Annotated in this window: 52 protein-coding genes, 2 tRNA genes and 1 riboswitch (2 of these 55 running past the window's edge); of the genes, 22 read left to right on the plus strand and 32 right to left on the minus strand. The window is 63.3% G+C overall.

The window, feature by feature from the left end; translation table 11 throughout:
- Positions 1-351 carry the 5' portion of a large conductance mechanosensitive channel protein MscL gene (gene mscL / locus M1D34_RS12910; protein WP_028009744.1) on the minus strand. It extends 78 nt beyond the left edge of the window, so the window shows 351 of its 429 coding nt (coding positions 1-351); the start codon lies at positions 349-351; its stop codon lies off the left edge, out of view.
- A gap of 219 nt (positions 352-570) precedes the next feature.
- Between mscL and M1D34_RS12915 the strand changes: the two genes are divergently transcribed.
- Entirely contained in the window at positions 571-4077 is a 3507-nt protein-coding gene (locus M1D34_RS12915) for a hybrid sensor histidine kinase/response regulator (protein WP_498779336.1), read from the plus strand.
- 157 nt (positions 4078-4234) lie between these two features.
- On the opposite strand, the gene M1D34_RS12920 is transcribed toward M1D34_RS12915, so the two are convergent.
- Positions 4235-4882, minus strand: coding sequence for a response regulator (locus M1D34_RS12920; RefSeq protein ID WP_003530107.1), 648 nt, complete (start codon positions 4880-4882; stop codon positions 4235-4237).
- A 141-nt stretch (positions 4883-5023) separates the two neighbouring features.
- Entirely contained in the window at positions 5024-5461 is a 438-nt protein-coding gene (locus M1D34_RS12925; protein WP_013843935.1) for a hypothetical protein, read from the minus strand.
- A gap of 120 nt (positions 5462-5581) precedes the next feature.
- Here M1D34_RS12925 and M1D34_RS12930 point away from each other — a divergent pair, with 120 nt between their 5' ends.
- Positions 5582-5929: a DUF952 domain-containing protein gene (locus M1D34_RS12930; RefSeq protein ID WP_498779339.1), complete on the plus strand. Its 348-nt coding sequence runs from the start codon at positions 5582-5584 to the stop codon at positions 5927-5929.
- Complete coding sequence (locus M1D34_RS12935) at positions 5926-7014, plus strand: quinone-dependent dihydroorotate dehydrogenase (protein ID WP_003530112.1); 1089 nt, start codon at positions 5926-5928, stop codon at positions 7012-7014. The genes M1D34_RS12930 and M1D34_RS12935 overlap by 4 nt, the downstream gene beginning before the upstream one ends.
- On the opposite strand, the gene M1D34_RS12940 is transcribed toward M1D34_RS12935, so the two are convergent.
- From M1D34_RS12940 to M1D34_RS12950, 3 genes are read right to left on the minus strand one after another with little or no spacing between them, the layout of a single operon-like run.
- Positions 6990-8357 (minus strand): MATE family efflux transporter, encoded by a 1368-nt coding sequence (locus M1D34_RS12940; RefSeq protein ID WP_015007142.1) that lies wholly within the window; start codon positions 8355-8357, stop codon positions 6990-6992. The genes M1D34_RS12935 and M1D34_RS12940 overlap by 25 nt on opposite strands.
- A gap of 46 nt (positions 8358-8403) precedes the next feature.
- Positions 8404-8907: a CAP domain-containing protein gene (locus tag M1D34_RS12945; protein ID WP_010968649.1), complete on the minus strand. Its 504-nt coding sequence runs from the start codon at positions 8905-8907 to the stop codon at positions 8404-8406.
- Positions 8908-8909: 2 nt separating this feature from the next.
- Positions 8910-9176 (minus strand): DUF6460 domain-containing protein, encoded by a 267-nt coding sequence (locus M1D34_RS12950; RefSeq protein ID WP_003530117.1) that lies wholly within the window; start codon positions 9174-9176, stop codon positions 8910-8912.
- A 147-nt stretch (positions 9177-9323) separates the two neighbouring features.
- On the opposite strand from M1D34_RS12950, the gene M1D34_RS12955 reads away from it, so the two are divergent.
- Both M1D34_RS12955 and M1D34_RS12960 read left to right on the plus strand, forming a co-directional pair.
- On the plus strand, positions 9324-10262 hold the full coding sequence (locus M1D34_RS12955; RefSeq protein ID WP_498779342.1) for a class I SAM-dependent methyltransferase: 939 nt from the start codon (positions 9324-9326) through the stop codon (positions 10260-10262).
- Positions 10263-10370: 108 nt separating this feature from the next.
- The gene (locus M1D34_RS12960) at positions 10371-11006 is read left to right on the plus strand and encodes a YitT family protein (RefSeq protein ID WP_003530121.1); all 636 of its coding nucleotides are present in this window, start codon (positions 10371-10373) and stop codon (positions 11004-11006) included.
- Positions 11007-11035: 29 nt separating this feature from the next.
- On the opposite strand, the gene M1D34_RS12965 is transcribed toward M1D34_RS12960, so the two are convergent.
- Together M1D34_RS12965 and M1D34_RS12970 are read right to left on the minus strand one after the other, a co-directional pair.
- Positions 11036-11497: a carboxymuconolactone decarboxylase family protein gene (locus M1D34_RS12965; protein WP_027992642.1), complete on the minus strand. Its 462-nt coding sequence runs from the start codon at positions 11495-11497 to the stop codon at positions 11036-11038.
- Positions 11498-11535: 38 nt separating this feature from the next.
- A complete protein-coding gene (locus tag M1D34_RS12970) occupies positions 11536-12042 on the minus strand; it encodes an Rrf2 family transcriptional regulator (RefSeq protein WP_498779345.1) in 507 nt (168 codons plus the stop codon).
- A 107-nt stretch (positions 12043-12149) separates the two neighbouring features.
- Between M1D34_RS12970 and M1D34_RS12975 the strand changes: the two genes are divergently transcribed.
- Together M1D34_RS12975 and pdeM are read left to right on the plus strand one after the other, a co-directional pair.
- Positions 12150-14699: a ligase-associated DNA damage response DEXH box helicase gene (locus tag M1D34_RS12975; RefSeq protein WP_498779347.1), complete on the plus strand. Its 2550-nt coding sequence runs from the start codon at positions 12150-12152 to the stop codon at positions 14697-14699.
- 225 nt (positions 14700-14924) lie between these two features.
- Positions 14925-15653 (plus strand): ligase-associated DNA damage response endonuclease PdeM, encoded by a 729-nt coding sequence (gene pdeM, locus M1D34_RS12980; RefSeq protein WP_003530129.1) that lies wholly within the window; start codon positions 14925-14927, stop codon positions 15651-15653.
- 119 nt (positions 15654-15772) lie between these two features.
- Here the strand turns inward: pdeM and M1D34_RS12985 are convergent, their stop codons facing one another.
- The 4 genes from M1D34_RS12985 to M1D34_RS13000 all read right to left on the minus strand — a co-directional run bounded on the left by M1D34_RS12985 (position 15773) and on the right by M1D34_RS13000 (position 21837).
- Positions 15773-16009, minus strand: a complete 237-nt coding sequence (locus M1D34_RS12985) for an Lrp/AsnC ligand binding domain-containing protein (RefSeq protein WP_003530131.1) — start codon at positions 16007-16009, stop codon at positions 15773-15775.
- A 98-nt stretch (positions 16010-16107) separates the two neighbouring features.
- Positions 16108-16911 carry a TIGR02186 family protein gene (locus M1D34_RS12990; RefSeq protein WP_003530133.1) on the minus strand — a complete coding sequence of 268 codons (804 nt, stop codon included), beginning with the start codon at positions 16909-16911 and terminating at the stop codon, positions 16108-16110.
- On the minus strand, positions 16911-17837 hold the full coding sequence (locus M1D34_RS12995) for a sulfite exporter TauE/SafE family protein (RefSeq protein WP_003530135.1): 927 nt from the start codon (positions 17835-17837) through the stop codon (positions 16911-16913). The genes M1D34_RS12990 and M1D34_RS12995 overlap by 1 nt, the downstream gene beginning before the upstream one ends.
- A gap of 337 nt (positions 17838-18174) precedes the next feature.
- On the minus strand, positions 18175-21837 hold the full coding sequence (locus M1D34_RS13000; RefSeq protein WP_153313165.1) for a peptidoglycan-binding protein: 3663 nt from the start codon (positions 21835-21837) through the stop codon (positions 18175-18177).
- Positions 21838-22286: 449 nt separating this feature from the next.
- Between M1D34_RS13000 and M1D34_RS13005 the strand changes: the two genes are divergently transcribed.
- From M1D34_RS13005 to M1D34_RS13015, 3 genes are all read left to right on the plus strand, one after another.
- Entirely contained in the window at positions 22287-24083 is a 1797-nt protein-coding gene (locus tag M1D34_RS13005; protein ID WP_498779350.1) for an acyl-CoA dehydrogenase C-terminal domain-containing protein, read from the plus strand.
- 106 nt (positions 24084-24189) lie between these two features.
- Positions 24190-25398 carry an acetyl-CoA C-acetyltransferase gene (locus tag M1D34_RS13010; protein ID WP_003530141.1) on the plus strand — a complete coding sequence of 403 codons (1209 nt, stop codon included), beginning with the start codon at positions 24190-24192 and terminating at the stop codon, positions 25396-25398.
- A 21-nt stretch (positions 25399-25419) separates the two neighbouring features.
- Positions 25420-27633, plus strand: coding sequence for a 3-hydroxyacyl-CoA dehydrogenase NAD-binding domain-containing protein (locus M1D34_RS13015; RefSeq protein ID WP_153313167.1), 2214 nt, complete (start codon positions 25420-25422; stop codon positions 27631-27633).
- A 90-nt stretch (positions 27634-27723) separates the two neighbouring features.
- On the opposite strand, the gene M1D34_RS13020 is transcribed toward M1D34_RS13015, so the two are convergent.
- Positions 27724-28197, minus strand: coding sequence for an SRPBCC family protein (locus M1D34_RS13020; protein WP_013843925.1), 474 nt, complete (start codon positions 28195-28197; stop codon positions 27724-27726).
- Between the two features lie 124 nt (positions 28198-28321).
- Between M1D34_RS13020 and M1D34_RS13025 the strand changes: the two genes are divergently transcribed.
- Positions 28322-28831 carry a winged helix-turn-helix transcriptional regulator gene (locus tag M1D34_RS13025; RefSeq protein ID WP_003530146.1) on the plus strand — a complete coding sequence of 170 codons (510 nt, stop codon included), beginning with the start codon at positions 28322-28324 and terminating at the stop codon, positions 28829-28831.
- A 122-nt stretch (positions 28832-28953) separates the two neighbouring features.
- Here the strand turns inward: M1D34_RS13025 and M1D34_RS13030 are convergent, their stop codons facing one another.
- On the minus strand, positions 28954-30039 hold the full coding sequence (locus tag M1D34_RS13030; protein WP_003530148.1) for a calcium:cation antiporter: 1086 nt from the start codon (positions 30037-30039) through the stop codon (positions 28954-28956).
- 225 nt (positions 30040-30264) lie between these two features.
- Between M1D34_RS13030 and M1D34_RS13035 the strand changes: the two genes are divergently transcribed.
- The 4 genes from M1D34_RS13035 (at position 30265) to M1D34_RS13050 (ending at position 33151) form a co-directional block, all read left to right on the plus strand.
- Complete coding sequence (locus tag M1D34_RS13035) at positions 30265-30921, plus strand: S24 family peptidase (RefSeq protein WP_498779354.1); 657 nt, start codon at positions 30265-30267, stop codon at positions 30919-30921.
- A gap of 9 nt (positions 30922-30930) precedes the next feature.
- Positions 30931-31737 carry a thermonuclease family protein gene (locus tag M1D34_RS13040; protein ID WP_003530152.1) on the plus strand — a complete coding sequence of 269 codons (807 nt, stop codon included), beginning with the start codon at positions 30931-30933 and terminating at the stop codon, positions 31735-31737.
- Between the two features lie 112 nt (positions 31738-31849).
- Positions 31850-32260 (plus strand): tellurite resistance TerB family protein, encoded by a 411-nt coding sequence (locus tag M1D34_RS13045; protein WP_498779356.1) that lies wholly within the window; start codon positions 31850-31852, stop codon positions 32258-32260.
- A 78-nt stretch (positions 32261-32338) separates the two neighbouring features.
- A complete protein-coding gene (locus tag M1D34_RS13050) occupies positions 32339-33151 on the plus strand; it encodes a sterol desaturase family protein (RefSeq protein ID WP_498779358.1) in 813 nt (270 codons plus the stop codon).
- 35 nt (positions 33152-33186) lie between these two features.
- Here the strand turns inward: M1D34_RS13050 and M1D34_RS13055 are convergent, their stop codons facing one another.
- The 3 genes from M1D34_RS13055 to M1D34_RS13065 all read right to left on the minus strand — a co-directional run bounded on the left by M1D34_RS13055 (position 33187) and on the right by M1D34_RS13065 (position 35271).
- Positions 33187-34002, minus strand: coding sequence for a transporter substrate-binding domain-containing protein (locus M1D34_RS13055; protein ID WP_498779360.1), 816 nt, complete (start codon positions 34000-34002; stop codon positions 33187-33189).
- Positions 34003-34049: 47 nt separating this feature from the next.
- Positions 34050-34124 (minus strand) — tRNA-Gly (locus tag M1D34_RS13060).
- 49 nt (positions 34125-34173) lie between these two features.
- On the minus strand, positions 34174-35271 hold the full coding sequence (locus tag M1D34_RS13065; RefSeq protein ID WP_003530160.1) for a 2'-deoxycytidine 5'-triphosphate deaminase: 1098 nt from the start codon (positions 35269-35271) through the stop codon (positions 34174-34176).
- Positions 35272-35346: 75 nt separating this feature from the next.
- Positions 35347-35425: riboswitch (SAM riboswitch) on the plus strand.
- A 43-nt stretch (positions 35426-35468) separates the two neighbouring features.
- On the opposite strand from M1D34_RS13065, the gene M1D34_RS13070 reads away from it, so the two are divergent.
- Complete coding sequence (locus M1D34_RS13070; protein ID WP_003530162.1) at positions 35469-36653, plus strand: O-succinylhomoserine sulfhydrylase; 1185 nt, start codon at positions 35469-35471, stop codon at positions 36651-36653.
- Between the two features lie 35 nt (positions 36654-36688).
- On the opposite strand, the gene M1D34_RS13075 is transcribed toward M1D34_RS13070, so the two are convergent.
- Entirely contained in the window at positions 36689-37300 is a 612-nt protein-coding gene (locus tag M1D34_RS13075; RefSeq protein ID WP_498779363.1) for a CDP-alcohol phosphatidyltransferase family protein, read from the minus strand.
- 189 nt (positions 37301-37489) lie between these two features.
- Here M1D34_RS13075 and apaG point away from each other — a divergent pair, with 189 nt between their 5' ends.
- Positions 37490-37882, plus strand: coding sequence for a Co2+/Mg2+ efflux facilitator ApaG/CorD (apaG, locus tag M1D34_RS13080; RefSeq protein ID WP_003530166.1), 393 nt, complete (start codon positions 37490-37492; stop codon positions 37880-37882).
- A 16-nt stretch (positions 37883-37898) separates the two neighbouring features.
- On the opposite strand, the gene M1D34_RS13085 is transcribed toward apaG, so the two are convergent.
- From M1D34_RS13085 to M1D34_RS13100, 4 genes are all read right to left on the minus strand, one after another.
- The gene (locus tag M1D34_RS13085) at positions 37899-38891 is read right to left on the minus strand and encodes an Hsp33 family molecular chaperone (RefSeq protein WP_498779365.1); all 993 of its coding nucleotides are present in this window, start codon (positions 38889-38891) and stop codon (positions 37899-37901) included.
- 366 nt (positions 38892-39257) lie between these two features.
- Complete coding sequence (gene argF / locus M1D34_RS13090; protein ID WP_003530170.1) at positions 39258-40169, minus strand: ornithine carbamoyltransferase; 912 nt, start codon at positions 40167-40169, stop codon at positions 39258-39260.
- A gap of 74 nt (positions 40170-40243) precedes the next feature.
- On the minus strand, positions 40244-41443 hold the full coding sequence (locus tag M1D34_RS13095) for an aspartate aminotransferase family protein (protein WP_010968636.1): 1200 nt from the start codon (positions 41441-41443) through the stop codon (positions 40244-40246).
- 13 nt (positions 41444-41456) lie between these two features.
- Positions 41457-41702 (minus strand): hypothetical protein, encoded by a 246-nt coding sequence (locus M1D34_RS13100; RefSeq protein WP_127509046.1) that lies wholly within the window; start codon positions 41700-41702, stop codon positions 41457-41459.
- 151 nt (positions 41703-41853) lie between these two features.
- Here M1D34_RS13100 and M1D34_RS13105 point away from each other — a divergent pair, with 151 nt between their 5' ends.
- Complete coding sequence (locus tag M1D34_RS13105; protein WP_107608004.1) at positions 41854-42375, plus strand: GcrA family cell cycle regulator; 522 nt, start codon at positions 41854-41856, stop codon at positions 42373-42375.
- Positions 42376-42469: 94 nt separating this feature from the next.
- On the opposite strand, the gene phoB is transcribed toward M1D34_RS13105, so the two are convergent.
- From phoB to phoR, 7 genes are all read right to left on the minus strand, one after another.
- The gene (gene phoB, locus M1D34_RS13110; RefSeq protein ID WP_003530178.1) at positions 42470-43153 is read right to left on the minus strand and encodes a phosphate regulon transcriptional regulator PhoB; all 684 of its coding nucleotides are present in this window, start codon (positions 43151-43153) and stop codon (positions 42470-42472) included.
- A 110-nt stretch (positions 43154-43263) separates the two neighbouring features.
- Entirely contained in the window at positions 43264-43977 is a 714-nt protein-coding gene (gene phoU / locus M1D34_RS13115) for a phosphate signaling complex protein PhoU (protein WP_003530180.1), read from the minus strand.
- A gap of 86 nt (positions 43978-44063) precedes the next feature.
- Positions 44064-44879 (minus strand): phosphate ABC transporter ATP-binding protein PstB, encoded by an 816-nt coding sequence (pstB, locus tag M1D34_RS13120; protein ID WP_003530182.1) that lies wholly within the window; start codon positions 44877-44879, stop codon positions 44064-44066.
- 13 nt (positions 44880-44892) lie between these two features.
- Entirely contained in the window at positions 44893-46215 is a 1323-nt protein-coding gene (gene pstA / locus M1D34_RS13125) for a phosphate ABC transporter permease PstA (RefSeq protein WP_498779370.1), read from the minus strand.
- Positions 46212-47696 (minus strand): phosphate ABC transporter permease subunit PstC, encoded by a 1485-nt coding sequence (gene pstC, locus M1D34_RS13130; protein WP_107608003.1) that lies wholly within the window; start codon positions 47694-47696, stop codon positions 46212-46214. The genes pstA and pstC overlap by 4 nt, the downstream gene beginning before the upstream one ends.
- A 91-nt stretch (positions 47697-47787) precedes the next feature.
- On the minus strand, positions 47788-48822 hold the full coding sequence (locus tag M1D34_RS13135) for a substrate-binding domain-containing protein (protein WP_003530188.1): 1035 nt from the start codon (positions 48820-48822) through the stop codon (positions 47788-47790).
- Between the two features lie 194 nt (positions 48823-49016).
- Positions 49017-50279: a phosphate regulon sensor histidine kinase PhoR gene (phoR, locus tag M1D34_RS13140; RefSeq protein ID WP_107608002.1), complete on the minus strand. Its 1263-nt coding sequence runs from the start codon at positions 50277-50279 to the stop codon at positions 49017-49019.
- 213 nt (positions 50280-50492) lie between these two features.
- Between phoR and ppk2 the strand changes: the two genes are divergently transcribed.
- Entirely contained in the window at positions 50493-51395 is a 903-nt protein-coding gene (gene ppk2 / locus M1D34_RS13145; protein ID WP_127595237.1) for a polyphosphate kinase 2, read from the plus strand.
- A 17-nt stretch (positions 51396-51412) separates the two neighbouring features.
- Here the strand turns inward: ppk2 and M1D34_RS13150 are convergent, their stop codons facing one another.
- Positions 51413-52573, minus strand: coding sequence for a hypothetical protein (locus tag M1D34_RS13150; protein ID WP_027989643.1), 1161 nt, complete (start codon positions 52571-52573; stop codon positions 51413-51415).
- Between the two features lie 392 nt (positions 52574-52965).
- Between M1D34_RS13150 and M1D34_RS13155 the strand changes: the two genes are divergently transcribed.
- The 3 genes from M1D34_RS13155 (at position 52966) to M1D34_RS13165 (ending at position 54910) form a co-directional block, all read left to right on the plus strand.
- The gene (locus M1D34_RS13155) at positions 52966-53976 is read left to right on the plus strand and encodes an NAD(P)H-dependent flavin oxidoreductase (RefSeq protein WP_498779372.1); all 1011 of its coding nucleotides are present in this window, start codon (positions 52966-52968) and stop codon (positions 53974-53976) included.
- Positions 53977-54052: 76 nt separating this feature from the next.
- A tRNA-Thr gene (locus M1D34_RS13160) sits at positions 54053-54128 on the plus strand.
- Positions 54129-54337: 209 nt separating this feature from the next.
- On the plus strand, positions 54338-54910 hold the full coding sequence (locus M1D34_RS13165; protein ID WP_127595233.1) for a Panacea domain-containing protein: 573 nt from the start codon (positions 54338-54340) through the stop codon (positions 54908-54910).
- A 632-nt stretch (positions 54911-55542) separates the two neighbouring features.
- On the opposite strand, the gene M1D34_RS13170 is transcribed toward M1D34_RS13165, so the two are convergent.
- Together M1D34_RS13170 and M1D34_RS13175 are read right to left on the minus strand one after the other, a co-directional pair.
- On the minus strand, positions 55543-56340 hold the full coding sequence (locus tag M1D34_RS13170) for an extracellular solute-binding protein (RefSeq protein ID WP_107608000.1): 798 nt from the start codon (positions 56338-56340) through the stop codon (positions 55543-55545).
- A gap of 150 nt (positions 56341-56490) precedes the next feature.
- Positions 56491-56629: the end of a phosphatidate cytidylyltransferase gene (locus M1D34_RS13175; protein WP_498779375.1), read on the minus strand. Its footprint extends 803 nt past the window's final position; the window shows 139 of its 942 coding nt (coding positions 804-942); its start codon lies beyond the right edge, outside the window; its stop codon occupies positions 56491-56493.

Genomic DNA, 56629 nt, shown 5'->3' on the forward strand with positions numbered 1-56629 from the left:
CGCCTTGTCCCTTTCGACCGAAGCACGCGCGCGATTCACGAGCTTGATCAGCAGGAAGATGATCCAGGCGAGGATCAGGAAGTTGATGAGCACGGTGATGAAATTGCCATAGGCAAAGACCGCGCCCTGTTCGCGTGCGGCCGCAAGCGTCGGCGCGGTGACATTGGCGGAGAGTGGCAGGAAATAGTTGGAGAAATCGAAGCCGCCGCCGGTGATCGCTCCCACGACCGGCATGACGAGGTCGTTGACGACCGAATCGACAATCTTGCTAAAGGCCGCACCGATGATCACGCCGACCGCAAGGTCCATGACGTTGCCGCGGGCGATAAACTCCTTGAATTCGTTCAGCATGCCTCTCTCCGTGGAAATCCCCCGGACGGCCACCCGCACCTGTCTTGCGCGGCAACCGCCGGTAGGAATCTAGACCAAAGCCCCGCGTGAGGAAATCGTACTCCTTGCATTTGGTCAAGCGCTGCGGATATCGGCGGGTGATCTTGAACTTAAGACTGATGCGCCGGCCGATTTCCAACCAAATGGACTTGCCCTATGCTGGCCGCGGAGGAGTGAGGCATGCTTTCGGGTTCGGTCATTTTTGCCTCGGCCTTCGCCTACCTGCTGCTGCTCTTCGCAGTTGCAAGCTATGGCGACCGGCGAGCCAGACGCAACGAGATTGCCGCGAAGGGCAGGCCGCTCGTCTATGCGCTGAGCCTGGCGATCTACTGCACATCCTGGACCTATTTCGGCGGCGTCGGCCTTGCGGCGGAGCGCGGACTCGAATTCACCGGCATCTATATCGGCCCGATCCTGATGTTCACGCTCGGCATGCCGCTGATCCGCCGCATCGTTCGGCTCGCCAAGACCGAAAAGCTCACCTCCGTCGCCGATTTCGTGGCTGCGCGCTACGGCAAGAACCCGGCCGTTGCGGCAATCGTCGCGCTGATCTCGCTCGTCGGGGCCATTCCCTATATCGCATTGCAGCTCAAGGCAGTGTCGAGTTCTGTCGCCACGATGATCGACACCAGCGATTACGGCATAGGCTCGGGCGAGAACTTCGTCGACCTGCCGCTTCTGGTCACGCTCTTTCTCGCCTGTTTCGCGATCGTCTTCGGTACGCGCCATACGGATGCGACGGAACACCAGGACGGCCTGATCCTCGCGATCGCGATGGAATCGGTCGTCAAGCTCGTGGCTATGCTCACGGTGGGCGTCTATATCGTCTTCGTCCTGTTCGGCGGGCCTGCGAATCTATGGGCAGAAGCGCAGCAAAGCGCCACCGTCATCGCCGCGCTCGAATACCAGACGCCGGTCGCGCGCTGGATCCTGATGATCGCGCTTTCCGCCTTCGGTATCATCATGCTTCCCCGGCAGTTCCACGTGACGGTCGTGGAAAACCGCACCGATAACGAACTGCGCACGGCCGGCATCCTCTTCCCGCTTTATCTGATCGCAATCAACGCCTTCGTCCTGCCGATCGCGATCGCCGGCATCCTGACCTTCTCCGGCTCCGGCAATGCGGATCTCTATCTTCTGGCACTGCCGCTTGCCGGCGACGTGCCGCTGGTCACGCTCTTCACCTTCATCGGCGGCTTCTCCGCAGCGACCGCCATGGTCATCGTCGCTTCGGTCGCGCTCTCGATCATGGTTTCGAACGACATCGTCATGCCGGTATTCCTGCGCCGCAGGCTCGGCACGCGCGGTTCTCTCCAGGAGGACATGGCCGGTACGCTCCTCAATATCCGCCGCACGGCGATCTTCGTCGTTCTTTTCCTCGGCTACGGCTATTATCGCGCCGCCGATATCAGCGCCGGCCTCGCCTCGCTCGGGCTGCTCTCCTTCGCCGCCATCGCGCAGATGGCGCCGGCGCTCCTCGGCGGTCTCGTCTGGCGGCAGGCCAATGCCCGCGGCGCGATCGCGGGGATGGTCAGCGGCTTTCTCGTCTGGGCCTATGTCCTTTTCCTGCCGAGCCTCGGCGGGCCGGACAATTCTCACATCGCCTCCACGGTGCTCAGCTTCCTGCTGCCCTTCACCGATCTCTTCTCCGGCGCGCAGTCAGACCCGCTGGTGAATGCGACGGCTCTCAGCATGCTCGTCAATGTCGCGGCCTATATCGTGGGTTCGCTGACGCGCGCGCCCAAACCCCTGGAGCGCTTCCAGGCGGGCGTCTTCATCACCCGCCGCTCACGCACCGAGCGGACCTTCCGCGGGCGCAAGACCAAGGTGACGGTGCGCGACCTCAAGACGACGATCGGCCGTTACATGGGCGAGGAGCGCATGCAGCGCTCCTTCCATACCTATGAACAGCAATCCGGCCGCTGGCTCGACGACAACGCCTCCGCCGACATGGCGCTTGTCCACTTCTCGGAACAATTGCTCGGCAGCGCAATCGGCTCGTCCTCCGCCCGGCTCGTCCTTTCGCTTGTCCTGCAGCGCATGGACGACACCTCCTCCGACACCGCCTGGCTGCTCGATCAGGCGAGCGAGGCGCTCCAATACAACCAGGACATGCTGCATACGGCGCTCTCGCAGATGGACCAGGGCATTGCCGTCTTCGACAACGCCAACAATCTCATCATCTGGAACCGACGTTTCCGGGAACTCATGGACCTGCCCGAGGCCGCCGGACAGGTGGGCTTTCCGCTGGCCGACATCGTCGCCATCCTTGCCCGCCGCGGGGATGTCCGCAAGGATGAGGAGAAGGCGCTGATCGCCAATTTCCTGACGCTCGACAAGCCCTTCCTGCTCGAACTTGCAGGCGGCGCCCGCATCCTCGAAGTCAGAAGCAATGCCATGCCCGACAAGGGCATCGTCACGACCTACACCGACATAACCCAGCGCGTCGCGGCCGACATGGCGCTCAAACAGGCGAATGAAACGCTGGAATTGCGCGTCGCCGAGCGGACGGGAGAACTCACACGCGTCAACCGCGAACTGGGCGAGGCAAGAGCGGCCGCCGAGGAGGCGAATATCGGCAAGACCCGCTTCTTCGCCGCTGCCGGTCACGACATCCTGCAGCCCTTGAACGCGGCGCGGCTCTACTCCTCGTCGCTGGTCGAGCGACTGGGCGATTCCGACAACCGGGCGCTGGTGCAGAACATCGATTCCTCTCTCGAATCGGTGGAAGCCATCCTCGGCGCCGTGCTCGACATTTCGCGGCTCGACACCGGCGCGATGAAGCCGCGCCTGCAATCCGTACCGCTCGACGAATTGCTCAGGCGGATCGAGACGGATTTCGCGCCGATGGCGAGGGCGAAGGATATAGAACTCGTCATCATGCCGACATCGCTCGCGGCGCGCAGCGATCCGAACCTGCTCAGGCGCCTCGTCCAGAACCTCGTATCGAACGCCATAAAATACACACTTCGGGGCAAGGTGCTGGTCGGCGTGCGCCGGCACGGGCAGACGGCGACGATCGAAGTTCTCGATTCGGGTATCGGCATTCCATCATCGAAATTCCGCACCGTCTTCAAGGAATTCGCGCGCCTTGAAGAAGGCGCGCGAACCGCGTCGGGGCTCGGCCTCGGTCTCTCCATCGTCGACCGCATCTCGCGGGTTCTCAATCACCCGGTCGGCGTGCAATCGAAGCCGGGAAAGGGCACCGGCTTCAAGGTCACCGTGCCGCTCGACAAGAGCGCCGGCGGCAGGCTGAAACCGCAATCCGTCGCAGCGGCGAAAACGAGCGAAGCACTGGCCGGGCTCAACGTCATCTGCATCGACAACGAGCCGAAGATCCTTGAAGGCATGGCCCTGCTGCTCGGCGGTTGGGGCTGCAGCGTGACGACCGCCGAGTCGCTCGCCGCCTGCACTGAAATGGCGCCCGGCAGGCTGGGCGTGCGTCCCGACGCGATCATCGCCGACTATCACCTCGGCGATGGCACCGGTGTCGAGGCGATTGCCGCGATCCGCGGCCTCTGGCAGGAGAGTATCCCCGCCCTCATGGTAACGGCCGACCGTTCGCCCGAAGTGCGCGGCGCCGCCGAACGGGACGGCGTCTCGCTGCAGCACAAGCCCGTCCGACCGGCGGCTCTGCGCGCCTGGCTCACCCAGCTTGCCGCGGCGGGACGCGCGGCGGCGGAATAAAGTGGCTTACCGTTCGGGATTGCCCCTCATCCGGCCTGCCGGCCACCTTCTCCCCGCAGGCGGGGCGAAGGGACGAGCTGCGACTCCCGGCGCACTCTCACCGTCTGCGAGGCAGCGGGATGAGGGGCAAAAATCGCAAATCCCAGGAGCGGCGGACTCAGGCCGCCGCGACCGTCCCCAGCTTCGATAGCTGGATCACCGCCTGTGTACGGCTGTCGACGTTGAGCTTCAGGAGGATCGCCGAGACATGCGCCTTGATCGTCGCCTCCGAGACGCCGAGTTCATAGGCGATCTGCTTGTTGAGCAGCCCCTCGGCCAGCATCGAGAGGACGCGGGACTGCTGCGGCGTCAGCGTCTGCAGCCGATGCAGCAGGTCGGCGACTTCCGGCTCGTATTCCTGGTTCTGGTCGTAACCGGGCGGGACGAACACCTCGCCGGCCATCACCTTTGCGATGCCTTCGCGGATTTCCTCGATACCGGCCGATTTGGACAGGAACCCTGCGGCGCCCAGATCGAGCGCGCGATGAATGGTCGCCGGATCGTCATGGGCCGAGACGATCATCACGGGCAGGCTCGGAAACTCGGCACGCAGCGCGATCAGCCCCGAAAGCCCGCTGACGCCGGGCATGGTCAGATCGAGCAGCATCAGATCGGCGTCCGGATTGTCGGCCGCAGCCCTGCGCGCAGCGGCAAAATCGCCGGCCTCGACGATGGCCGGTGCGCCCGCCATGCCGCTCAGCGCCTGGCGCATTGCGCCGCGGAAGAGCGGGTGGTCGTCGGCGATGATGATGGTCATTTCCGGCATGATGACGCTCCCTCCCAAGAGCCTCGGCCGCGATCCTGCAGCCTCGCGCTGTGGATCCGCCGCATCATCTTATTCCCAAATGATCCCTGTTTCAGGGAAACATGCGCGACGCGCGTCCTCCGGCACGCCACGGCTTGGTTCTCAGGTCTTCTGCGGCAGATTCTCACCCTCGTCGGCGGAATCGCTGCCCTTGTCCTCGAATTCCTTCACGATTCCCATGAACTTGCGCATCATTCTTTCCATGATGCTCATTGCCCGGTCAATCTCTTCATCGTCGGGAAGCGCCGGTTCGGCCGCGGTTTCACCGCTTTCCACGGCCTTTTCCAGCGCTTCGATGCGACTGGTGAGGAGATCGAGTTCGCGCTCGAATGCGGCTCTCTCGTCGGCCGCCATCCTGCAGATGAGCTCCCCGCCCTTTTCCTGGCACAAGGTGACCTCGCCGGTCTCGGTGTCGAGCCGGGCTAATCCGGTTTCCGACTTCTGCATGCTGTAGCGGCCGGGCGAGGCTTCCTGCGCAGCCGCCGGGGCAATGAGACCGAAGCCCAACCCGACTGCGAGTATTGCGACTGCCTGTCTCATGACGTTCTCTCCGTTGAGTGCTTACGGAAAATCCGCCTCGATCTCATGCTGTGCGGTGGACAGGCGCCGATATTTGCGGCAAGGCCATCACTCATGCTCACGACGGATAAGCGAACAAAGATGAACGCTACCATATACAAGATCGTTCCGGCACTTCTATGGCAGGAAGCGCGACGGACCGGCGCGTTTGCAGGCGCCCCCGTCGATCACGCCGACGGGTTCATTCATTTTTCGACCGGGGACCAGGTCGTCGAAACGGCCGCCAGGCATTTCGAGGGTCAGGACGACCTGCTGCTCGTTGCGGTCGACGCGACGGCGCTGGGCGACAAACTCGTTTATGAGCCCTCCCGCGGCGGCGCGCTGTTTCCGCATCTTTACGCTCCGCTTCCGCTTGAAGCCGTATTGTGGGAGAAGCCCCTGCCGCTGCGGCCGGACGGTCAGCACAGCTTCCCGGAACTCGCCCCATGATCGGCCAGTTGGAGCACCTCGCACGGCGCGGCCTTTTCCTCTTCGACCCGGAAGCGGCACACGGCCTTTCGATCAAGGCGCTGAAGAGCGGCCTGGTGCCGAGCTGCGCCGCGCCGGCCGACCCCCGGCTCGGGCAAACCGTGGCGGGCCTCGTTTTTTCCAACCCGATCGGCATGGCTGCCGGCTACGACAAGAACGCCGAAGTCCCGGAAGCGCTGCTGAAGATCGGCTTCGGCTTTACCGAGATCGGCACGGTGACGCCGAGGCCGCAGCCGGGCAACGACAAGCCGCGGCTCTTCCGGCTCGTCGAGGACGAGGCGGTGATCAACCGGCTCGGCTTCAACAACGAAGGGCATGGGGCGGCGCTGGCGCGGCTCAAGGCCTGCTCGCGCGAGGCGCTGATCGGCGTCAATATCGGCGCCAACAAGGACAGCGCCGACCGGATCGCCGATTATGTGACAGGCATCCGAACCTTCTACGCGGTCGCGCGCTATTTCACCGCCAACATCTCCTCGCCCAACACGCCGGGCCTGCGCGACCTGCAGGCGCGCGAGAGTCTCTCGGCGCTGCTTTCGGCCGTGCTTGCCGCCCGGGACGATGAGGCGCGAAAAGGCGGGCGGCAGGTCCCGGTCTTCCTCAAGATCGCTCCGGACCTGACCGAGGAGGGCATGGACGACATCGCAGCCGAGGTGCTGGCGCATGGTCTGGACGGGCTGATCGTTTCCAACACGACGCTTTCGCGTGAGGGTCTGAAAGACCGGCGTCAGGCCAACGAAGCCGGCGGCCTTTCCGGAAAACCGCTCTTCGAGAAATCGACGGCGGTGCTCGCCCGGATGCGCAAGCGGGTGGGACCGCACTTGCCGATCATCGGGGTCGGCGGCGTGTGCTCGGCGGAAACCGCAGCGGAAAAGATCCGCGCCGGAGCCGATCTCGTCCAGCTTTACTCCTGCATGGTCTATGAGGGACCGGGATTGCCGGGCCGGATCGTGCGCGGCCTCTCGGCCCTTTGCGAGCGCGAGAAACTTGCCTCGATCCGCGACATACGCGACAGCCGGCTCGACTACTGGAGCGGCCGGAACGTCTGAGCCGCCCGGCGCGGTATCATCAGCAGCAGGAAAGCGCCGCGCAGCAGCAGGAACAGGTTGAGCCCGGCCCAGAGACCGTGATTGCCGAAGGCAGGGACGAGCACGGCAAGCGCCGCCACGTAGCCGATGAAGGCAGCCAGCATCATGTTGCGCATGTCGCGCGACCAGCCGGCACCGATGAAGACGCCGTCCATCAGGAAGGCGAGTGCGCCGGTCAGCGCCGTCACGGCCGCCCACGGCATATATTCATAGGCGAGCGCGCGCACGTCCGGCGCAGTCGTCAGCATGTTCACCACGGCGTTGCCGAAAGCGAGCAGAGCGAGCGTGGTCAATGCGGCGAGGCCGAGCGACCAAAGGGCAGTCATCCGCAGAACCCGGTCGAAAGCGGGGCGATAGCCGGCGCCGATCGACCGGCCCGTCAGTTGCTCGGCTGCGGTGGCGAGCCCATCGAGATAATAGCCGGCCACAAGGAAGATCGTCATCAGCACGGCGTTCGCCGCAAGCGTCACCGGCCCGAAGGACGTACCGATCCGGGTCACGAGCGTGAAGGCGGCCAGAAGGGCGAAGGAGCGGATCATGATATCGCGGTTGAGGCCGAATAATTTCTTGAGGCGGTCGCGCGCAAAGATCATCGCCCAACCGGGCGCGTCCTTGCTGTCGAAACGGCCGTAGACGATTGCAAACCCCGCAAGCGCGCCGATCACCTCCCCCGCCACGGTGCCGATCGCGACGCCGGCCACGCCCCAGCCGAGGAAGAGGCCGAGCAGGATCGAAAGCACGATATTGGTGCCATTGATCAGCGTCTGCAGCATCAGGCCGAGAGTGCCCTCGCCGCGCCCCAGCACGAATCCGAGGATGGCGTAGTTGGCGAGGGCGGCCGGGCCGGAGAGGATGCGATAGAGGAAATAGGTGCGCGTCACCTCCGCAACTTCCGGACCGGGCCCCATGAGCCAGAGACCGGCGGAAAGCAGGATGGGCGATATAAGCACGATGGCGGCGCCGGTAACGAGCGCGATCATGAGCGAACGCCAGAAGACCGCCTGCTGCTCGCGCCGGTCTCCACGGCCATAGGCCTGCGCGACGAGACCCGTGGTTGCGGCACGCAGGAAATTGAAGGTGGTAAAGATGAGGTCGAACATCACCGCGCCGACCGCGAGACCTGCGAGCAGCTCCGCCTGGCCGAGCCGGCCGACGACGGCCGTGTCGACGAGGCCGAGCAGCGGCGTCGTCAGGAAGCCGAGCGTCATCGGCAGGGCGATCGAGAAGATAAGCCGGTTGGTGACCAGGAAAGGTCCGGCTTCTGGATTGTCCGTGTCGCGCTCGAGGCTTTGCGTGGCCGTCATGATCCTGTCCCTACGGTCCGATTCCGTAGTTCACCCGGGAATCAGCTCAGCTGCAGAGCACCATGGCCCAATAGGGGCGGTTTCCGGAAGCGGAATTCTGCGCCACGGCGACGCCGAGCCCCCGGTAATTGCCGAGCATGTTTTCGAGATGCTTCGGAGAATTGTACCAGGCATCGTAGGCGCGCTCGGCGTCCTTTTGACCCACGGCGATGTTTTCGGCGGCCGGCAGCGTGACGCCCTGCCCCTTCATCCGATCATAGAAACTGTCCCGCCAGCCGATATTGTGCCGCATCTTGCCCGCGCTCGCCATGCGTGCCGCCTGATGCATGGCCGCAACGGAAGCGACCGGATCGCCGGAAAGCGCAGGAAGGCCCCTGCCCTTGCGCAACGTGTTGACGTAGCCGAGCGTCGCGTCGGTCTGATCGCTGCCCGTACCGCCGTCCGGAGAAAGAAGGTTCGAGGTGGTGCAGCCGGTGATCAAGCCGAGGGAAACCACGGCACCGGCACGCAGAAGCAGCCGTCTGCGGGCGACGAAGATCTGGTCGTGCATGCTTACCGTCGATAGCTGAAGAGACGCAGAATGATGAAGAGCGGAATGACCACGACCGCGCCGAGGAGCAGGTAGTCGCCCACCCGTCCGAGAGCCGCGAATCCGGTCCGCCAGAGATCGAGGAGGAAGTTGCGGATACCGTAATAGATATCGGCCGGATACCAGTCGAAGACCGTCATCACGAAGCCGACCAGGATCGACACCACCAGCAGCTTGACGAGCACGCGTAGCGGCGAGTCCCCCAAAAATTTGTTTATTCCGTCCGACATCAGCGAGAACTTCTCCTGTTTCCCTTCACATAAGCCGCCATTCCCAAGCGTGCAAGGCATGACGGTCCCAGGTGCCGCTTCCAGAATCCGCTTGTATTTTGCCTTTTCCGGCGTCAGAAGCGTCCATCGCAACCAAGCCGCATCTCCATGACCTTCAACCAGCTCTCCTCCGGCGACCTGATCGCCGACCGCCGCGCCGACTACGCGAAGATGCTTGCGGAAGCGGGCGATGCGCCAGGTGCGGCGGAACTCATGGCCCAGGCGTTGGAGCTTGCCCCGGACTGGGCGGCCGGCTGGTTCCGGCTGGCGGACTATGAAGAGAAATCGGGCCGAATAGAGGCAGCCGTCGACGCGCTGCGCCATACGCTTCGGCTCAATCCGGAAGACATCTTCGGCGCCAGCCTCAAGCTCGCTTTGCTCGGCGCTACCGAGACGCCCGAACAGCCGCCGAGCGTTTACGTCGAGCGCCTTTTCGACGACTATGCCGAGCGCTTCGACCACGCGCTCGTCGAAAAGCTCGGCTACAGCGTCCCGGAGAAGCTTGCGGCCGTGATCGGCCGGGTGAACGGCGGCGGGCGGTTTCGCCACGTCACCGATCTCGGCTGCGGCACCGGGCTCTTCGGCGAGCGTATCCGCGATCGCGCCGATTTCCTCGAGGGTTTCGATCTTTCCGCCAATATGCTCGCCAAGGCCGAAGCCAAGGGTGTCTATGACCGCCTCGCCCAGGCGGACCTTTCATTGGCTCCGGAGGATTCGGGCGTGTTCGGCGCGCTGGAGCAGCGGCGTGCCGATCTCGTCAGCGCGGCGGACGTGCTGATGTATCTCGGCAATCTCGAAGGTGTCTTCGTCATTGCCGACCGCCTGCTCGCACCGGGCGGGCTCTTCGCGTTTTCCGTCGAGGATGCATGCGGGGCCGACGGCTTCGTGCTGCGTCCGTCGCTGCGCTACGCGCATCCGGAAGCCTATATCGCCTCCCTCTGCAAAGAGAGCGGCCTGTCCATGATCGCGACCGAGCGCACGATCATCCGCAGGGATGCCGGCGAGCCCGTCGCCGGGATATTGTTCCTCGCCTGCAAGCCGGCTTGATGCAGCCCCGACCGGGCGGCGAAAATAGGTCAGCATTGCTTACATATTTTGCTTGTATTTTTTGTGCGCTGCAGCAATGGTGATACCATCGCGATCTGAGGGTCAGCCATGGCACAGGCAAGCAGCGTTTTCGGTCTCTGGAATACCAGTCCCACACGGCACACGCCCGTGGAGGACGTTCAAGGCGTCTTTTCGGGCAGCCTTGTCGCCGCCCTCGGTCTCTATTTCCTGGCGAGTGCCGGACTTCTGACCGGCAGCACCGCAGGCGTCGCCTTTCTTTTGCATTACGCCACGGGCGTGAATTTCGGTCTCACCTTCTTCCTGCTCAATCTGCCGTTCTTCTACCTGTCGCTGAAGCGGCTCGGTCCGGCCTTCACGCTCAAGACCTTCATTGCCATTGCGCTCACCTCGTTCCTGACCGACATGCAATCGCGTCTCTTCGAGATCGGGCAGATCCACCCCGGCTGGGCCGCTCTCATCGGCGGCCTTCTCCTCGGATACGGTCTCCTGGCGCTCTACCGCCACCGCGCGAGCCTCGGCGGCGTCGGCATATTGGGCATCTACCTGCAGGAGCGCTTCGGCATTCGCGCCGGTCTGGTGCAACTCGCGATCGACTTGGTCGTTCTCGCGGCCGCATTCTTCGTGACGACGCCGACGGTCGTCATCTGGTCAGTGCTCGGAGCGGTGGTCCTCAACCTTTTCGTGGCGATCAACCACCGCGCCGACCGCTATATCGCGCTTTAACGCCCAGAGCTTCAGGGAAACATCCCGCTCTAAGCCGCCACGGCCGGCGCGTCGATTGGGGGCAAGGCGCGGAAGCCGACGCACAGCCGGTTCCACACGTTGATGGCGCCGATCGCGACGGTGATCTTAGTCATTTCCTCCTCGTTGAAATGCGCCTTGAGCGCCTCATAGGCGTCGTCGGGCGCGCGTGTCTCCGCCACATTGGTCAGCGCCTCGGTCCAGCCGAGGACCGCCCGTTCGCGCTCATCGAAATGCGGCGATTCGCGCCAGACACAGACGAGGTTGATCCATTGCTGACTGAGGCCGCTGTGGCGCGCCTCCTTGGTGTGCATGTCCACGCAATAGGCGCAGCCATTGATCTGCGATGCGCGCAGCTTGATCAGGTGGATAAGGCGAGGCTCGATTCCCGAGCCTTTGACATAGCTGTCGAGCGCGGCGACCGCCTTGTAGGCGTCCGGAGCGGCTTTCGCAAAATTCAGACGTGACTGCATGATCTTCTCCTGTCTGGCTGATTGGATGGTGATTCACATCAGGCGGCATTGCCCGATTTCCGTTCATGAAGGGCGAGAAAACCGTTCGTTCCCGCCGCGATCGCCCCGTCGCGGTCGATAGCTTTCAGGTCGGCCATGATGGCGGCGATGGTCACGCGCCGGAGTTCGGCGCGATAGGCCTGCTCGGCCCTGAGCATCGCGACATTGATCGTGCACGGCGCGGCCGGCTTGCAGGAATAGGGATTGGGGCCGCGAAGGCGGATTTCGTTGCAGCGAAAGGCCGGCTCCGGCCCCTCCACCGCGAGGACGATATCGAGCAGGGTGATCTTCTCGGGCGCGCGTGCAAGCCGGTAGCCGCCCTTCGGCCCCGGCACGGCCTCGAGCAGTCCGGCCCCAGACATCGCCTGCAGATGCTTCAGCAGGTAACTGGTCGAGACGCCGTGGAACTCGGCGAGCGCTGCGGCCGACAGGGTACTGCCAGGCTGAAGACAGCTCAGCATCGTCACGCTGTGAATGGCCTGTTCGACGCCGTCGCCGAGTTTCATTCGCGCCTCCTATCGTAGATAAAATTTATCCATGATTCGCGTTTCGAGTCAATCCTTGCAACAGCACGAACAATGCCGGCTTCTCTTTTGCCGCGTTTGATCTACCTTTGTTCTCCGTGGACAGGATCGATTCTCCGTCGCCGGAAGGCGACGCCCTGACGTTGCCGGCACCCTTTCTCCGGTGGTTCGCCGAAAAGGGTTGGCGTCCGCGCGCCCATCAGCTCGAACTTCTGTCACGCGCCGAGGCGGGCGAGAGCACGCTTCTGATCGCGCCGACCGGAGCCGGCAAAACGCTCGCCGGCTTTCTGCCTTCGCTCGTCGACATCACCAGGCGCGGCAGGATCCCGCCCGGCGCGCCCTTCACCGCCATCCACACGCTCTACATCTCGCCGCTCAAGGCGCTTGCCGTCGACATCGAGCGCAACCTCATGAAACCGGTCGGCGAGATGGGGCTGCCGGTGAGTATGGAAAACCGTACCGGCGACACGCCGCAGGGCAAGCGGCAGAGGCAGAAGCTCAACCCGCCCGACATACTGCTCACGACACCGGAGCAGCTCGCGCTGCTTCTGGCCAATGGCGAGGCGGAGCGCTTCTTCAAGGACCTGCGCTATGTGGTTCTGGACGAGCTGCACTCGCTGGTGATGTCGAAGCGCGGCCATCTCCTATCGCTCGGCCTCGCGCGGCTGCGCCGCCTGGCGCCCCGTCTCCAGACGATGGGGCTTTCGGCTACGGTCGCCGATCCGATGGATCTGCAGCGCTGGCTGGTCGCTCAATTTCTCGCCAAGGAGAACCATGCGGGGCTGATCACCGTTTCTGGGGGCGCAAAGCCCGAGATCTCCATCCTTCGGACCGACAACCAGGTGCCTTGGGCCGGGCATTCGGCGCGTTATGCAATCCCGGACGTCTACGCCGCCATCAAGGAACACCGAACGACGCTGCTCTTCGTCAACACCCGCAGCCAGGCCGAGATGCTGTTCCAGGAACTCTGGAAGATCAACGACGACAATCTGCCGATCGCTCTGCACCACGGCTCTCTCGATGTCGCCCAGCGCCGCAGGGTCGAGGCGGCAATGGCCGAAAACCGCCTGCGCGCCGTCGTCGCCACGTCGACCCTCGATCTCGGCATCGACTGGGGCGACGTCGATCTGGTCGTCCATGTCGGGGCGCCGAAGGGAGCAAGCCGGCTTGCGCAGCGCATCGGCCGCGCCAACCACCGCATGGACGAACCGAGCCGCGCCATCCTGGTTCCGGCCAACCGTTTCGAGGTCATGGAGTGCCAGGCGGCGCTCGACGCCAATTACGTCGGCGCTCAGGACACGCCGTCGATCGGCAAGGGTGCGCTCGACGTGCTGGCGCAGCACATCCTCGGCATGGCCTGCGCGCAGCCTTTCGATGCGCTGGAACTCTATGAAGAGGTGATCAGCGCCGCGCCCTATGCCCGGCTTGCCTGGGAAACCTTCGAGCGGGCCGTCGATCTCGTCGCCACAGGCGGCTATGCCCTCCGCACCTATGAGCGCTATGCCCGCATCCGAAAGACGAAGGACGGGCTCTGGCGGGTCTCCAACCCGATGGTTGCGCAGCAATACCGCCTCAATGTCGGAACGATCGTCGAGTCGCCGATGCTGAACATCCGCATGGTCAAGCGCAACCAGCGCGGTTCGCTTGGCCGCGGCGGCATGTCGCTCGGCAAAGTCGAGGAATCGTTCCTCGAAATGCTTTCACCGGGCGACACCTTCCTCTTTTCCGGCAAGGTGCTGCGCTTCGAAGGCATCCGCGAGAACGAGTGCCTGGTTTCGCAGGCGTTTTCCTTCGATCCCAAGGTGCCGAGTTATGCCGGCGGCAAGTTTCCGCTCTCCACCTATCTCGCAGCACAGGTAAGAAAGATGCTCGCCGATCCGGCGCGCCGCGCCGGTCTGCCCGACCAGGTCAGGGACTGGCTGGCGCTGCAGGGCGACGTGTCGATGCTTCCGCGCGACGACGAACTCCTGATCGAGACCTTCCCGCGGGGCAGCCGGCACTACATGGTCATCTACGCCTTCGAAGGCAGGCTCGCCCACCAGACGCTCGGCATGCTCCTTACCCGCCGTCTCGACCGTGCCGGCCTGAAGCCGCTCGGCTTCGTCGCGACCGACTATTCGCTCGCCGTCTGGGCGCTCGACGACATGGGCGCGGCGTTCCGGGCGCGGGCGCCGTCGCTCGGCCAGCTCTTCGACGAGGATATGCTGGGCGACGATCTGGAGGCGTGGCTGAACGAATCCTTCCTCCTGAAACGTACCTTCCGCAATTGCGCGGTCATCGCCGGGCTTATCGAGCAGCGCCACCCCGGCAGGGAGAAGACCGGGCGGCAGATCACCGTTTCCGCCGACCTCATTTACGACGTATTGCGCGCGCACGAGCCGGATCACATTCTCCTCGAGGCGACGCGCAACGATGCGGCCACGGGACTTTTGGACATCGGCCGCCTCGGCTCAATGCTCAAGCGGATCAAGGGCCATATCACCCACCGCAGGCTCGATCAGATCTCGCCGCTCGCCATACCGGTCATGCTGGAGATCGGGCGGGAATCGGTGCATGGAGAAGCACAAGACTTCCTGCTCACGGAAGCGGCCGACGATCTAATCAACGAGGCGATGGGCGGTCACGGTACGGATGGATGAGAGAACTATGAGAGAGCGAAAATCCTCTGATCCCTGTCGGACCCCTCCGCGGCGCCCCTCATCCGCCTGCCGGTCCCTTCTCCCCGCAGGCGGGGAGAAGGGACCCGCGGCAAGCGCCGCCACTACCGTTTTCACCGGCGTATCGTGGGGCACGTCCCCTCTCCCCGCATGCGGGGAGAGGGTTAGGGTAAGAAGCCTTTCTCGCCCACTCACAAGAACACCGCAATGACCATGCATCGGCTCATCTACGCGACATCACCTGCCGTCAACCCATCCCTGCACGCGCGCACGTCCATCAATGGAGTCGCCGCGATCTGCGATCCGCTCGGCGGTCTCTACTTTCCCGAAAGCCGGACGCTCGTCGTATCCGACCTCCATCTCGAAAAAGGCTCCGCCTTTGCCCGGCGCGGCATGATGCTGCCTCCCTACGATACGCTTGCGACGCTCCGGATATTGGATGCGGTCATCGCCCGCCACGACCCCGCGACGGTCATCAGCCTCGGCGACAATTTCCACGACCGGAAGGGATCGGCTGCAATGCCGGAAACCTTCCGCCAGATGATCGCGGCCATGGCCTGTGGCCGCGAATGGATATGGATCAACGGCAATCATGATCCGGACGGCGCACAGGGGCTGCCCGGCGCCTCCATGGACGAGCTCCGCCACGCGGGCCTGGTCTTCCGGCACGAACCTTCGAGACGCGACGGGATCGGCGAGATCGCCGGCCACCTGCATCCCTCGGCGACCGTGAGGCGGCGGGAAAGATCGGTGAGGCGCGCCTGCTTCGCGACCGACGGCAAGCGCCTCGTCATGCCTGCTTTCGGGGTCACGACGGGAGGTCTCGACCTCAGGCACCGTGAGATGAGCGGCCTCTTCGACCGGCAGCAGCTCGTCGCCCACATGCTCGGCCGCGACCGGATCTATTCGGTGCGCTTCGCCAACCTTCTCGGGTGAGGTTGGAGCACTTCCAGGAAAAATGTGTAACGGTTTTCCGTCCGGAAGTGCGTAGTTTCAAAAAGGGTTGGAGCGGGGTGCGGGCGGAAAACCGCCCACACTTTTCCTCACCCCGCTCTCTAGAACGCGTTGAAAGTCAGCGTCGTCAGCGAGCGAGAGATGCCGGGAACCGTGGCGATATTGTCGTTGATGAACTTTCCGATGTCCTGGCCTTCCTCGACGTAGACCTTCAGAAGCAGATCATAGTCACCGCTGGTCGAATACATCTCCGAGACGATCTCCTTGCGGTAAATCTCGTCGGCCACCTCATAGGTCTTGCCGGGGGCGCATTGCAGTTGCACGAAAATCGGTTTCATGGGGTTTCCTCAAGTTTCGCATCGTTTGCCGCCGATGCCCGTGCTTCCTTAAACCGCCATAACGCAAAATGGAACGCCAACTCGGTTTGCCGGCTCCCTCACTCCTTGCGGAAGAGCAGGCTGGCACCCCAGCCGGTGACGACCGCGAGGGTTACGGCCAGGAGGCCGTAGATCACCGGCTGGTCGTGGGCGGCGCGGGTAATCGCCTGTTCGAGGCCGGTCTTCACCACCCTGAGCGGAAGAGCCTTGGCGGCGACGAAGACGCCATCGCGGAAGAGATAGGCGCGTACGACATGGATGCCGTTCGGGACGTTGGCCGGCAGCCGCACCGAGGCCTTGAACAGGCTCGAACTGATGAACTGCACCCCGCCCGGATCCCGCTGATAGACGCCGCTCGTCTCGCGAATCCTCCGGAAGGCGTTGCGGAACTCGCCGAGCGTGCTGCCGTCGCCGACGAAGCCGAGCGGCACCAGCCGCATGTGGTCGACGCCGATGCCCATATTGGCGATGTCGCGCCGCGGCGCGATCGTCTCGATGGCGCGGGTACTCGAAAGCGAGTAGGCCTCCGGCACGAGCTCGAAGGTCATCGACTGGGTATTGACCCAGATACCGAATACCCGCTCCTTCTTTCGCACCGTCGCATTGTCCTTCGGCCCTTCCAGCACGACGATGATATTGTATTTGCCCTGCGCCAGGAGGCTGGCGTCGAAACCATCGATGGCGCCGAAGATCGTCAGGTCGGCGCCGCGGAAATCGGAGGTGATGGCAATCTCTTCCGTCGAGATGCCGATCTCGAGCTTCTCGGTGAAGTCGGTGACCTGGCGCTCCAGAACCTGCGCTGCGGCCGGGGCGGCGACGGCTAGAACCAGGGCGACGAGCGAGGGAAGGAGAAGCGAGCGCATCAGAAGCCTGCCGCCGCGGATACGACCGAGTAAATGTCCTTCGGCGGTATGACGAGCTCGACCGCCAGGCGGATGCCGACGGCGAGAACGAGCAGCGCCAGCAGTGCCCTGAGCTGCTCGCCGCGCAGCCGCTGGCCGACGCGCACGCCATATTGCGCACCGATGACGCCGGCGATCATCAGCACGAAGGCCAGCACGATGTCGACGGTGTAGTTGGTCGAGGCCTGGACGATCACCGTATAGGCGGAGACGAAGACGATCTGGAAGAGCGAGGTGCCCACGACGACGCTGGTCGGGATGCGCAACAGATAGATCATGGCAGGCACCATGATGAAGCCGCCGCCGACGCCCATCACCGAGGTCAGCACGCCGATGGAAAAGCCGAGCGTCGCCACGGGGATGACACTCAGATAGATCTTCGACTTCTTGAAGCGCATCTTCAGCGGCAGGCCGTGGATCCAATTGTGCTGCCCGGGCCGCCTGAGCTGCGCCGGCTGGTTCTTCGCCGCCTTGCGCATGGCGCCGATGCTCTCCCACAGCATCAGCGCGCCGACCGAGCCGAGAAGTACCACGTAAAGCAGCGAGATCACCAGATCGAGCTGGCCGATGCTCCTGAGCAGCGAGAACAGCCAGACGCCGACGGTCGCGCCCACAAGGCCGCCGCACAGGAGCACCGTGCCGAGCTTGATATCGATGGTGCCGCGGCGGAAATGGGCGATCGCCCCTGATATCGACGAGGCGACCACCTGGTTGGCGCCGGTCGCCACCGCCACGACGGGCGGAATATTGTAGAAGATCAGGAGCGGCGTGATCAGAAACCCGCCGCCGACGCCGAACATGCCGGACAGAAAACCGACGGCCGCGCCCATGCCGAGAATGATGAAGATGTTCACCGACAACTCAGCAATGGGCAGATAGACCGTCACGGCCGCACCTCGATATGCCAGCGGCCCGCAGTGCGGGCGGAAATTGCTCCTCCACAATTCCTAACCGCAAACAATTGAGGAATTGTGCAATGTTTCACTATTCTCAAGCTTCACGCGCCCGAAGAGGCGCACGCCGCTATCCTTCGAAGTGGTACATGATCAACCACGGACGGGGATGTATTGGTGGACCGTTCGCGCCCCTGAGGGAGAAACGGGCGACACTTTCTCTCATGCGCTCCCGGGCCAGAGCTGTCAACCTTTTCAGGGACATGCGCGGCCCCGCAGGCACGCCTGCGGCCTTATGGCACCACGACATGCGCGGAACCGCTGAAACGGTTCAGCTGTTCCGCTTCAAAAGCTCCCGGACCAGCCCATCGGTGATCTCACCGGTCGGCTCCTGGCCGACCGATTTCTGAAAGGCCTTGATGGCGGCAGTCGTCTTCTGGCCTACCTGGCCGTCCGGCTTGCCGGCATCGAAGCCGTTATTGTTGAGGATCGCCTGGATGTTGCGAACGGCTCTGGTCATATCGACGGTGGCCGTCTTGGTCGGTGGACCGACCCAGGCATCCGGAACCTCCACCGTGTTCGCCTCGGCGTCGAGAGGCTGAGCCTTCCAGGCGTCGACTTTTGCCTTGGCACTCGAAAGCTCCTCGGGCTTCAGCGCCTTGGCGATCTCGTCGCGCTTTTCTGCCGCATCCTTGTCACCGTCGCGGGCCGCGATAGCAAACCATCTGTAGGAATCTTCCAGATTTCGGGCCAGACCGTCGCCCCGCGCATAGAGGACGGCGAGGTTGAACTGGCTGTCGCGAACGCCGAGATTGGCGGCTTTCTCGAACCATTTGGCCGCTTCGGCGAGATCCGGCGCGCCGTCCCGGCCGCCGGCGAGCATGACGGCGAGATTATGGATCGCACTGGCGTTGCCGGCCGCAGCCGCCTTGAGATAGAGCGCCTTGGCCTTTGCTGCGTCGCGCTGAACGCCCGCGCCCTTCTCATAAAGGTTGGCGAGCCGGTACTCGGCCGGTACCACGCCGGCGTCGGCGGCGCGCTGATACCATTTGACGGCTTCCGCCCGATCTTCCCCGACACCCCGCCCTTCCGTGAAGCGGGCGCCTATTTCGTAGAAGGCGAGAGGGTCGCCGCCCTTGGCCGCGGTTACGAGCGCGGGCGGTCCGAAGCCCTCCGGCAGAACGATCTCGCTCATCTTGGCCGGCTCAGCGGCTGAACTTTCTGAAGACGGCTGCAAGGTCGAGATGGGTCCAGGCGTTTGCGCCTCCGCCGGCCGCATCAAGGCCGCCTGGCCGTCGCCAACGCCACCAATGGCCTCGTCAATCTTGCCGGCCTCGGCGGCGGCTGGCTGCGTTGGCGGTTGTTTTGCCGCTATCGCCGGCGCATCCGTCTTCTCCGCACCGGCAGGAGCCCTAGGCTCTTCCCCAATCTTCGCGGTAGCTGCCGTTTGGACGACGCGGTCGACGGCGGCCTTCGGCTCCGCAACCTCTGCCCTGCGCTCGATCGCTGCAACCGGCGGAGCGCTCGGGGCCTCCTTGCCTTTCAGCACCGTGCTGACGAGCGGATAGGACATGATCGCGAGCAGCACGGCGCCGACCGCAATCAGGATCGGACGGCGGTGGCGGGCGAGCGCGCCGCCGACGGCGGATGGCGCCTTGCTTTCCTTGACGCGGTTGAGCGTATCGGATTCCTCGACGGCCAGCTGCGCCGCGCGCCGCGCGGCAGCGATGAAGTCCGCCTTTTCGCCCTCGTTCGCCTCCTGCGCGCCACGGGCAATCTGACCGGCACGGACGCGCTCGAGGATCTTCTTGACGTCCGGCACGCCGGAGCCGGGCTCGAGGAGCTGATTGGCATCCTCGGGAGCGAGCATTTCGGAGGGGTCGATCGAGGGGGCGGGCTCGACCATCTGCCGCGCCTGGATCGGCATTCCCTCGTTCTGCTTCGGCGCGAAGCGCCGGGTCAGACCGGCAAGCAGGCCCGTCTTCGCCGCACGGGCCTCCACCTTGATCTCGCCGTCTTCGACCATTGCGACTTCGGCGGCATCATTCGCCTCAGCCGCGGCCGCCACCGGTGCGTGGATGGAGGTTTCGCTTTCGGCCGCGAGCGCGTGTGCCGCGCGTTCCACGTCCTCGTCGCGTTCCGCCTTCGTCAAAGTGCCCGCGGCTTCGAGGGGCGCAGCCTTGGGCATCGGAGCATGAGAAGCCGGAGGCTCCCGCTCTTCCAGCCGCTCCAGTTTCTCGGCGATATGGACGAGCGTTTCATGCAGCGCCTCGAAGGTGCGCGCGGTCCGTTCGTCGCTCGAACGGCTGAGTTCCTCCAATGTACGCAGATCCTCGGCGAGCGCCGAGATGGCCGCCATGTCGGTACTCGCCGCCATCTGCGGTGCGGTGTTTCTGGAATATGCCTCCATCACCGCTTCCGCGGCCTGCCGGGCAGCCTCGATAATATACTCGTCGCTGGTCGCGAGATAGTCTTCCAGCGTATTCATGCGGCTCTCGAATTCCGCGGGCACGCCTGCCGTCTCACCGTGGGACTGGCTGATCAGCGTCGAGAGATTTCCGATCTGAGCTTCGAGATTGCGCAGCGCCTGCCGGTCGTCGAAGGGCGCGGCATGCGTCTCCTCCAGGCGCTGGGCGATACCTGCCAAGCGATCCTCGAGGCGATCGAAGCGCGTGTCCGCCGAGGGCTCGACATTGCCCGCAAGCCCATCGATACGGCGGGCGAGATCGTCGAGGCGCTCAGCCAATGCATCGGTGATGCTGTCGCCCGAGAGGGCTTCGATCTTCCGGGAAATGTCGGCAAGACGATCTGTAAGATCCGGCTCCGCGCCTGGCCGATTGTGCTCCAGCACCGCGGAAAGCTGGTCCAGGCGCTCTTCCAATCGGGCCGCCGCCTTCTCGCCGGCAAGGTCCTCTACGCGAGCTGCCAGCGCCTCGATCCGCGCGCCGAGGCCGGAATCGACGGGATTGGAGAGGGTGTCGATCTGCCGGGACAGATCGCCGAGCCTGTTCTCCAGACGATCAACGAATGAACCGTCGGTGCCGGCCACATTACGGCTGCCGGCGGCGATCGCCCGGCTGATCTCATCGAGCCGCCTGTCGAGATCGGCGAATTGCGGGGCCAGGCGCCTCTCGTCCGGCTGGATCTGGCGTCCGAGCATCTCGATCGCCTGGGCGACCGCGACAAGCTTGCTCTCGAGGACCTCGACTCCGGCGCCCCTGTCCAGGGAATTGATCTGCGCCTTGATCTCGTCGAGCCGGTAGGCGAGCGCGACCAGCTCATCGTCGCGGTTCTGGTCGAAGGCGTTCAGCCGGTCCTCGACGCCGGTCCAGCGGTTTTCCATGCGGCGCATGCTGTCTTCGCGAGCGAGGCCTTCGAGCATTGACCTCAGGTCATCGAATTCGATCCTGAGCGCATCGGCCTCGGCGGGCGAAGCCTGCCGGCCAAGTTCCTTGATGCCGGCCGAAAGCCGCTCGATATCGTGCCGCACGTCCTCGGCGAAACGGCGGTCCTGGGCGGCTTCGGCCTTTATGCCCCGGATTTCCGACCGCAGCGCATGCATCTCGCGGGAGAGGCCGTCATCGAGGTCGCGCTTCAGCTCATGCCTCAGACCGACCAGCGCCTCGGCGATATCCGCTGCAGCCGAAGAGCGTCCCGATGGCGCGGCTGCTGCCTGAGGAGGCTGGTAGCGTGCCTCTGCCGCGAGGCGGGTCGGAGCGAGGCGGTCGGATTCGCTCGGCGCAGCGCGTTCGCGCAGCGGCGACCGCTCGCGCGCCGCATTGAGCGCCCGCTGGCGGTCGATGATCTCGGAGACCGCTTCGCTCGGGGCCGGACGCGGCCGCTCGGGCTGCCGCGTCTCGCGGCTGACGCTGCTCATGAGCCCCTCGATGCGCGCTTCGAGCCCTTCGATGGTGCGGTTCAGGGCATCGAGCGACGGCCGGTCGCCATAGGACGGGCTGCCCATGCGCTGAGAAGTGGATCGCGATCCGTTCATTGCCTCTTCGCCCCTGTGTCGCTTTGGCCCTATAAATTCGACCGTCACCGAAGCCGCCGAAGGAGCCCGGGCTTCCCCGGCTATCGCCCCAACTTCGGCGGCACCGCCGATGTGGGCAAAGCCGCAACAATGCAAAGACGGGACCGGTTGCAGCTTTGACCATCTCAAAGCGCACAATTCATTAAACGTGGTAAATAAGCCGTTAACCGATCCGATTTTTAACGATTTATTGTCGCCCGGTCCGCCGCCATCTCCTGCCCGATGGTCACTTGGGGCGGCGGGAGGCAGGAGCGAAACTTTCGCTCCGCGGGAATTTTGACGTTTACGCAAACGTCAAAATTCGATAGCATCCGTTCAAGTCGCACACCGCCACGGGTGCGCGCTCGACACAGTGGGAAGCGGGTCTGCCGTGCGGCGCGGCCCGAAAGGACATCAAGGCGAGGAAAAGCATGCCCATCTACAAGGCTCCGGTCGACGACACCCTGTTCATCCTCAACGACGTGCTCGGCATCGAGCGCTACCACAATCTCCCCGGCTTTGCTGATGTGACGCCGGACATGACGGCCGCGATCCTCGGCGAGGCCGCAAAGCTCGCAGACGAGGTCCTCTTCCCGATCAATCTTTCCGGCGACCAGGAGGGCTGCAAGCGTCACGAGGACGGCTCCGTCACCGTACCCAAGGGCTTCAAGGAAGCCTACGACCTTTATCGCGAAGGCGGCTGGCTTGGCCTTGCCGCCCCGGAAGAATTCGGCGGCCAGGGCCTGCCCTACACGCTCCACACCGCCGTCGGCGAATTCATGTCCGCGGCCAACATGTCGCTTATGATGTATCCGGGCCTGACGCAGGGGGCGATCGCGGCGATCCTGGTGCATGGTTCCGAGGAACAGAAGCGGGCCTATCTGCCCAAAATGGTCGACGGCACCTGGACCGGCACGATGAACCTCACGGAGCCCCATTGCGGCACCGACCTGGGCCTGCTGCGCACCAAGGCCGCTCCGAACGGCGACGGCTCCTACAGGATCTCCGGCCAGAAGATCTTCATCTCCGCCGGCGAGCACGACATGGCGGAGAATGTCGTCCACCTGGTGCTGGCCCGCATCGAGGGCGCGCCTGATGGTGTAAAGGGCATCTCGCTCTTCATCGTGCCGAAATTCAAGCTCGACGCCAGCGGCGAGCCGGGCGAACGCAACGGCGTTTCCTGCGGCGCGATCGAACACAAGATGGGCATCCACGGCAACGCGACCTGCGTCATGAATTATGACGAGGCGACCGGCTACCTGATCGGCACGGAGAACAAGGGCCTCAGCGCCATGTTCGTGATGATGAACGAGGCCAGGCTTGCCGTCGGCATGCAGGGGCTTTCGATCGCCGAAGTCGCCTATCAGAATGCTGCGAGCTACGCGCGCGAACGCATCCAGGGCCGCTCCCTCTCCGGCCCCAAGGCGCCGGACAAGAAGGCCGATCCGATCATCGTCCATCCGGACATCCGCCGCACGCTGATGACGATCAGGGCCTTCAACGAAGGCGGCCGCGCCTTCACGCTCTGGACGGCGCTGAAGTCGGACATCGCCCATCGTTCAGACAGCGAAGAGGAGCGCCAGACGGCGGACGACATCCTCAGTCTGATGACGCCGATCCTCAAGGGCGTGCTGACGGACAAGGGCTTCGATCATGCGGTGATGGCGCAGCAGGTCTTCGGCGGCCACGGCTATATCGAAGAGCACGGTATGAGCCAGTATGTGCGCGACGCCCGCATCGCCATGATCTACGAGGGTGCCAACGGCATCCAGGCGCTCGACCTTGTCGGCCGCAAGCTCGCGATGAACGGCGGCCGCGCCGTCATGGCTCTGTTCAAGGAGATCGGCGACTTCTGCGAGGAGAACCGCGGCGACGAAAAGCTCTCGGGCTACACCAAGGCCTTGAAGAAAGGGCTGAACGACCTGCAGGCCGCGACGATGTGGTTCATGCAGAATGCCATGGCCAAGCCCGACAATGCCGGAGCCGGCTCTACCGACTATATGCATCTCTTCGGCCTCGTCGTCCTCGGCTATATGTGGGCGCGGATGGCGAAGACGGCGGAGGAGAAGCTTGCCGCTGGCGAAACGCAACGCGCGGACTATCTCAAGAACAAGCTGATCACGGCGAGGTTCTTCATGGAGCGCATCCTGCCTGAAACGGAGTTGCGCAAGATCCGTATCGAAACCGGCGCCGACACGATGATGGCGCTGGACGCGGCCGCGTTCTGATTTCAGACTGGAGCCGGATCGAAAGCGAGAAGCGGCTTCCGCCCGAATCCCGCTCCGATTGATAATGCGCGGCCCGAGGAAACGCCGCCGAAAGGGAGATCAAGAGATGACGAAAGTCTTCGTTTACGACCACGTGCGCACGCCGCGCGGCCGTGGCAAGAAGGACGGCGCGCTGCACGAGGTGCCCTCCGTGCGGCTCGCCGCCAAGGTGCTCGAGGCCGTGCGCGATCGCAACGGGCTCGACACTTCGACGGTCGACGACGTCATCATGGGTTGCGTCGACCCGGTCATGGATGCGGGTGCGGTCATCCCGAAAGCTGCAGCCTTCGAGGCCGGCTATTCGACGCGTGCGCCCGGCATGCAGATCTCCCGCTTCTGCGCCTCCGGCCTCGACGCGGTCAATTTCGGCGCCGCGAAGATCGCCCAAGGAGCGGACGACATCGTGATCGCCGGCGGCGTCGAGTCGATGTCCCGCGTCGGCCTGGGCATGTCGGGCGGCGCCTGGTTCATGGACCCCTCGGTCAACCTGCCCGCCTATTTCATGCCGCAGGGCGTTTCGGCCGACCTGATCGCCACGAAATACGGTTTCTCGCGCGACGACGTCGACGCCTATGCGGTGGAAAGCCAGAAGCGCGCCGCCAATGCCTGGGAGAAGGGCTATTTCAAGAACTCGGTCGTCCCGGTCAAGGACCAGAACGGCCTGGTCATTCTCGACCGCGACGAGCATATGCGCCCCGGCACCGACATGCAGGCACTGGCCTCGCTCAACCCTTCCTTCCAGATGCCCGGCGAGATGGGCGGCTTCGAGGCCGTCGGCATCCAGGCGCATCCGGAGATCGAGCGCATAAACTATGTCCACCACGCCGGCAATTCCTCCGGCATCGTCGATGGCGCCGCTGCCGTGCTCATCGGCTCCAAGGCCGGCGGCGAAGCCATGGGGCTCAAACCCCGCGCCCGCATCCGCGCCTTCGCCAATATCGGCTCCGACCCGGCCCTGATGCTGACCGGGCCGGTCGACGTCACCGAGAAGCTCCTGAAGCGGGCCGACATGAAGCTCTCCGACATCGACCTGTTCGAGCTCAATGAGGCCTTCGCGGCCGTCGTGCTGCGCTACTGCCAGGCTTTCGACATCCCGCACGATAAGATCAACGTCAATGGCGGCGCGATCGCCATGGGCCATCCGCTCGGCGCGACCGGGGCGATGATCCTCGGCACCGTGCTCGACGAGCTGGAGCGCCGCGACCTCAACACGGCGCTGGTGACGCTCTGCATCGGCGCCGGCATGGGCACCGCCACGATCATCGAACGCGTCTGATCCGATCCCGGGAGAGAGAATATGTCTTACACGAACTTCAAGATCGAAACCGACGCCGACGGCATTGCGCTGGTCACCTGGGACATGCCCGACAAGTCGATGAACGTCTTCACCGAAGAGGTGATGAAGGAACTCGACGCCATTATCGATCAGACGACCGCAGATCCTGCCGTCAAGGGCGTGGTCATCACCTCCGGCAAATCCTCCTTCTCCGGGGGTGCCGACCTTTCGATGATCAAGTCGATGTTCACCTTCCAGGCCGAGGAAAAGAAGAAGGACCCGGACAACGCGGCCCGGAAACTTTTCGACCTCGTGGGCCGGATGACGGGTCTCTTCCGCAAGCTCGAAACCTCGGGCAAGCCCTGGGTGTCGGCCATCAACGGCACCTGCATGGGCGGCGCCTTCGAGATGTCGCTCGCCTGCCACGGCCGTGTCGCCTCCAATGCGAAATCGGTGAAGATCGCGCTTCCCGAGGTCAAGGTCGGCATCTTCCCGGGCGCCGGCGGCACCCAGCGCGTTCCGCGGCTGACCAATACGCAGGACGCGCTGCAGATGATGACGACCGGCTCCTCGCTCACGCCGGCGCGGGCAAAGGCCATGGGGCTCGTCCACGAGGTGGTCGATCCGGACAAGCTGATCGAGGCTGCCAGGGCGATGATCAAGAACGGCCTGAAGCCGGTTCAGCCCTGGGACGAGAAGGGCTTCAAGCTGCCGGGCGGCGGCATCTGGACGCCCGCCTCCGCGCAGCTCTGGCCGGCCGCCTCCGGCATCCTGCGCCGCGAGACCTACGGCAATTACCCCGGCGCGATCGCGATCCTGAAATGCGTCTATGAGGGGCTGCAGGTTCCCTTCGATACGGCTTTGAAGATCGAGCAGCGCTATTTCACCGAAATCCTGCAGACGACCGAAGCCTTCTCGATGATCCGGTCGCTGTTCGTCTCGATGCAGGAACTCGGTAAGGGCGCGCGCCGGCCGGCCGGTGTACCGAAGACCGAGCTCAAGAAAGTCGGCGTCGTCGGCGCCGGTTTCATGGGCGCCTCGATCGCCTATGTAACCGCGGCAGGCGGCATCCCCGTCACCCTCATCGACCGCGACATGGAAGCTGCCGAAAAGGGCAAGACGCATTCGGAAGGCCTGGTCAAGGACGCGATCGGTAAGGGACGCTTGACCAAGGAGGATGGCGAAGCGCTGCTTTCGCGCATCACACCTTCGGCGGACTATGGCGATCTCAGGGATGCCGGCCTCGTCATCGAGGCGGTCTTCGAGGACCGGCAGGTCAAGAAGGACGTGATCGAGAAGGTCGAAGCGGTGATCGCCGAGGACGCGATCTTCGCGTCCAACACCTCGACGCTGCCGATCACCGGCCTCGCCAGGAATTCCAAACGCCCGGACCGGTTCATCGGCATTCATTTCTTCTCGCCGGTCGAGAAAATGATGCTAACCGAGGTGATCCTCGGCAAGGAGACCGGAGACCGTGCGCTCGCGGCCGCGCTCGACTATGTCGCGGCGATCAGGAAGACGCCGATCGTCGTCAACGACACGCGCGGCTTCTATGTCAATCGCTGCGTCTTCCGCTATATCCACGAAGCCTATGACATGCTGATCGAGGGCGTACCGCCGGCGATGATCGAGAACGCCGCCAAGATGGCCGGCATGCCGGTCGGACCGCTGTCGCTCAACGACGAGGTGGCGATCGACCTCAGCCAGAAGATCCTGAAGGCGGCCGTTGCCGATCTCGGCGACAAGGCCGTCGATCCCAGGCACATGGCGCTGATCGACAAGATGGTCGACGAACTCGACCGGCGCGGCCGCAAGAACGGCAAGGGTTTCTACGAGTATCCGGCAAAGCCGGCCAGGAAATATCTCTGGCCGGGCCTGAAGGAGCTCTACCCGCAGAAGGATGCCGGCGAGATCGAGGTCGGTGTGCTCAAGCAGCGCCTGCTCGTGACGATCGCACTCGAAGCCGCGCGTACGATCGAGGAGGGCATCGTCACCGACCCGCGCGAAGCCGATGTCGGCTCGATCCTCGGCTTCGGCTTTGCGCCCTACACCGGCGGCACGCTCTCCTACATCGACGGCATGGGTGCGAAAGCATTCGTCGAGCTTTGCGAAAAGCTCGCCGCGGACCATGGCGACCACTTCCGGCCGACGCCGCTATTGAAGGAGATGGCGGAAAAGGGCGAAACCTTCTACGGGCGCTTCGACCCGTATGGCGCGGGGCAGAAGGCGGCATAAGCCGCCAGGCCAGCCGCACGCCGCAAACATTGCCTCTTCCGGTCATTCTCGGCAGCCGCGAATGACCGGAAGAGGAACCTGTTCAATGTTTCAGGCCGGTTCAGCCTTCTCACCGAGCTCGGCCGCCAGAAATCCGATCAGTTGCTCCCATCCCTCGCGGCGATATTCCACCTTGTCGAGCCCATCCAGGAACGCCCCCTGCTCCGTGAAGACGACGCGTGTGCCGGTGCCTTCCGGTATGAGGTCGACGGTCGCGATCGACGCGGAAAGCCGCTGCTCGTCCTTCGCCATGGTATAGGCCGAGACGATCCGCCGGTTCTCGACGATGTCGAGATAGACCGTTTCGTTGAAATAGAAAGTCTTCCCGTCCTGGCTGAACCGGCCGCTTTCCCGGCCGCCGATGCGGAAGTCGTGGCTATATTCGGCGACGGGCCAGTTGTCGGCCTTGACGAACCAGCGGTCGTGCGCGGCAGGGTCGGCAAAGGCCTCGAAGACCTGTTCCGGGGGTGAATTGAAAACGCGTTCAATGGTGAAGTCCGCATGTTCGACAGAAGCTTTGGTCATGATCTTCTCCTCCTTGTCAGTGCAACTGGTTGCTAAATGAAAGCAGTTGCAGATTAGCTCCACCGATGCAATAATGCAAGCAGTTTTAGAGCGGATGCTCCGCTCCCGTATTTCAGAGACCAGAATGACCGATGACCATCGCTCGGGTTGCCCGATCAATCTCTCGCTCGAAGTGTTCGGCGACAAATGGAGCCTCCTGATCATTCGCGACATGATTTTCGGCGGCAAACGCCACTTCCGCGAGCTCTTGCGCTCGCAGGAAGGGATTTCCACCAACATCCTCGCAGACCGGCTGAAAACACTTGTCGAGATCGGCATGCTGACGAAAGCGGACGATCCGAGCCACAAGCAGAAGGCGATCTACAGCCTGACGGAAATGGCGATCGCGCTGGTGCCGATCATGGCCCATCTCGGCGCCTGGGGCCGGCGCTACCTGCCGGTCACCGAGGAACTCAGCATTCGCGCGCAACTGATGGAGGAGGGCGGCCCCGAGCTCTGGGAGCGTTTCATGCGGGAATTGCGTGCCGAACACCTCGGCGATCCCCTGCCGGAAGGCCCGTCCGTGCGGCAAACGCTGCAAGCCGCCTATGACCGCGTGGTGGCGCGCAAGGCGATGGAAGAGCAGCCGGCCTGAGCATTAGAGCGGGAATGAGGAAAAGTGTGCGCGGTTTTCCGCCCGCATCCCGCGTCTCAACGTCTTGGAATCGATCACGGTCATGTTTTTAGGTCGACCAGACCTAAAAACATGACCGTGATCTAAAGTCCGAGGGCGGACAGCATGATGAAGGTCGCGAAGAGCACGAAATGCGTCATGCCTTCGATGGCATTGGTCTGGCCGTCATTGAGATTGATCGCGGCGGCGATGAGCGTCACCGCAACCATCACCGTCTGCACGGGCGACATGGCCATGATGAAGGGCTGGCCCGTATAAAGGGCAATCGCCTCCATGACGGGTACGGTCAGAATCACGGTCGAAAGCGAAGCGCCGAGCGCGATGTTCACCACTGCCTGCATGCGGTTGGCGAGCGCGGCGCGCATTGCCGTCATGACCTCGGGCGAAGCGGAGATCGCCGCGACGACGATCGCGGCCAGGGCCGGCGGCGCCGCCGTACCCTTGATCCCGGCCGACAGCAGCCCGGACATGATTTCGGCCAGAAAGCCGATCACCACCACGCCCAGGATGAGCACGACGACGGAAGGAAGCACCGGCTCGCCTTCCAGCCGGCTTGCCGCGGTTCCCGCTTTGGCGCGCGGATAGCTGTAACTGAAGAAGTAGCTGTGCACGCCAACCTGCATGCGCAGGAACAACGTATAGAGCACGATCATCGCGCCGATGGTGAAGGCGGAATAATAATGCCATTTCGACTGCGGCACGAATTCGGGAACGAGCATGGAAATGCCCATGGCCGTGAGGATCATGACGCTGTAAGTGCGGGCGGAATCGTCGTTATAGGGCTGCTCGCCATGTTTGAGGCCGCCGAGCAGCGCCGCAAGCCCCAGAATCCCGTTGATATCAAGCATCACTGCCGAATAGATCGTATCGCGCACCAGCGTCGGCGAAGTCTCGCCGGTCATCATGATGGCGAGGATGACGACCTCGACCAGCACCGCCGAAAGCGTCAGGATCATCGTGCCGTAGGGATCGCCCACCTTTGCGGCAAGCACCTCGGCATGATGGGCGACCCGCATGGAAGCAAGCACGATCGCCGCCACCATCAGGGCGGCACCGATGAGCGATGCGGCGCGACCGGCCTCGAGCAGATGATGCTCGACCGCGACGCCGGCAAGAGCAGCGAGAAAAGCGGCAACGAGATGCCGTTCCGATCTCAGTTTTGCAAGCAAGCACGCCTCTTGGCCCGGAGTGAAGCTGTTTTATTTAGCACAGCTGCGCAGGAGTTCACCCCTGAAGACCGCTGCGTCTGCCGTATGCCGTACTTTGACCGGATAGGAAGGACTATTTTCCTCGCTGTGCTTTACGGTCGCAAGGCGCTTGGCTAATGTATTCGCAGACGCGGAGCGGCTGGCTGTGCAGCCCGCATTCGCCTCTCCTTCCGAAGATGGGTCGACATGCTCTCACATGACAGCATCTGGCGCGCGATCGACGCATTGGCAGAGCGCCACCGGCTTTCGCCGTCGGGCCTTGCGCGGCGGGCCGGCCTGGACCCCACCTCCTTCAACAAGTCGAAGCGCCAGTCCACCGACGGGCGCGACCGGTGGCCCTCCACCGAGTCGATCGCGAAGATATTGCATGCGACGGGAGTGAGCGTCGATCAGTTCCTGGCGCTGATGGAGCCCAATGCCGCCGGCAGCGAAAGGGAAGAAGCATCGGCAGCGCCGGGCATTCCGCTGATCGGTTTCGCGCAGGCCGGCGCCGGTGGTTTTTTCGACGACGGCGGCTTTCCGGTCGGCCAGGGCTGGGACACGATCGAATTCCCCACGCCCGAGCGGCGGCTGGGCGGTGCCTACGCTCTGGAGGTTCAGGGCGACAGCATGCTGCCGCTTTATCGCGACGGCGATGTCCTGATCGTCGACCCGAGCGCGCAGGTGCGCCGCAACGACCGCGTCGTGGTCAAGACGCGCGGGGGCGAGGTGATGGCGAAGGTGCTGGCCCGGCAGACGCCCCGCGGCATCGAGCTCGTTTCGCTCAACCCCGACCACCCCAACCGCAATTTCGAGATGAACGACGTGGAATGGATCGCCCGGATCATCTGGGCCAGCCAATAGGATCCTTCGATGCGGCCGAGGCTCTTCACCATCGCCGGCGGGCTTGCCGCCCTCGCCCTCTATGCCGGCATTCTGATGACCGGGGCCGCGGTCATCCGCAACCGCGACAGCGCCGCAGCGCCTGAGTTCGTGCTCGAAACGCCGGAAGCAGCGATCGACGAGCCGGTTTCGGAGGAGCCTCCCGCCGAGACCGAAGCCGCTCCCCCTGCCCCCGAACCGGATACCATGCCGGGCAAAGGCTCGCGCGTGGCGGTCAGGCCCGTCGAGCCGGGCCTCTTTGCCCAGCCGGAGGACGGCATCGCCAAACCGCTGGAACGGATCGCACCGAGGCCGCCGCTTTCGAAGACCGGGGAAAAGGAAAAACCCGCTTCCGCCGTCTTCCCGCGCCCGGTTGCGCTTGCCGCCGGGCTTGTCCGGTCCGGCGAGACGACCCTGCAGCTCAAGGATATCGAACCCGAAAAGGCGGAGAAGGTCTGCGAAGCGAACGGCAAGAGCTGGCCTTGCGGCATGGTCGCGCGTACGGCGTTCCGCAACTTCCTGCGGGGGCGCGCGCTCGTCTGCGATGGGGCGGATGGCTCCTCGCAAACCTTGAACGCGCGGTGCAGCGTCGGCGGCCAGGACGTGGCCGAATGGCTCGTCGGCAACGGCTGGGCGACGCCGCTGCCGGGCACGGCGCTCGAGCCGAAGGCCGAAGCCGCCCGGGGCGCCAGGCTCGGTTTCTTCGGGGACGACCCGCGCGATCTTGCCCGAGCGCCTCTCGCGCTCGACGATCCGGCTGCGAGCATCGCCCCGGAAGACGCCGCGCCGGACTTGTAAGGCTTGGAGCAAGTCCTTAACTGTCACCCACCATTGCAGGTCCGCCGAACCCGTTATGCACCCGTCGTGTATCGCGGCTCCAATGAGAACAACGAAAGGATCGAGAGGCAGGATGTCCACAAGTCTCAGCCAGCACGAAGCCCTTGTCCACGTCATGGTCATGATGTCCGCCGTCGACCGGAACATGACCGACGACGAGATTGCACGCATGGGCGTGCTCGTGCGGTTCCTCCCGGCCTTCAACGGTTTCGACGAAGATCACCTGATCCATATCGGCCGCGAATGCGCCGCCCAGCTTGCGGCACCGGAGGGCCTCGACGTGGCGCTCGAAATGGTTCGCGAGGCGTTGCCGCAGCGGCTCTATGAGACGGCCTATGCCCTTGCGGTCGAGATCGCTGCCGCCGATCAGCGTATCCGCAACGAGGAAATCCGGTTGTTGCAGCTGCTGCGCGACCGTTTGGGCCTCGACAAGCTCGCCTGCGCGGCAATCGAGCGCGGAGCCATCGCGCGCTTCCGCAAATAGGCTTCAGAAACAGGTCCTTGCCCGTTCCCGGCACGGAACAATATGCTGGGCCGGGTTTGATGCAACGGGGATCGATGCATGCTCTATTTCGGTCTCGCCGAACCGGTCTGGCGGCTCGCGGCCTTTGCCGCCGCCTTCGCCGCACTGGCAGCGCTCGAACTTTTTCATCCGCGGCTGGAGAGGCCGGAGCTGATGCGGGCTCTGAAGGCACGCCGCTGGATCACCAACCTGTCTATTCTCGTCCTATCCTCCCTCCTGCTTCGCGTCGCCTTTCCCGCTGCCGCCACCGGCGTTGCTGTCTGGGCTCAGGGACGCGGCTACGGCGTGCTCCCGGCTCTCGGCGTCGCCCCGCCGCTTGCCGGCCTGATCGCCTTCATCGCGCTGGACTTCGCCATCTGGCTCGAACACGTCGTGTTTCACAAGATACCTGTCCTGTGGCGCATCCACCGCGTCCACCATGCCGATCCCGGGGTCGACGTCACCACAGCCCTTCGCTTTCATCCCCTCGAAATTCTGCTGTCGATGATCTGGAAGAGCGCGGTCATCATTCTGCTCGGCGCGCCCGCACTCGCCGTTCTCCTGTTCGAAATCGTGCTCAATGCCGGGGCGATGTTCAACCACGCCAATCTGCGTCTGCCGAAAGGCGCCGACGGGCTGTTGCGCCACGTCATCGTCACGCCCGACATGCACCGCATCCACCATTCCGTGGAAAAGCGGGAGACCGATTCAAACTACGGCTTCAATCTTTCGGTCTGGGATCGGTTGTTCTCGACCTACGTCGCCCATCCATCGCGCGGCGACGACGGGATCGAGACCGGGCTGAAAGCCTACGGGCGCATCGAGCCGATAAAGCTCCTGTGGTCGCTCGTGCTGCCGTTCCGGCGTGGGTAGAGCGAAATGACGGGATAGCCGCGAGTGGAGCCGCCTCAATAAATCCCGTCCGGGAAATAGCGAAGATAGATCTCCTCGAGCCTGCCGCTGCGTGAGAGCGCCAGCAAAGCGTGGTCGATCGCCTGGGTCAGGGCCGGCTCGGCCTTGCGGTTCATGATCGTCAGTCCCTCGCCCAGGAAGCGCTGGGAAAAATAGGAGCCCTCCAACATGGCGCAGCATCCCCCGGCGAGGTTGCCGGAGACCCAGAAGGACAATTGCATGCCATCGGAGAACGCGGCCGCGACGGTGCCCCCGCGAAGCGCGGAGAGCAATGCATCCCGGTCCGGAAAGCCTTTGGCTTCGAGCTTCGGGAAAAATGCCTTCAGCATTGCCTCATGCGTGGTGCCGGAGACGACGCCGACGGGCTTTCCGGCAAGATCGGCAGGACCGGCGATCGCCCCGGCGGCCTTGGTGTTGACGACGAAGCGGGCGGGCAGTTGCATGAAGGCGCGGGAAAAGGCGAAACGCTGCCTCAGCTCCGAAGTCACGGCAATGCCGGCGGCAATCGCTTCCCCTTGCCCCTGCTCGAGGGCCGGCATGAGCTCCGGATAGGTCACTGCCTGGATCTGGCACTTGGCTTCGATCTCCAGCTCACGGCATATCTCGCGGGCGAGGTCGACATGGAAGCCCGACAGCTTGCCCGACTGGTCGATGAAGTTGAAGGGCGGGAAGTCGACGGTCGTCAGGAAACGAAGCCTGGCAAGGCCGCTGAGGTCCGGCTTGGCAATCCGTTCGCGGGCATCGAACAGCCGGGGCAGTTCCTTCGGCTGCGCCAAAGCCAACCCCGGGGCGAGAACGGCCGACAGTACCAATATCCAGAGAATCCGCAGCGCTATGGCGCCTCTATGAAAGGAGGAATTGGAGCGGGTGATCGGGATCGAACCGACGACATCAAGCTTGGGAAGCTGGCGTTCTACCACTGAACTACACCCGCGACAGAACCGGAAATTTCCTCAACAGCCGCGATCTGTCAAGCACAATGCTCACTCGGCGCGAAAATGCTTGGAGAGCTTGAGCCCCTGCGCCTGATAATTGGAGCCGAGATCGAGGCCGTAAAGTCCCTCCGGACGTTCCAGCATGTGCTCGTAGACGAGACGGCCGACGATCTGCCCGTGCTCCAGAATGAACGGCACTTCGTGGCTGCGGACCTCGAGCACCGCCCGGCTGCCGCTGCCGCCGGCGGACGCATGGCCGAAGCCGGGGTCGAAGAAGCCGGCATAGTGGACGCGGAACTCGCCCACGAGCGGGTCGAAGGGCGTCATTTCGGCCGCATAGCGCGGCGGCACATGGACGGCTTCGCGGGACACGAGGATGTAGAACTCGTCCGGATCGAGCACGAGATCGTCGCGGCCGCGGCTGTAGAGCGGCTCCCAGAAGTCGAAAACGGCATGCTGGGCTTTCTTGTCCACATCGACCACCGATGTGTGATGCTTGCCGCGGTAGCCGATCAGGCCGTCCGGCCCGGTGCCCTTGAGGTCGATGGAAAGGGCGATGCCGCCGCCGGAAACGTTCGGCCGGTCGCTGGCGACGAGGACGTCGCTTTCGTGCAGAGCCAGCAGTTCCTGCTCGGAAAGAACCGAGTGGCCGATGCGGAAGCGTATCTGCGAAAGGCGCGAACCACGCCTGACTACGATCGGAAAGGTCCGCGGGCTGATTTCGAGATAGAGCGGTCCGCTGTAGCCCGCCGGAATCTTGTCGAACTCCTGCGCCCTGTCGGTAATCACGCGCGTGAAGATATCCAGTCGGCCGGTGGAGCTCTTCGGATTGGCGGAGGCCGACATGTCTGCCGGCAGCGAGAGGCTTTCCATCAGCGGCACGATGTAGACGCAGCCGGTCTCGAGCACGGCGCCTTCGCTCAGATCGACGACATGCAGCTTGAGCCGGTCGAGCTTGTCGGCGACCAGATGAGACGGGCCGGGCATGAAGCTCGCCCGGACGCGGAACGCCTTGGATCCAAGGCGAAGATCGAGGCTGGCCGGCTGGATCTGGTCATCATCCAGCACCTTTTCGCTCTTCAGCCGTCCCGAGGCATACAGCGCTGCAATTGCGCGGTCGGCCAAAATCCCTGTGTCGCGCCCCATTCCGATCCTCATTTACAGTTGCCAGACAAAACCAAACTCCGGGAATTGACGCAAGCGCGGCCAGGCAGTATTGGAGCTTTATCCCGTGGTGATTTGGCCGGTCGGCTTGCAGCCACGTTAAACAAGTAGCTAAAAAGGCCGGGTGTCAAACCGGTCGTTTCGCGGCCGGTTTTTTTGTTTTTGAAAGTGACGTTCTCATGAGCAAGAATTGGCGCCCGGCAACCCAGCTCGTCCACGGCGGAACGCTCCGCTCCCAGTATGGCGAGACCTCGGAAGCGATCTTCCTGACGCAGGGCTTCGTCTACGACAGCTCCGAAGCGGCGGAGGCCCGCTTCAAGGGCGAGACCGACGGTTTCATCTATGCGCGCTACGGCAGCCCGACCAACGACATGTTCGAGAAGCGCATGTGCATGCTCGAAGGGGCGGAAGACGCGCGCGCCACCGCCTCCGGCATGGCGGCGGTTTCTGCGGCAATCCTTTGCCAGGTGAAGGCGGGTGACCACATCGTCGCCGCCCGGGCGCTCTTCGGCTCCTGCCGCTGGGTCGTGGAAACGCTGGCGCCGAAATACGGCGTCGAGTGCACCCTGGTGGACGGTCGCGATCTCAAGAACTGGGAAGACGCGGTGCGCCCGAACACCAAGGTCTTCTTCCTCGAGAGCCCGACGAACCCGACGCTCGAAGTGATCGACATCGCCGGCGTTGCCAGGCTCGCCGATCAGATCGGCGCCAAGGTGGTGGTCGACAACGTCTTCGCCACGCCGCTGTTCCAGAAGCCGCTGGAGCTTGGCGCCCATGTCGTCGTCTATTCCGCGACGAAGCATATCGACGGCCAGGGCCGCTGCCTCGGCGGCGTGGTCCTCTCCGACAAGCAGTGGGTAGACGAGAACCTGCACGACTATTTCCGTCACACCGGCCCGGCCATGTCGCCCTTCAACGCCTGGACGCTGCTGAAGGGCATCGAGACCCTGCCGCTCCGCGTCAAGCAGCAGACCGAAAGCGCCCGCCGCGTAGCCGATTTCCTCGCGGAGCAGCCGCAGGTCGCCCGCGTCATCTATCCGGGCCGCAAGGATCACCCGCAGGCCGACGTCATTGCCAAGCAGATGAGCGGCGGCTCGACGCTGGTCGCCTTCGAGCTCAAGGGTGGCAAGGAAGCAGCCTTCGCCCTGCAGAACGCCCTTGAAATCATCCGGATCTCCAACAATCTCGGCGATTCCAAGAGTCTGATCACCCATCCGGCGACGACCACCCACAAGAACCTCACCGACGAAGCCCGCGCCGAACTCGGCATCTCCGCCGGAACGGTGCGCTTCTCGGCCGGTATCGAGGACAGCGAAGACCTCATCGAGGATTTCGCAAGGGCGCTGAAGGGCGTAAACGCCTGACCGGCACCATGACGAAGCCCGCGTCAGCGGGCTCGTCAGTCTTGCCGAAAAGTCAGTCTTGCGAGAACGATCCGCGACAGCGCGGTATAGAGGCAGACGAGCGCGAAGACCGTTGCGAATAACGGGAACCACCCAGGGAAAAGGCACGAGAGCAGAAAAAAGACGATCGTCTCCGTCGCCTCTGCGAGCCCCGTCGTGAAGTAGAGCGACTTCGCACCGCGCACCGCGGTCGTCAGGGCGCGCTTCTCGGCCATCACGGCATAGGCGAGGAAGCTCGCGCCGTTGACATAGAAGGCGAAGAGCAAAAACCCGCCGGCAAGACCGTTTGCGGCCGGATCTGCGATGATGAAACCAAGTGGAACGGCGCCGTAAAAGGTGAAATCGAGAACGATGTCGAGAAAGCCGCCGAAATCCGTTTTCCGGCTCGCGCGGGCGACGGCTCCGTCAAGGCCGTCGCAGAGCCGGCTCACAAGGATCAGGGCGGCGGCAGGCAGATAAGCGCCGAGACCGATGAGCAGGGCTGCCGCAAGGCCAAGGCAAAGGCCGAGGATCGTGACGGCATCGGCACCGACCCCGCGGCCGGCCAGTGCGGCGCCGAGCCTGTCCAGAACCGGATCGAGCCGCCTGCGAAGCGCGCCGTCAAGCATAGCCGTTGCCTCCTAGATCACGATGTGATCGATTCCAAGAAGTTGGAGCGGGATGCGGGCGAAAACCGCGCACACCTTTCCTCATCCCGCTCCAGGGAATTTGATACCACTCGCACAATCTCGCCGTTATTCTTGACGAAACCATATTGCTGTAGAATACGCGTACGGATTTGAAACAGGGTGTTGCACATGTACCGCGCGCTGACACGCGACATCGAAGTGACGGTCGAGCCGTACTACCTGGAAGAACAGTCGGATCCCGACGACAGCCGCTATGTCTGGGGCTATCGCATCATCATAGCGAACCATTCCGGACTCGCGGTCCGGCTGATGACCCGCTACTGGCACATTACCGACGAGAACGGTCAGGTGGACGAGGTGAGCGGCCCCGGCGTGATCGGCGAGCAGCCGCTGCTCAATCCCGGCGATACCTACGAGTACTCCTCCGGCTGCCCGCTGGATACACCCTCCGGCGTGATGTTCGGCCATTACAGCATGGAGGCGGAAGGCGGGGAGACTTTCGATGTCGCCATCCCCGCCTTCTCGCTCGATTCGCCGGGCCTCGTCCGCACGCTTAATTGATTCAGCGCGGCTGCCGCTATTGCGGACGGACCTCGCTCGCCTCGAAGCGGTAGGTCGTCGAGCAGAACTCGCAGGTGACTTTGATCAGGCCGTCCTCGACGCTGGCTTCGATATCCTCGTTGCCGAGCCCCACCAGGACGTCCCTGATCTTCTCGCGCGAGCAGCTGCATCGATCGTAGACCGCCTGCGGCTCATAGACGCGCACGCCGCGCTCATGGAACAGACGGTACAGCAATCGCTCGGTACCGACCGTCGGATCGGTGAGTTCATCGGTGTCGATCGTCTCGACCATCACCTTGGCTTCCGCCCAGAGGTCGTCCTCGTCGAAGAAATCCTCGTCGCCCTCGTCACCATCGCCGCCCGGCAGATCCGCCTGGCGCATCCGGTCCGGCGCGTCGGGGAGGAACTGCGCGACCATGCCGCCGGCGCGCCAGCGGTGCCGCGGCTTGCCGTTCTCGTCCTTGTCGAGAAGCTCGGCAACGGCGAGGCGCACCCTGGTCGGTATCTGCTCCGACTGGCGGAAATAGGCGCCGGCGATCTCCTCGAGCGTCGCCCCGTCAAGCGCGACGATGCCCTGATAGCGCTGCGTGTGCGCACCCTGGTCGATCGTGAAGGCGAGGACGCCGTTGCCCAACAATTCGTGAGGCTGGACGCACCCGCTCTTTTCGGCGTCGGCGAGCGCCTCCTTATCATAGCGGGCATAGGCGCGGACGCGGTCCGGCGTCGAGAAATCCGCGACCACGAGATCGACCGGCCCATCGCCCTGTGTCTGCACGATCAGCTTGCCTTCGAATTTCAGGGACGTGCCGAGCAGGACCGTCAGCACCACTGTTTCGGCGACGAGCCGCGCGACAGGGAGCGGGTAATTGTGCCGTTCAAGAATGGCATCGAGCATCGGGCCAAGCTGGACGGCGCGGCCGCGCACGTCGAGTCCCTCGACCTGAAAGGGCACAACCTGATCGTCACCGGCAAAATCGAACTCGCCAAGTCCCGGCGCTGTTTCTGTCATCGCTTGCTCCTTGCCTCGACCATGATCACGCGGATCGATTCAATCCGGGACGTGGCCATGACCCATTCCAAAAACTGCATGCGGGATGCGGACGGAAACCGCTCGCTTCCTCTTCATGTCCGATACGGTTTGCATCGAGTGCACCGGCGCGCACCGGTACAACCGTCCGCCATTCCATTTGATCCCGTCATGGACGAATTTCTCCGCCGGCATTTGCTCTGCGTCGAAGCACCCCTTGGGCGCCAAGCACGTGATAGCCGGCGTGGGGCGACTGGCCGATTTGATGATCGGAGCCCCCGCTCACCGCCCTAGATCGTGTTGCACCGTGCAGATTTCAAGAGAACGCCTCGCGCCCGCCTCCAGCCGTCAGACCGCGCCCATGCACCAGGCGAGGATCGATTTCTGCGCGTGCAGCCGGTTCTCGGCTTCGTCGAAGACCACCGACTGCGGGCCGTCGATGACCTCATCGGTCACTTCCTCGCCGCGGTGCGCCGGCAGGCAATGCATGAACAGCGCGTCCGGCGCTGCATGCTTCATCAGCGCGCCGTTGACCTGGTAGGGCTGGAAGACGTTGTGACCGCGGGCGCGATGTTCCTGGTTCATCGAGATCCAGGTGTCGGTGACGACGCAATGGGCACCGGCAACCGCCTGCTCCGCCTCGTGGCTGAGCAGGACCTCGGCCCCGTTGTTGCGCGCCCAGTTCAGGAACTTGTCATGCGGTTCGGAGCCGAGCGGCACGGCCATGTTCATGCGGTAGCCGAAGCGCGCCGAGCCTTCGATCAGCGAGTGAAGCACGTTGTTGCCGTCGCCGGTCCAGGCGATCGTCTTGCCCTTGACCGGTCCCCGGTGCTCCTCGAAGGTCATGATATCGGCCATGATCTGGCACGGGTGCGTATCGTCGGTGAGCCCATTGATGACGGGCACGGTCGCATGCTCCGCCATCTCCAGAAGCCGGCGGTGGTCGGTCGTGCGGATCATGATCGCGTCGACGTAGCGCGACAGGACCTTCGCCGTATCGCCGATCGTCTCCGCCCGGCCGAGCTGCATTTCGGTACCCGACAGAAACAGCGTCTCGCCGCCGAGCTGGCGCATGCCGACATCGAAGGAAACACGCGTGCGGGTGGACGGCTTCTCGAAGATCATCGCGAGCATCTTGCCGGCAAGCGGCTTCTCGGCAGTCCCTGCCTTGGTCGCCGACTTGCGGACGCGGGCATCGTCGATGATGGTCCTGAGGTCGGTGGCCGTCATGGCCGAGAGATCGAGGAAGTGTCTGGTCATACTGCCTTGTTTCCTGTCGTAGAATCCGTTTGTCGACCCCGCCCGGGCCGGTTCGATCCGAAACCTTCGGGCGCTCAAGCCGCGGCGTTGCCGCTCTTGCCGCTCACCGCCTCCGCGGCGCGTTCGAGCCGTGCCAGTCCTTCGCGCGCCTCGGCCGGGGTGGTGATCAGCGGCGGCAACAGGCGCAGAACGTTTTCGCCGGCCGGGACGACGAGCAGTTTCTCGGCGCGGATCGCCTTCAAAAGGTCCGCGGAGGGCACCTTCGCCTTGATGCCGAGCATCAGCCCGTCGCCGCGGATTTCCTCGATCACGTCCGGAAAACGATCCTTCAACGAAGCGAGCCCCTGACGGAAGACGAGAGCCACCTCGCGCACCTGATCGAGGAAGCCTTCGGCGAGAACGACGTCGAGCACGGCATTTCCGACCGCCATTGCGAGCGGGTTGCCGCCATAGGTCGAGCCGTGCGTGCCCGCCACCATGCCGGCGGCCGCCGCTTCCGTCGCAAGGCAGGCGCCGAGCGGGAAGCCGCCGCCGATGCCTTTGGCGACGGCCATGATATCGGGTTTGATGCCCGCCCATTCATGGGCGAAGAGCTTGCCGGTCCGGCCGACACCGGACTGGACCTCGTCAAGGATCAGAAGCAGGCCGAACTCGTCGCAGAGTTCGCGCAGCCCTTGCATGAACTCCTTCGATGCCGTCCGAATGCCGCCCTCGCCCTGGATCGGCTCGACAAGGATCGCCGCGGTTTCTTCATTGATCGCGTTCTTGACCGCGCCGATATCGCCGAAGGGGACCTGATAGAAGCCCGGCGCCTTCGGCCCGAAGCCCTCGATGTATTTCTGCTGTCCGCCGGCGGCGATCGTCGCGAGCGTGCGGCCGTGGAAAGCACCTTCGAAGGTGATGACGTGGAACTTCTCGACGTGCCCCTTGGCGAAATGATAGCGCCGCGCCGTCTTGATCGCACATTCGAGCGCTTCCGCACCCGAATTGGTGAAGAACACCCGATCGGCGAAGGTCACCTGGGTCAGCCGCCGCGCAAGGCTTTCCTGCCCCGCAATCTCGTAGAGATTGGACAGATGCCAGACCTTGTCGGCCTGCGCCTTCAGCGCCTCGACGAGATGAGGATGGGCATGGCCGAGCGAGTTCACGGCGACACCGGCAGCGAAATCGAGATAGCGCGTGCCGTCTTCGGCGATCAGCCAAACGCCTTCACCTCGCTCGAAACGCAACGGCGCGCGCAGATAGGTGTCGTAAAGCGGCGTGGTTGCGGCCATGTCGAGCTCTCCTTCATTCCGGCGGCATCGGACCGTTCGGCCCGATAAAAATCAAAAATGCCGCCTTGCGGCGGCGACAGGCACTATTCCCATTTCGCACCGCGATGTCAACAAAACCAAGGTTTGCAGGCGCTTTGCGGATACCGATTCCGAAGCGCGAAAAAATCGCACTCTGGGACTTGCAAAAATGCAACGCTCCGACAGCAAGTTGGGGAAAACCGCGAAATCGATTCGGCGCGATTCCGGCGACTCTTGCCACGGAGTCACCCTGCCGGTAGGTTAACATTCAATTACTAGACGCATGCGGCGGACCTAGTCACCAAAAGTATTATCGCGTTGAATCTTCGGGTTTTTCCCGGAGAGCGGTGACGGATTCCGCCATCCCAACGCCGAGAACGGGGAGTGCAGAGATGAACTGGACTGACGAGCGGGTCGAGAAACTGAAGAAGCTGTGGTCGGAGGGCCTGAGCGCCAGCCAGATCGCGGCGCAGTTGGGCGGCGTCAGCCGCAACGCGGTCATCGGCAAGGTTCATCGGCTGAGCCTGCCCGGGCGCGCCAAGGCCGGCGGAAGCACGGCCGCTGCAGCCCGCCCCAAACGGGCGACGTCTGCCCCGCGCGCACCGAACTATGCTGCGCGTTCCGTAACCCGCACCGTAACCCGCACGGCCGGTGCGACCGCGCTCAAGGAAGAGCTCGCCGTCGACCTGGCGATCGACCAGGAGCTGCAGATCGACAGGAATATCGTCCTGCCGATGTCGCGGCGGCTGGAGCTCACGGAGCTTACCGAACGCACCTGCAAGTGGCCGATCGGCGACCCGCTCAAGGAAGAGTTCCACTTCTGCGGCAACGACTCCCCGGAAGCCTCTCCCTATTGCACCTTTCATGCCCGGCTGGCCTACCAGCCCTCTGCCGAGCGCCGGCGCATGCGCTGAGGCGCCTGCTCATTCCGCTCTGGATGCACGACGAAAAATGGGGCCGTAAAGGCCCCTTTTTTCTTTGCCATGCCGTAAGCCGGCACCTTCGGTCTCAGCTCTCCAGCGAATAGCCCGCGCCGCGCACCGTCCGGATGACGTCGGGCATGTTGGAGAAGTTCAGTGCCTTGCGCAGACGTCCGACATGGACGTCCACGGTCCGTTCGTCGACATAGATGTCGTGCCCCCAGACACCGTCCAGGAGCTGTGAACGGGAGAAGACGCGCCCCGGTGAGGACATGAGAAATTCCAGCAGCCGGAACTCCGTCGGGCCGAGGCGCACTTCACGGCTGCGGCGGTGGACGCGGTGCGTCTCCCTGTCGAGCTCGATATCGCCGCAGCGCAGGAGCGTCGACAGAACCTCGGGCTTGGCGCGCCTGAGCATCGCCTTGACCCTCGCCATCAGTTCCGGCGTCGAGAAGGGCTTGACGACGTAATCGTCGGCCCCGGTGGCAAGGCCCCGCACGCGCTCGCTCTCCTCGCCGCGCGCCGTCAGCATGATGATCGGCAGGCGCTCCGTTTCCGGCCGCTGGCGCAGCCTGCGGCAGAGCTCGATGCCGGAAACCCCGGGCAGCATCCAATCGAGGATGAGAAGGTCGGGCAGGCGCTCCTGCAGGCGGATCTCCGCCTCGTCGCCGCGAAGGATCGTATCGACCTCGAAGCCTTCTGCCTCGAGATTGTAGCGCAGGAGAACGCTTAGGGCTTCCTCATCTTCGACTACGGCAATCTTCGGCAACATTCAGTAGGACTCCTTCCTACGCACGACAGCCGTCATGCCGCCGCGCACGGTGGTAGGCCGCGCCAAAGCGGCCGGAACAAATTCTGCATAGGCCCGGATGCCGGGCGATCTCAGTCCGTCACGGAACCCAATGTCGACGTCATGTCGTCCTTCGGCCGTTCGCCCTGCGGCTGGGCGCCTGTCGCCATGTAGTAGATCGTTTCGGCAATGTTGGTCGCGTGATCGCCGATACGCTCGATGTTCTTGGCGCAGAAAAGAAGATGCGTGCAGGGCGTGATGTTGCGCGGATCTTCCATCATGTAGGTCAGCAGTTCCCGGAACAGAGAAGTGTAGATCGCGTCGATCTCTTCATCGCGTTCGCGAATGCTGTTCGCCTTTTCCGGCGAACGGGAGGCGTAGACGTCCAGGACTTCCTTCAACTGAACGAGCGCGAGCTCGGCCAGGTGTTCGAGGCCGCGCGCAAGCTTGCGCGGTATGCCCGAACCGGCGACGGCAATCACGCGCTTGGCGGTGTTCTTGCCGAGATCGCCGACGCGCTCCAGGTCCGCGGCGATACGGATCGAACCCATGATCTCCCGTAGATCCGAGGCCATGGGCTGGCGTTTGGCAATGGTGACGATCGCCTTTTCGCCGATCTGCCGTTCCGCGTCGTCCAGAATGGTGTCGTCGGAGATAACCTTCTGGGCGAGAGCAAGATCGGAATTGACGAGCGCACGGACGGAGTCCGCGACCATCTGCTCGGCAAGACCGCCCATCTCGGAGATGCGGCGCGTGAGATACTTCAACTCTTCGTCGAAGGCGGACATGATGTGTGCGTGAGACATATTCGTTTCCTCGGGAGACCCGCCGTTCTGAATGGCTCGGTCGATCTTAAACCGGGAGGGACGGAAAAGCGCCGCCCCTCTCGCCATCAGCCGAAGCGGCCCATGATGTAGTCCTGGGTGCGCTGATCGTCCGGGTTGGTGAACATTTTGTCGGTATCGTTCTCCTCGACGAGATTGCCGAGATGGAACATGGCCGTGCGCTGCGACACGCGCGCCGCCTGCTGCATCGAGTGGGTGACGATCACGATCGTGAAATTCGCCCGCAATTCGTGGATGAGTTCCTCGACTTTCGCGGTCGCGATGGGATCGAGCGCCGAGCAGGGCTCGTCCATCAGGATGACTTCCGGGCTGACCGCGACGGCGCGGGCGATGCAGAGGCGCTGCTGCTGACCGCCGGAAAGTCCGGTGCCCGGCTCCTGCAGCCGATCCTTCACCTCGTTCCAGAGCCCGGCCTTCTGCAGGCTCGTTTCCACGACCTCGTCGAGTTCGGCCTTGGTGCGTGCCAGGCCATGGATGCGCGGCCCGTAGGAGACATTGTCGTAGATCGACTTCGGGAACGGATTGGGTTTTTGGAACACCATGCCGACCCGGGCGCGCAGCTCCACCACGTCGATCGACGGATCGTAGATATCGTCCTCGTCGAGCGTGATCTTGCCGGTCACGCGGCAGTTCTCGATCGTGTCGTTCATGCGGTTCAAAGTGCGCAGAAACGTCGATTTGCCGCACCCTGAGGGACCGATCAGCGCCGTGACCGTGTTCTCGCGGATGTTGAGGTTGACGTCGAAGAGCGCGCGCTTTTCGCCGTAATAGACCGACACATCATTGCCGATCATCTTGTAAGGCACCGTATTCATTTTCTGGTCAAGAGCCTTTTCGACTGCAGCTTCCGACATGATGTTCATAGTCCTTACCCCACTACCAGCGACGCTCAAAGCGACGCCGCAAGAGAATTGCCCCGAGATTCATGAAGATGAGAAAGATCAGGAGAATGATGATCGCTCCGGACGTACGCTCGACGAAGGCACGCTCTGCCTCGTTCGCCCACATGTAGATCTGCACCGGCAGCGCCGTGGACGGCTCCAGCGGCGACCCCGGAAAGTCGACGACGAAGGCGACCATGCCGATCAGAAGCAGCGGCGCCGTTTCGCCCAGTGCATGGGCGAGGCCGATGATCGTGCCGGTCAGGATGCCGGGCATGGCAAGCGGCAGCACGTGATGGAAGATGGTCTGCATCTTCGATGCGCCGAGGCCGAGTGCGGCGGAGCGGATCGACGGAGGCACTGCCTTCAGGGCCGCCCTGGTAGCGATGATGATCGTCGGAAGCGTCATCAGCGTCAGCACGAAGGCACCGACGAGTGCTGCCGAGCGCGGCATGCCAGCGAAGTTGACGAAGACGGCAAGCCCGAGGAGGCCGTAGACGATGGACGGTACGGCCGCCAGGTTGTTGATGTTCACCTCGATCAGGTCCGTCAGCCGGTTTTTCGGCGCGAACTCCTCGAGATAGATGGAGGCGGCGACGCCGATCGGCAGCGACAGAACGAGCACGATCAGCATCATGTAGAGCGAGCCGAGAAGGGCGACGCCGACACCCGCCGCTTCAGGCCGGCTCGACGCGCCGAAGGTGAAGATGCCGGTGTTGAAGCTCTTCTTGAGCACGCCGGCCTCGGCAAGTTGGTTCATCCATGCGACCTGCTCATCCTTCACCTTGCGTTTGGTTTCGTCGACCGACAGGTCGATCTGTTCCTTGAACGCGGAATCGATGTTCGCCTCGGCAAGCAGCGTCACAGGGATCGTCCTGCCGATGACCGACGGATCGGCGACGACGATGTCACGCAGCTGCGTCCGGGCGCTGGCGGAGACCATATCGGCCGCCTGCTTCACCAGCGGCCGCTTCGACGGATCGAGGCCGAGCTGCTTTACCAGAGCCTCGCGCACCAGCAGCGGGTAGTTGGCGGTATAGAGTTGCTTCGGATCGGTCGCCCGTTCGTTCTTCGGATCGATCACCTTCTCGGAAAACTCGATCGGCAACGTGATCGTCGTCTGCTGGAAGGCGGTATAGCCCTTCGAAACGACGCTCCAGAGGAGAACCGCGAGGAAGAACAGACCGATGGCGATGGCGCTCATTCCGAAGGCACGGAAGCGGCGCTCCGCCGCATAGCGGCGCTTGATGCCGATATCGCGTCGGCTTGCGGCAGGTCGGGTGGAGACCCTTACCGTCGGGGAGGCAAATTCGGTCATTCGTACTGTTCCCGATATTTGCGCACAATGTAGAGCGCGTAGATGTTGAGGCCGAGCGTGATGACGAAGAGCGTGATGCCGAGCGCAAAGGCGACCAGCGTCTGCGGCGAGGTGAACTCGAGGTCGCCCGTCAGCTGATTCACGATCTTGACCGTCACCGTGGTCATCGGCTCTAGAGGGTTCAATTGCATGCGCGCCGCGACACCGGCAGCGAGCACGACGATCATCGTCTCGCCCACCGCGCGCGATGCCGTCAGAAGCAGCGCGCCGACGATGCCGGGAAGTGCTGCCGGCAGGATCACCTTCTTCACCGTTTCCGAGCGCGTCGCACCGAGGCCGAGCGAGCCGTCACGCAGCGCCCGCGGCACCTGGGTGATGATGTCGTCGGACAATGAAGAAACGAACGGGATGAGCATGATGCCCATGACGATGCCGGCGGTGATGACGCTCTGGGCCTGAATGAAGTTCTGGTAGTTGCCGGTGACGAGACCGTTCAGTTGCGCGGAGATGTCGCGCAGGAAAGGTCCCACAGTGACCAGCGCGAAGAAGCCGTAGACGATCGTCGGGATGCCGGCGAGCACTTCCAGGAGAGGCTTGGCCGTGGAACGCAGCCGCGGGCTTGCATACTCGGCCATGTAGATGGCGGCGAAGAGCCCGATCGGCACCGCGAAAAGCATCGCCACGAAGGCGATATACAGCGTGCCTGCAAGCAGCGGCAGCAGGCCGAACTGGCCGGAGGCGCCACCGCTTCCGGCCGCAGCGAAGCGCGGGTCCCAGACCGTGCCGAAGAAGAACTCGAAGGGCGACACCATGGTGAAGAAGCGGCCCGCCTCCGAGAGCATCGAGGCGACGATGCCGACCGTCGTGAGAATGGCTATGGACGAGGCGACGATGAGCGAGCCGAGCATGACGCGCTCCACCCGATTGCGGGCACGGAAACGGACGTCGATATTGCGGATCGCATAGAGTCCGCCGGCAACGGAAACGAGCAGCACGACGGCGCTCATCAGCCAGCGGCTGTATTGCCGCATCGCATTGAACTGCTGGGCGGACTGGACCATGTAGGGCTCGCCCTCGCCGGCAAGCGCCACGCCCTTGGAGGCCAGGACTTCCCGCATGTTGGTCGAACCGTTCTCGATAGCAGCGAGTTCGTCCGCACTCAGGCGCTCGAAGCCCGCGGCCACGGACTTAACCTGACCGAGCGCGAGTTGAACGGTGGCTGCCCCCTGGTTCTGGACCGGCTCCGGAAGAGACGAACGAACGGTGTAATCGACATAGATCGGAGCGGCGATGAGCCATACCGCAAGCAGAAGAAGAGCCGGCAGCATCGCCCAGATGGCGACGTAGCTGCCGTGATATCCGGGCAGGGAATGCAGGCTGGCGAGCTTGCCTCCGGACCGGGCGAACGAGCGGGCGCGGCCGGCAAGAAACGCAATGAAACCGATCAAAGCGATGATCAGGAGAAGGAGCGAAGTACTCATCGGCACGTCTCCGCGACAGGCTTGTCGTAAGCCCCGGCAAATTCGAAAAGAATGCGGCTCCGGCGCTGCGAAGCGCCGGAGCCTGTCATGATCAGAGCAGGTTGCCTGCCTCGAAGGACGTGCGGATTTCCTCACGCTCGGCGTCCGGAGCGGCGACGAGGCCGTATTCGGCGAGCGGGCTGTCGGGGCCGATCATCTGATCGTCAACGAAGAATTCGACATATTCCTTGAGACCCGGAATTACGCCGATGTGAGCCTTCTTGACGTAGAAGAACAGCGGGCGGGAAACCGGATACTCGCCGGAAGCGATCGTCTCGGTCGAGGGGACGATGCCGTTGACGGTCGCGACCTTCAGCTTGTCGGCGTTGTTTTCGTAGAAAGAGAGGCCGAAGACGCCGATGCCGTTCTTGTTCGAAGCGATGCGCGCCAGCGTTTCGGTGTAGTCGCCGTCGATGTCGACGGCCATGCCGTCCTTGCGTACGGCCACGCACTTGCTGAACTGCTGTTTTTCATCGCTGACGGCAGCCTTGATGACGTCCTGAGCGCCGGAGTCCTTGCAGCCGGCAGCAAGGATCTTCTCTTCGAAGACTTCGCGCGTGCCGTGCTTCTCGCCCGGAATATAGGCGGCGATTTCGGCGTCCGGAAGCGAAGCATCGACTTCCGACCACTTCTTGTAAGGATTGGCGACGAGCTTGCCGTCGACGACGATTTCGGCGGCGAGCGCCTTGTAGAGGTGCTCCGGCTTCAGGGTGAGGTCGGCATTGCCGGCGTCGGTGGCGAAGACGATGCCGTCGTAGCCGATCTTCACTTCCTGGATCTCGGTCACGCCGGCAGCCTTGCAGGCCTCGACTTCGCTGTCCTTGATCTTGCGGGAAGAGTTGGCGATATCGATCGTGTCTTCACCGACGCCCTTGCAGAATTCCTTCAGGCCGGCAGAGGAGCCGCCGGACTCGACAACCGGCGTCTTGAAGTCGGGGAACGTCTCGCCGAAGTTCTCGGCAACGATCTTGGCATAGGGAAGAACGGTCGAGGAGCCGGCGACCTGGATCTGGTCGCGAGCCGCTGCAACGCCCGCGAAGGCGGCGGATGCAACCAGCGCCGCTACTGTGAGTTTAAGAGATTTCATGAATGTTCTCCCGGGATGGGCTTGTGTTGGTGCGCCAGGGTTCAGCGCTCTCTTCGCCGTTTCATCGGCCGCCCCTAGTTAGCCGCCGATGGCTACAGCTTTTATGTCAGTTCGGTGAAACATTTATGACAGCCTAACATGCTGAAAATGCGGTATGATTTTCTCGGCGCAACATTTCAGCGCGGCGTCGTGTGTCAGAAGCGGACCTTGAAGACCGTGCCCTTCCCCACCTCCGAATGGATGAGCAGGCGGGCGCGGTGACGCGTGAGGATATGCTTGACGATCGCAAGGCCCAGGCCGGTGCCTTTCTTCGACCGGCTCGCCTCGACATTGACCCGGTAGAAACGCTCGGTGATGCGCGGGACATGCTCGGCAGGTATTCCCGGGCCGTGGTCGGTGACCGTCACCTCCGCCTGGTGACCATTCCCGCCGGTCAGCCGCACATCCACCTGCTTGCCTTCCTGTCCGTATTTGCAGGCGTTTTCGATCAGGTTTTCGAAGACCTCCACCAATTCGTCCCGATCCCCCTGGACGAAAACCGGAGTCTCCGGAACCTCCAGCGCGATCGTCACGTCGAGTTCGCCCGCAAGCGGCGCCAGGCTGTCGCGCACGTGTCCGAGCAGCGGCCCGAGATCGACGGTATCGTCCGGCGCGATGTGCGACTTCAACTCGAGGCGCGACAGCGACAGGAGGTCGTCCACGAGCCGGCTCATGCGCGTGACCTGCTCGTGCATGATGCCGAAGAATTTCTCCTGGGCCTTCCGGTCGTCGCGGGCAGGGCCTTGCAGCGTCTCGATGAAGCCGCGCAGCGATGCGAGCGGCGTGCGCAGCTCATGGCTGGCATTGGCGACGAAGTCGGAGCGCATCCGGTCGATGCGGCGAGCCTGCGAGATATCGCGATAGGTCAGCAGGAAGATGCGCCGGCCGGAAACGTCGGAGCCGATGTCCACGGGCGCGACGCGAACCACGTAGACCGCCTCCGAAGGCAGCCTTTCCGCATGCTCGATCTGGTTGACCTTGCCTGTCGCGATCGTCTCGCGCACCATGTCGAGAATGCCGGGCGAACGGACGCGGGCGGAAAGGTAGCTGTCCTGGGGGATAGTCCCGAAGGCCTTCTCTGCGGCGGCGTTCTGGAAGACGACGGTCTCGTCGGCCGCCACGACGAGCACCGGCATGTCGAGCGCGTCGAGCAGGGGAGCAAGCGGGTCGGTCTTCGTTTCCACGGCAGCGCCGACGCTCGCCGGCGCTGTCTGGACGGGCGGCGCTCCCCGGTTGAGGATGGCCGCGACGAGCACGATCCAGAAGGGCAGGACGGCCAGCGGATGGATGCCCGCGAGTGCGGCGAGGAAGGCGAGCACGACGGACAGGCCGAGAAGCCCGCGCTCCGCCTTCAACCTCGGCAGCAGGGTGCGCCAGAACACCTTCGCGCCATCCAACACGATATCCTCGTTCCTCAATTCGCTGCCTCCTGCACCTCGACGACTGCTGCTGATCCAGCCAGCGGCTCGGATGTCGCAGAAGTGAGGACAACCGCCTCAAAGCCTCCTTCCGAATCCGGCCATAAGGGCGCAGAGATAGCGTTGCTTCATGACATGATTTTCACGACATGCTTGAATCCGCAATGTAATTATGGCCTCCTCCGGAGAAATCGAGCGAGCGGGAGGAAGCAGATGGCACTCGACGAAGCACCGGCCGAAGCAAGGCCGGGGAGCCGGGCGGTCGAACTGGAGATCGACGGCAGAAGCCGCATCTTCGACATCGACGATCCGGACCTGCCGAAATGGATCGACGAGGAGGCCTTCCGCTCCGACGATTATCCCTACAAGAAAAAGCTCGATCGGGAGGAATACGAAGAAACGTTGACGAAGCTGCAGATCGAACTGGTCAAGGTCCAGTTCTGGATGCAGGCGACCGGCAAGCGCGTGATGGCGGTCTTCGAGGGACGCGACGCTGCCGGCAAGGGTGGTGCGATCCACGCGACGACGGCCAATATGAACCCCCGCTCCGCGCGCGTCGTCGCACTGACGAAACCGACGGAGACCGAACGGGGCCAGTGGTACTTCCAGCGCTATGTCGCAACCTTCCCGACCGCCGGCGAGTTCGTCCTATTCGACCGCTCCTGGTACAACCGCGCCGGCGTCGAACCGGTCATGGGCTTTTGCACCCCCGACCAGTACGAGCAATTCCTTAAAGAGGCGCCCCGCTTCGAGGAGATGATCGCGAACGAAGGCATCCATCTCTTCAAGTTCTGGATCAATATCGGCCGGGAAATGCAACTGAAGCGCTTCCATGACCGGCGCCACGATCCGTTGAAGATCTGGAAGCTTTCGCCGATGGACATCGCGGCGCTGAGCAAGTGGGACGAATACACCGGAAAACGCGACCGTATGCTGAAGGAAACGCACACGGAGCACGGGCCATGGGCGGTCATCCGCGGCAACGACAAGCGCCGCTCCCGGATCAACGTGATCCGCCACATGCTGACGAAGCTCGACTATGACGGCAAGGACGAGGCGGCGATCGGAGAGGTCGACGAAAAGATCCTCGGCTCCGGCCCCGGTTTTCTCAGGTGATTCCGACGCGCTGACGATCAGCCGCCCGGCTGCACCCGGATCGCAAAGAGATCGAGGCTGTTGCCGCCGCCGCTGAGATCGCTGTTGATCACCAGTTTTCCAGGGCTGCTGGGTGCCGAGCCGCGCTCGAAATTGACCTTCAACAGCATGTCGACCCGCTCGTCGTGCACGGTGAAGCGGTGCCGGCCGCAGTCGCCGAGCGTTGAGAAATCGCATTCGACCGAGAATTCGGTCGCCTTGCCGGGGGCCGCCTGAACCGTCAGGGCGAGTGTCGACGACTTGCCCGACAACTGGGCAAGGACATCCGTGGGAATTTCGATCGCGACATCGCCCTCCTTGGCGGCCGCTGCCGAAATCAACCGCAGGCGCTCGCCTGCATCACCGTCGAATGGTTCCGCGCTGGCGCGCGGCCCCGGCGTTACCGCCGCAGTTTCTCCGGGAGCAAAGACCTCTATCCAATCGCCGGAGAAACCTTCCTGGGCGCCGAGGGTCTGCAGGCCGGCCGCGCCATCGAAATCCTCCGCATTCACCGTCGCGGGCGGATTGGCGACGCCGGTGTCCGTCGGCGGCCGGAGCAGGTCGTTCGTCTGAACCCACCAGACGGCGACCCCGGCCGCCGCGGCAAGCGTCGCGACGATCATCGCATAGGAGAAGAACCGGCTGCGCCTGCGCTTGCGCGGACGCTGGCCGGCGACGCCCACTTCGGGGGCAGACGGGGCAGGCTTGCGCACGGTTTCTATTCTTCCCTCGTCCGCCGCCGCTCTGAAAGCCGCCGGCGGACCGTCGCGTTCGGGACGCAAAGAGCCGAGCCCGCCATCCGCCTGTGCAGGCGGGCTTCCCTCCGGCTTCGGCGCCGGCTCGCTCCGTGGCGCGGCGGGTGCTGGCGCTTCGGGAGCGCGCTCTACCCTATCGCCCCTTGCCTTCACCTCGCCAAGGCTCACCACCGGAGTCTGAGCGCGCTCCTTCAGGGCGGCGCGCTCTTCCATCTCGATCGCGCGGATGACCGCTTCGAGCCGCTGACGTTGCACGGAGATGACCTCCGGATCTTCGATCTGCTGCTTCTGCAGACCGTTTTCCAGCGCCTGACGCGCCGACTGATAGATGCGCGCCCGGATCTCCGCATTGCTTCGATCCGATCTTTCCAGCGCATTCCTGATCGCTGTCTCAAGTCCGCTCACGTCAAATCCTTCTGCGCAAAGTCTTCCGGTTGCCGCAATGCGTGGCCGGATGTGCCTTTCTCGCGACGAGCCCCGCCTCTTCCCGTCACACGCCGTTGGTTTTATTAAGGATTGGGTAACCGCTGCATTGCGAATCTGCAAGTGCAGCCGCGACTTCGGCCGGTGTTCCCCAGGGAAAACATAGGCGAGCGTGGCCGAATTGCCGGAGCACGCACCGCTTTGCGGTATCGCGGCGTCTTATCGGAGGCGCAAAGGTCGCCGTTGTCTTCGGGTTGCCGCGTGTCTTTCCGAACCGATGGACTTCAGGAAGCATGCAGTAGGCAAGCGCGTCCGTTGCTGCTATCAGTTTTGACGTTTACGAGAACGTCAAAGTTGGGATGGAGATTTTTTCGATGTCGTTGCCGCCAATCCTTTCCGGGAAAACGAGGCTGCCGGTCATAGGGGCGCCGCTTTTCATCGTCTCGCATCCTCGGCTAACGATCGCACAATGCAAGGCCGGCATCATCGGCGCCTTTCCGGCGCTCAACGCCCGCCCGCAATCGCAGCTCGACGAATGGCTGGCGGAAATCACCGAGACGCTGGCCGATCACGATGCCGGACACCCCGAGCGCCCGGCGGCACCCTTCGCGGTGAACCAGATCGTACACAAATCGAACGCCCGGCTCGAACAGGACCTGATGCTTTGCGTCAAGTACAAGGTTCCGATCGTCATCTCCTCGCTCGGGGCCGTGCCGGAGGTGAATGCCGCCATCCATTCCTATGGCGGTGTCGTTCTCCACGACGTCATCAACAACCGCCATGCGAATTCCGCGATCCGCAAGGGCGCAGACGGGCTGATCGCAGTCGCGGCAGGCGCAGGCGGCCATGCGGGAACCCTCTCGCCCTTCGCGCTCGTCCAGGAAATACGCGCCTGGTTCGACGGGCCGCTTCTGCTCTCGGGCGCGATCGCCACCGGCGACGCAATCCTCGCGGCGCAAGCGATGGGCGCCGACATGGCCTATATCGGATCCCCCTTCATCGCCACGGAAGAGGCCCGCGCGAGCGCCGCCTACAAGCAGATGATCGTCGACAGCAACGCCGCCGATATCGTCTATTCCAATTACTTCACCGGCATTCACGGCAATTACCTTAGAGCGTCGATCCTTGCCGCCGGAATGGACCCGGCCAACCTGCCGGAAGCCGACCCCTCCAAGATGGACTTCGGCACGGCAACGGAAGGCGCCAAGGCATGGAAGGACATCTGGGGCTGCGGCCAGGGGATAGGCGCCGTGCGCGAAGTCGGCACCGTCGCCCGCCTTGTCGACCGGCTGGAACAGGAATACGACGCCGCACGGGCACGCCTCGGCTTCGCTTCCAGTGCCGAAGGGCGGCCGGCCCAGGAATTTTCAAGTTCTCGAAACTGATGGCTTGAAATCTCGCCGCTTTGCGTTTATCAGCGCCTCACATTCGTTCCGCGGCTTTCGCGGAACCGCCCCAAGGGCCGCTTTAGCTCAGTCGGTAGAGCACATCATTCGTAATGATGGGGTCACGTGTTCGAGTCACGTAAGCGGCACCATTTTCCTTTCAGAGATTGAGCGTGTTTTCTCGCGGCTCGCAGACCTGCTGGGAAGGGGCCACGGCAACTCATAGAAAAGATGGAATGTGAGTCCGATAACAGGCTCCCTGCTTTGGAACTTTGTTTGCGCGCAGGGCTTTGCTTTGTGAGTGAATGGGTTATAACGTGAACAAAACGGGCTCGCCAAATCGGCGATGCTGGGACGAACCATGAGCTATGAACCGCGAAAAGCAGCGCAGTTGATTGCGTACTTGATCATGAGGGCTGGGGGGCACTCCCTCAACGTTCTCAAGGCGGTTAAGCTCGTTTATCTGGTTGACCGGGAGAGTATCCGGAAATTCGGTTTCCCGGTGCTCGACGAAAAACGCTGCTCCATGCCGCACGGCCCGGTTAATTCGCTGACGTATAGCTATATCGCGGGCGACTATGACCCGGATGAATGCGGCTGGTCTGACTATCTTCAAGACCGTGAGAACCATAACATCGCACTTGCCAGACAAGGCATCAGCGTCGACGACTTGGATGAACTAAGCGACGCCGATATTGCATGTGCCGACGCCGTATGGGAACGTTTCGGACATATGACGCCATGGCAACTGCGTGATTGGACACATGAGCCGCGCAATGTTCCCGAGTGGGAAGATCCCAGTGGCGGCTCTACGGTCATTCCCTTGCAAAGAATCTTGCACGCCGTCGGCGTGCAGAACGCAGACGACTTTGCAGAGACAGCTGAAAGCTTCAAGGCGATAGATCAGGCTTTTGCATCTGCCCGGGTACATTAGTTGGTCGCTCGCGCCGGAACTTTGCTGATCCCTTCAGGCCCGGCCCATGACCCCGAACGACGGCATCTTCATGTCGTCTGCACCGATCCCTGCCAAAACGGCAAACAAGTCATCGTCTCAATTACCACGTGGACTAATTCTCTCTGCGACGCGACCTGCATCTTGCAGGCGCACGAGCACGAATGGCTCAGGCATCAATCATACGTGTTTTATCGAAAAGCACGCATCGAAGCCGCCACCACACTCGATAACGGAGTGCAGCAGGGAATTTTTGAACAGCAGGGCGACGTTAACGAACAAACCTTCTTGCGCATTCGCAATGGAATTTGCGCGAGCCCACAGACGCCCCGAAAGGTTAAGCAATACATAGGTTGCTAACCTAAGCCTCTTCTCCTGGGAGATGCGATGCCCAACGCTCATTGCGCACCTTTCCGGCCGCGTGATCATAAGCTGTGCAGGCAGGGAATCTTCTTTTATAGGGCTGAAGTCCCGTGCGCGTGGCACCTGGAAGAGTAGCCACGCGCACGGTATTCTCGACCGCCGCGCGGACGCCGCTGATCTTGTGATCCGGCAGGGTTGTCTATGACCACGACGCGACGGGGGCGGTCGTGCTGGCGCCCAAGAATTAAGATTCAGCGTACCCAACCTTCACGGGACATGATCTTCTGCGCCTCATCGGAGATCAAATAATCCAGAAACGCCTTTGCCTCGGGATCGGCATCGGGGGCCAGGGCCACGCTGAGGTCGCGCCATATTGCGCGATCGCTCGACAGCGGCACCGCCTCCAGGGTGTCGGGGTTCGAAAGTGGCCAATTCGGCCAGGTGATCCAGGCGTCTGCATCCAATGCCTTGAACGCCTTGAAGCTTGCGCCGGAGCCCTGTTCGAAAGCGACGATGTTGCTGCGGAAGGCCGCGACATCCTCCAGCCGGCCAAGACGCCCCGCGATATCCTCCCAGACACCCGTCCCCGACGTGTTGGCGACGCCGGCTCCTTCGGTTACGACGATTTTCGTCCCTTCCGCCAGAAGGTCCTCGAATTTCATGATCCCCTTGGGATTGCCCGCTTTCACCGCAATGACTGCCGGACGAAGGTATATCGGCTCGACCTGATCCGATGAGAAGCCCTTATAGGTTTCGAGAAAAGCGGTCATCGCCTGTTCGGACGTGCCCCAGATGACATCCGCATCGCCCTGCGCCTTTTTCGACCATGTCTTCTCCGGTCCGGCGGTGATTTCGACCTTGCGGCCCGTCTCCTTCGTCCAGACATCCGCGACCTTCCGGATGGCGGTGTGCGGACCGCCCGCACCGTAAAGACGGATCACCCCGTCCTGTGCATCGCGGCTGATCGAAGGGTCATGGAGTGCGGTATCCTGCGCCGAAGCAGGCATGGCAAGGACAGTCGTCAGAACAATCAGAACTGCAATTCGCACGGGCTTCTCCTTGTTGTCCGTAGTTGACCGCCACATCATTCAATGGGCTGAAGCGGCAGGAGAAACGACTGTTCGAAGGGCGCAATTCTTCCCTCAAGGAGGAACACGAAACCGTGATCCGCCGTCACACCAGAGCGGCATTTCACCGTCTCAGGTATAAAAATACCGCGTCAGGTGGAAAAAAACCGGCGCCGCGAAGCTCAGCGAATCCATGCGGTCGAGCACGCCGCCATGGCCGCTGATCATCGAGCCCCAGTCCTTCACGCCCATCGAGCGCTTCACCGCCGAG

This window comes from Ensifer sp. D2-11 (assembly GCF_054161295.1).

Coding starts and splice junctions, on each gene's coding strand:
- M1D34_RS12960 (WP_003530121.1), top strand. CDS start 10,371: ATGGCACAGGCAAGCAGCGTTTTCGGTCTCTGGAATACCAGTCCCACA.
- M1D34_RS13045 (WP_498779356.1), top strand. CDS start 31,850: ATGTCCACAAGTCTCAGCCAGCACGAAGCCCTTGTCCACGTCATGGTC.
- M1D34_RS13155 (WP_498779372.1), top strand. CDS start 52,966: ATGTCGTTGCCGCCAATCCTTTCCGGGAAAACGAGGCTGCCGGTCATA.
- M1D34_RS12920 (WP_003530107.1), bottom strand. CDS start 4,882: ATGCCGGAAATGACCATCATCATCGCCGACGACCACCCGCTCTTCCGC.
- M1D34_RS13035 (WP_498779354.1), top strand. CDS start 30,265: ATGCTCTCACATGACAGCATCTGGCGCGCGATCGACGCATTGGCAGAG.
- M1D34_RS13065 (WP_003530160.1), bottom strand. CDS start 35,271: ATGGGGCGCGACACAGGGATTTTGGCCGACCGCGCAATTGCAGCGCTG.
- M1D34_RS13010 (WP_003530141.1), top strand. CDS start 24,190: ATGACGAAAGTCTTCGTTTACGACCACGTGCGCACGCCGCGCGGCCGT.
- phoU (WP_003530180.1), bottom strand. CDS start 43,977: ATGTCTCACGCACACATCATGTCCGCCTTCGACGAAGAGTTGAAGTAT.
- M1D34_RS12965 (WP_027992642.1), bottom strand. CDS start 11,497: ATGCAGTCACGTCTGAATTTTGCGAAAGCCGCTCCGGACGCCTACAAG.
- M1D34_RS13075 (WP_498779363.1), bottom strand. CDS start 37,300: ATGCTTGACGGCGCGCTTCGCAGGCGGCTCGATCCGGTTCTGGACAGG.
- M1D34_RS12940 (WP_015007142.1), bottom strand. CDS start 8,357: ATGACGGCCACGCAAAGCCTCGAGCGCGACACGGACAATCCAGAAGCC.
- pstA (WP_498779370.1), bottom strand. CDS start 46,215: ATGACCGAATTTGCCTCCCCGACGGTAAGGGTCTCCACCCGACCTGCC.
- M1D34_RS13135 (WP_003530188.1), bottom strand. CDS start 48,822: ATGAAATCTCTTAAACTCACAGTAGCGGCGCTGGTTGCATCCGCCGCC.
- M1D34_RS13050 (WP_498779358.1), top strand. CDS start 32,339: ATGCTCTATTTCGGTCTCGCCGAACCGGTCTGGCGGCTCGCGGCCTTT.
- M1D34_RS13085 (WP_498779365.1), bottom strand. CDS start 38,891: ATGACAGAAACAGCGCCGGGACTTGGCGAGTTCGATTTTGCCGGTGAC.
- apaG (WP_003530166.1), top strand. CDS start 37,490: ATGTACCGCGCGCTGACACGCGACATCGAAGTGACGGTCGAGCCGTAC.
- M1D34_RS13025 (WP_003530146.1), top strand. CDS start 28,322: ATGACCGATGACCATCGCTCGGGTTGCCCGATCAATCTCTCGCTCGAA.
- M1D34_RS13105 (WP_107608004.1), top strand. CDS start 41,854: ATGAACTGGACTGACGAGCGGGTCGAGAAACTGAAGAAGCTGTGGTCG.
- M1D34_RS12925 (WP_013843935.1), bottom strand. CDS start 5,461: ATGAGACAGGCAGTCGCAATACTCGCAGTCGGGTTGGGCTTCGGTCTC.
- M1D34_RS12955 (WP_498779342.1), top strand. CDS start 9,324: ATGACCTTCAACCAGCTCTCCTCCGGCGACCTGATCGCCGACCGCCGC.
- M1D34_RS13005 (WP_498779350.1), top strand. CDS start 22,287: ATGCCCATCTACAAGGCTCCGGTCGACGACACCCTGTTCATCCTCAAC.
- phoB (WP_003530178.1), bottom strand. CDS start 43,153: ATGTTGCCGAAGATTGCCGTAGTCGAAGATGAGGAAGCCCTAAGCGTT.
- pdeM (WP_003530129.1), top strand. CDS start 14,925: ATGACCATGCATCGGCTCATCTACGCGACATCACCTGCCGTCAACCCA.
- argF (WP_003530170.1), bottom strand. CDS start 40,169: ATGACCAGACACTTCCTCGATCTCTCGGCCATGACGGCCACCGACCTC.
- ppk2 (WP_127595237.1), top strand. CDS start 50,493: ATGGCACTCGACGAAGCACCGGCCGAAGCAAGGCCGGGGAGCCGGGCG.
- M1D34_RS12945 (WP_010968649.1), bottom strand. CDS start 8,907: ATGCACGACCAGATCTTCGTCGCCCGCAGACGGCTGCTTCTGCGTGCC.
- M1D34_RS12990 (WP_003530133.1), bottom strand. CDS start 16,911: ATGCGCTCGCTTCTCCTTCCCTCGCTCGTCGCCCTGGTTCTAGCCGTC.
- pstC (WP_107608003.1), bottom strand. CDS start 47,696: ATGAGTACTTCGCTCCTTCTCCTGATCATCGCTTTGATCGGTTTCATT.
- M1D34_RS13165 (WP_127595233.1), top strand. CDS start 54,338: ATGAGCTATGAACCGCGAAAAGCAGCGCAGTTGATTGCGTACTTGATC.
- M1D34_RS13020 (WP_013843925.1), bottom strand. CDS start 28,197: ATGACCAAAGCTTCTGTCGAACATGCGGACTTCACCATTGAACGCGTT.
- M1D34_RS12935 (WP_003530112.1), top strand. CDS start 5,926: ATGATCGGCCAGTTGGAGCACCTCGCACGGCGCGGCCTTTTCCTCTTC.
- pstB (WP_003530182.1), bottom strand. CDS start 44,879: ATGAACATCATGTCGGAAGCTGCAGTCGAAAAGGCTCTTGACCAGAAA.
- M1D34_RS12930 (WP_498779339.1), top strand. CDS start 5,582: ATGAACGCTACCATATACAAGATCGTTCCGGCACTTCTATGGCAGGAA.
- M1D34_RS13015 (WP_153313167.1), top strand. CDS start 25,420: ATGTCTTACACGAACTTCAAGATCGAAACCGACGCCGACGGCATTGCG.
- M1D34_RS13095 (WP_010968636.1), bottom strand. CDS start 41,443: ATGGCCGCAACCACGCCGCTTTACGACACCTATCTGCGCGCGCCGTTG.
- M1D34_RS12985 (WP_003530131.1), bottom strand. CDS start 16,009: ATGAAACCGATTTTCGTGCAACTGCAATGCGCCCCCGGCAAGACCTAT.
- M1D34_RS12950 (WP_003530117.1), bottom strand. CDS start 9,176: ATGTCGGACGGAATAAACAAATTTTTGGGGGACTCGCCGCTACGCGTG.
- M1D34_RS13040 (WP_003530152.1), top strand. CDS start 30,931: ATGCGGCCGAGGCTCTTCACCATCGCCGGCGGGCTTGCCGCCCTCGCC.
- M1D34_RS12915 (WP_498779336.1), top strand. CDS start 571: ATGCTTTCGGGTTCGGTCATTTTTGCCTCGGCCTTCGCCTACCTGCTG.
- M1D34_RS13000 (WP_153313165.1), bottom strand. CDS start 21,837: ATGAACGGATCGCGATCCACTTCTCAGCGCATGGGCAGCCCGTCCTAT.
- M1D34_RS12970 (WP_498779345.1), bottom strand. CDS start 12,042: ATGAAACTCGGCGACGGCGTCGAACAGGCCATTCACAGCGTGACGATG.
- M1D34_RS13070 (WP_003530162.1), top strand. CDS start 35,469: ATGAGCAAGAATTGGCGCCCGGCAACCCAGCTCGTCCACGGCGGAACG.